This is a genomic window from Paraburkholderia sp. A1RI_3L (genome assembly GCF_048957895.1).
Lineage (GTDB): Bacteria > Pseudomonadota > Gammaproteobacteria > Burkholderiales > Burkholderiaceae > Paraburkholderia > Paraburkholderia kururiensis.
The window spans coordinates 340,553-398,032 of record NZ_JARCHA010000006.1 but is presented as its reverse complement, the minus strand read 5'-3'; the positions used below and the strand labels follow the sequence as shown (position 1 = coordinate 398,032).

The window sequence follows — 57,480 nt, the reverse complement described above, 5'->3', positions numbered from 1 at the left end:
GCGCGAGCAGCGTGGCGCTGTCCGCGATCAGCAGCGTGGTCTGCGGCGCAAGCAGGTCGGCAATGGCTTCGCGCAGTTCGTCGGCGGCGAGCACGTGTTCGTCGTCGAGCGTGAAGTCAGGCGCGAGGATGAGCGGAACGTCGTCGTAGTCGGCAACCACTTCCGCGATCGCGCTCACCACTTCGGCACGAGCCGCCGCGCCCACCTTGAATGCGGCGATCGGCATGTCTTCGAGCAGCATCCTCGCCTGGGTTGCGACCGTGTCCGGATCGAGCCCGGTCACCTCGTCACAACTGGCCGAGTCGCGCACCGTGTAGCCGGTCAACACCGTGACGCCGTGGCAACCCATGCTGGCGAGTGTCATCAGGTCCGCCTGGACGCCGGAGCCGCCAGTGGGATCGGAAAGGCCGAAGGTGAGGACGATCGGAGGGGTGTCGCTGGACATGAACGTAGGAGGGAAATGATTGGGAGGGCGCAAGGTTCGCACGCCATGCGGGCGGGGCTTGCGAATGGCTCAATTATGCGTCCCGCGGCCGCATTGCGGCTGGGTTTTTGCCTCGTTGCACGAACGATCGGTGCCACCCGCGCTTGTGGGCAACCGCGCCGGTCTCGCCCGGCACGGTGAAAAAAGGTACCATCATGGCTCCCGTTTTTCCGGTTATTTTTGGACTTTTCGACGCGGCATAAGAATGGAATATAGAAGCTGGATGTGCCTGATCTGCGGCTGGATCTACGACGAAGAAGCCGGATTGCCAGAAGAAGGTATTGCACCGGGCACGCGCTGGGAGGATGTCCCGATCAATTGGACCTGTCCCGAGTGCGGCGCGCGCAAGGAAGACTTCGAGATGGTTCAGATCTGATCCGGGCCACGCCTGCGGCCCGATATCGCGCGCGCCGTCGGCGTGACACGTGGGGCCTGGGCGCCGGACCCGGCACCGGCACGCAACGCGTTTGCCGCATCGCAAAGGGAGTTCGTCATCGTACCTGCGCGAGCCGATCCGTACCGGGCCACGCATGCCCGATCTGCGACGTGCCGGCCACGGGCAGGGGCGCGTCTGCGTGCGCTTGCGTGTAGAGGCAGGCACACGCCATCGTTTCGCTGCACTGCGTACGAATTCGTATCCGCGCGCGTTCCCGCCACCCTCTCATGACCTTCCAGCCGACCCTTCCCGCCACCTTCGACGCCTTGCCCAATCCGCGCGGTGGCGCCGTGCGTGCCGCTGAAACGGCGCTCGCCGACGCGCAGCGCGCCCTGGAGGCGGGAGGCGATTGCGCCGGGCCGCTCTTGCGCGCGGCGCATGCCTTGCGCGAAGCGGGCTGGCTGTCGGCTCACCGCTTCGTCGACACGCTGCTGCTCGTTTCGCCTCTGGCGCTGGCTGCGAACTCTGATGCCGCGAATCTCGACGAAGGCGGCGCGCCCCGCGTCGCGTCGGCTGCGCTCGGTGATTTCCGTGCGGCGCTCGCGCGTCACAACCTGCGTGAACTGTCGTGCTCGCCGGCGCTCTACGGCCGTCTGCATGCGATGTGCCAGGTGCTCGCGCCGCATACGCCCGGTTTCACCATCTCGTTCGAGGACTACGCGCTTGTTGCCCGGCCGGTGCCGCCCTCGACGATGCGGCCGCAGCCGGCGCAACGCATTGCCCACATGCGGGCCCGTTACGAGGCTGCGCTGCTGCCCGCGTTAAAGACGCAGACGGCGGGCAGCCGTGCCGCGGCCGCGTGGGCGGATGCGGCGTTCAACGAGATGGACGCGTGCCTCGCCGAACTCGCCGGCGCCGATCCCTACGACTTCTGGCGTCTCGCCTCGGCGTGCGGGCGGGCCTTGCGTGCGAGCCGCCACGCGACAGGTGAAGCGGACGCGCGACGTTTCTATGCGCGCTGCAACCTCGCGCTGGCCGACCAGGCGCGCGGCGTGCAGCTTGCCCCGCGCTCGCTGGTGCGGTCCACGCTCGCGCTGCTGTGGCGCGACTACGCGCTCTTCGGCGCTGCAGCTGAGGACGCCGACCACGTCGAACTGCTGCACGACTATGGCCTCACGGTGGACTGGCACGTGGCGGCAACCCAGGCGTCCGAAGCGCTGTGGGAAGAAGGGGCGTCCCAGCAGGCGGGTAGCGTGGCGGCACCGCGCGACGACAACCGGGAACTGGGGGTGCTCACCATCAGTGGCCAGGCGTATGAAGATTTTCTGCAGACGGCCGATGCGTCGATGACGGCGCTCAACGAGTACGCCCGCACCGCGAGCCGTCCGGAGAAGGCCGATCCCGGCGCGGCACTCCAGGCGGGCGATGCGGCGTACCGCGTCGGCGCGGCGGCCTGTGCGCTCGGGCTCGGTCACGTCGCGCTCATGGCCGATGCGCTAGGTCTCGCCTGGCGGCGCACGGCGTATGCGGGCGTGGCCACGCCGGCGGTGCGCTCGCATGTGGTGGTCGAAGCGCCGGACGTCCGCGCCCTCGAACAAGGCTGCGAAGCCTTGCGTGCCATGCTGCTCAAGACCGCTGCAGGCGTCGCGCCGCCGGACAGCAGCAGTGCGCTCTCTGCTCTCGCCCGTGCGATCGAGCAGGGCGGCGGCTGAACGCATGGAATGCGCGCATCGTCCATGCGGCAAGCATCCAGCACGCATGCGACGGGCACACGCGGCGAAAGCAGACGCTGAAACGGCCTTTGCAGCCCTGCGCGGCACAAGCCTCGCGAAGGGCTGTGCCTTGCACATTGAAAGCACACGCGCGTGATACAGTGAGCGTTAGATATTCCGTAAAAAAGGATCGTGCAGGCAGCGGAAAGTATCGCGGCCCCCAGCCATCGCGTGAGGCCGCGCAAGGCCGCAGACTGCGGCCCGGCTGCCGCCATCCCGCATCGTCTTTGCTAAAATTCGAACCATGTCCAAGAGTAACGATCGCATCAATCTGACCAACCAGTTCCTGATCGCCATGCCCAACATGGCCGATCCCACGTTTTCAGGAACGGTGGTCTACCTTTGCGATCACAGCGAGCGCGGTGCGCTCGGCCTCGTCATCAATCGTCCCACTGACATCGACCTGCAAGCGCTCTTCTCGCGCATCGATCTCAAGCTCGAGATCGAGCCGCTGCTGCATGTGCCCGTCTACTTCGGCGGCCCCGTGCAGACCGAGCGTGGCTTCGTGCTGCACGAGCCGCTGGAGGGCAAGAGCTACACGTCGACCATGCTGGTGCCGGGCGGCGGGCTGGAGATGACCACGTCCAAAGACGTGCTCGAGGCGGTCGCAAACGGCAAAGGTCCCGAGCGTTTTCTGCTCACGCTGGGTCATGCAGGCTGGGGCGCCGGCCAGCTCGAAGAGGAAATCTCGAAGAACGGCTGGCTCACGGTCGAGGCAGATCCGAAGATCGTCTTCGACGTGCCCGCCGAAGAGCGCTTCGAAGCAGCACTCGCGCTGCTCGGCATTTCTTCGACGATGCTTTCGGGCGAGGCGGGTCACGCATGAGCGTGGCGAGCGGCCGTGAGGCAACGCTGCTGGCGTTCGACTACGGCGAGAAGCGCATCGGCGTCGCGCTCGGCAACTCGCTTACGCGCAGTGCCAGGCCGCTCACCGTGCTCCCCAACCGCAACCGCGATTACCGCTTCGAGGCCATCGGCAAGCTGATCGCCGAGTGGAAGCCGGACGTCCTCGTGGTTGGTTTGCCCTCGCATCCGGACGGCACGCCGCACGCCATGACACAGCAGGCGAAGCGCTTCGGCAATCAGCTCAACGGACGCTTCAATCTGCCTGTCGTGTGGGTGGACGAGCGATATACGTCGGTAGACGCCGAAGCTCAGATTCGCGAGCGCGGCGGCGACACCGGGCAGCTCGATGCCGAAGCGGCCTCCATCATTCTCCAGCAGTATCTGGACGAACTTTCCGATCATCCGCTATGAGTTCCATTGACGCCGAGGCGCTCTACCGCAGCGTCCTCGAACAGATTCGTGCCGCGTATGGCGATCAACTGGGCCGTGCCGACGGCGCCGTGCTGGCCGGCATCTACAGCGGCGGCGCGTGGCTTGCCGAGCGCCTCGCGCGCGACCTCGGCGTGGCCGAATGGGGCGTCGTGAACGTGGCACTGCATCGCGACGACTACGCCAAGAAGGGACTGCACACGCAGGCGAGCCCCACGTCGCTGCCGTTCGAAGTGGACGATCGCCGCATCGTGCTCGTCGACGACGTGCTGTACACCGGCCGCACCGTGCGCGCGGCCATCAATGAGTTGTACGACTACGGCCGGCCTGCGGCCATCGAACTCGCCGTGCTGGCCGATCGCGGTGGCCGCGAGCTGCCCGTGGCCGCACGTTTCGTGGGCGGTGTGGTGGACGTGTCCGCCGACGCCACGCTCGTGCTCGCACATGGCGACGACGGCCGCTTCACGTTCCACACCGAACCGCGGCAGGCTTGAAGGCAACATGCGCATGCCGCCGTCGGCGTTCGCGCGCTTCATGATGCTCCGCGTGACGCGCATCATGAGCCCGGCGATCTGACGCCGGCCAGCGTGTACGTTTGCGCGCCGCGCGGGCAGGCATCTCGAAATACCCGTTTGAATCAGGCACATCATCCATGAACACCTCCACCGCGGCACCCGGAAATCCTGCGGACCCCAGCGGCACGGACGCTGCCGGCGACCGATTCCGCTACGGTTTCCTGAAGGGCAACCCGCAACTCACGAAGAACGGCGAACTCAAGCATCTGCTGACCATCGAAGGGCTGCCGCGCGCCATTGTCACGCACATTCTCGATACGGCCGCGCAGTTCGTGAGCGTGACCGACCGCGAGGTCAAGAAGGTGCCGCTGTTGCGCGGCAAGTCCGTGTTCAACCTGTTCTTCGAGAACTCCACGCGCACGCGCACCACGTTCGAGATCGCGGCCAAGCGTCTCTCGGCAGACGTCATCAACCTCAACATCAACGCGTCGTCCACGAGCAAGGGCGAGTCGCTGCTCGACACCATCAACAACCTTTCCGCGATGCACGCGGACATGTTCGTGGTGCGCCACGCGTCGAGCGGTGCGCCGTACCTGATCGCCGAGCACTGCGCGCCGCACGTGCACGTGATCAACGCCGGCGACGGCCGGCACGCGCACCCCACGCAGGGCCTGCTCGACATGTACACGATTCGCCACTACAAGCGCGATTTCACGCAACTGCGCGTGGCGATCGTGGGCGACATCCTGCACTCGCGCGTGGCACGCTCGGACATCCACGGGCTCACCACGCTCGGCGTGCCGGAAGTGCGCGCCATCGGTCCGCGCACGCTGCTGCCGGGCAATCTGGAGCAGATGGGCGTGCGCGTGTTCCACAACCTCGACGAGGGGCTGAAGGACGTCGACGTCATCATCATGCTGCGGCTGCAGAACGAGCGCATGAGCGGGGCGCTGCTGCCTTCCGCGCAGGAATACTTCAAGAGCTGGGGCCTCACGCCGGAGCGCCTTGCGCTTGCGCGGCCCGACGCCATCGTCATGCACCCCGGCCCGATGAATCGCGGCGTGGAAATCGATTCGCAGGTGGCCGACGGCCCGCAGTCGGTGATCCTCAACCAGGTGACGTTCGGCATCGCCGTGCGCATGGCGGTGATGGGCATCGTCGCGGGCAACAACGACTGAACTCCACACACGCATTTCGAGGCGACACCGCCACGATACCGCCAGGGCACGCATAACAAAGGCAGCGCATGAAGATTCATATTCAGGGCGGCACGGTCATCGATCCGGCAGCCGGCACCGAACAGCAGCAGGACGTATTCATCGCGGCGGGCAAGGTCGTCGCGCTCGGCAACGCGCCCGCCGACTTCCACGCGGCGAAGACCATCGACGCACGCGGCCTCGTGGTGGCCCCGGGTCTCGTCGATCTCTCGGCGCGGCTGCGCGAGCCCGGCTACGAGCACAAGGCCACGCTCGAATCGGAAATGGCCGCCGCGCTCGCAGGCGGCGTGACGAGCCTCGTGTGTCCGCCCGACACCGACCCGGTGCTCGACGAACCGGGCCTCGTGGAGATGCTCAAGTTCCGCGCGCGCAACCTCAACCAGGCGCACGTGTATCCGCTGGGTGCGCTCACGGTGGGCCTCAAGGGCCAGGTGATCACCGAGATGGTGGAGCTCACCGAGTCCGGCTGCGTGGCGTTCTCGCAGGCCGACCAGCCTATCGTCGATACGCAGGTCATGCTGCGTGCGCTGCAGTACGCGAGCACGTACGGCTACACCGCCTGGCTGCGTCCGCTCGACGCGTATCTCGCGAAGGGTGGCGTGGCGGCCAGCGGTGCGCTGGCGTCGCGGCTCGGTCTCTCGGGCGTACCGGTGTCCGCCGAGACCATCGCGCTGCACACCATTTTCGAACTCGTGCGGGTGACGGGTGCGCGCGTGCATCTGGCGCATATCTCGTCGGCGGCGGGCGTGAGCCTGATGCGCGCGGCCAAGGCCGAAGGGTTGCCCGTGACCTGCGACGTCACGATCAATCACGTGCATCTGATCGACATGGACATCGGCTACTTCGATTCGCAATTCCGGCTCGATCCGCCGCTGCGCCAGCAGCGCGATCGCGACGCGATTCGCGCGGGGCTGATCGACGGCACCATCGACGCGATTTGCTCCGACCACACGCCCGTGGACGACGACGAAAAGCTGCTGCCGTTCGCCGAAGCGACGCCCGGCTCGACAGGCCTCGAACTGTTGCTCTCGCTCACCGTGAAGTGGGCGAGCGAGGCCGGCGTGCCGCTCGCGAAGGCGCTCGACCGCATCACGGCTGGCGCGGCGGACGTGCTGAAACTGCCGGCCGGACGTATCGCCGTGGGCGACGTGGCCGACGTGTGCGTGTTCGATCCCGACACGCACTGGCGCGTGGACCCGCGCACGCTCAAGAGCCAGGGACACAACTCGCCGTTCCTCGGCTACGAGCTGCCGGCGCGCGTGCGCGCGACGATCGTCTCGGGGCACGTGGCGTTCGAGCAGCAACGCTGACCCAGCAGAATCGATTCGACGGCACTGAACATGAAGATCGCGTTTCGCAAGATCAGGATCGTGCTTCACCTCCTGCACGGCATGTGGACCGTCGCGACGCGCTTTTCGCGCGCCTCGGCCGAAACGCGCACGCAGCTGACGCGCGCCTGGTCGCTCAAGCTGCTGCGCCTCGCCGGCGTGCGGCTCGTCGTGCACAACGACGCCGCGCGGCTCGACGAAGGCGTGCTGGTGGTGAGCAACCACGTGTCGTGGATCGACATCTACGTGATCAACGCCTGGCGGCCTACGCCGTTTGTGTCCAAGGCGGAGATCCGCAACTGGCCGGTGGTGGGGTGGCTCGCGCACAAGCTCGACACGGTGTTCATCCACCGCGAGAAGCGCAGCGACGCGAAGCGCATCATGCACGAGCTGGCGTCGCGGCTCGACAGCGGCGCGCGCATGTGCGTATTTCCCGAAGGCACGACGTCGGACGGCCGCGGCGTGCTGCCGTTTCACTCGAACCTGTTCCAGGCGCCGGTGTCGGCGTCGCGGCCGGTGCAGCCCGTCTGTCTGATGTATGAGGAGGCGAACGGACGGCAGTCCGTGGCGCCTGCTTACATTGACGACGTATCGCTTGGCCAGTCGCTCGATGCATTGCTGCGCGCGGGTCCGCTCACGGCGCACGTCTATATCGGCGAGGCGCTCGCGCCGGGCGCGGACCGGCGTGCGCTTGCGGCCGAAGCCGAGGCTTCCGTGAAGCGGGCGCTGGAGGCATTGCAGGGCGGGGCAAGGGGAGCGACGGAGCGGGAGCAAACGACCGAGGCGCCCGACTCCGGGCAGGCTGCGCACGAGAGCGGGCCAGGCAGCGATACGCTGGCCGCGGGATGAGGCGGCGCGGGCCAATCGCGCCGCGTGCTGCAACTGATGAACAGGTATCTGGGAGTAGAGAAATTGGGCTTTCCTTCTGAGCAAACGGGCAGGCGCGTACTGATCACCGGGGCTCGCGGCTTCACCGGCGCGTATGTTCGCGACGAGTTGCAGCGTGCCGGGTATGAGGTCGTTGGCGCGGTCGGCCACACGCATACCGCCGAGGCGAACGAGCATGTGCTCGACATCACGTCGCTGGAGGCGTGCCGCCGCGTGATCGGCGAAGTGCGCCCCACGCACATCGTGCATCTGGCGGCGATCAGCTTTGTTGCACACGACGACGCGCTCGACATGTATCGCGTCAACGTGCTGGGCACGCTGAATCTCTTGCAGGCCTGTGTCGACGTGGGCGTGCAGCCCCAAAAGATTCTGATGGCAAGCAGCGCGAACGTGTACGGAAACGCGGCGGGCGTGGTCGATGAGAATGTGATGCCGGCGCCCGTGAACCACTACGCTGCAAGCAAGCTCGCGATGGAGCATCTCGTGCGCACGTGGTTCGACCGGTTGCCGATCGTCATGACCCGGCCCTTCAACTACACGGGCCGCGGCCAGGAAAGCCGCTTCCTTGTGCCGAAGATCGTCTCGCACTTCGTGCAGCGCAAGCCCTTCATCGAACTGGGCAATCTCGACGTGGCGCGCGATTTCTCCGATGTGCGCGTGGTGGCCGCGACTTACCGTGCGCTGCTCGAATCCGAGGCGGCGTGCGGGCAGACGGTCAACGTCTGTAGCGAACACGCGCGTACGTTGCACGAGGTTATCGACATGGTGCGCGAAGCCTCGGGTCACGATCTCGAGGTGCGCGTCAATCCGGCGTTCGTGAGGGCGAACGAGGTGAAGGTGCTCGTCGGGTCCGCGGCCCGGCTGCGCAGCCTCGTGCCCGACGTGAAGCCCATCGACTTCGCTGAAACGATCAAGTGGATGGTCGGCCCGGCGTAAGGGTGGGGTGGCTGGAGTGGGGCCGGCGCGCGGTCACTCGAACTCGGCGCGGCACCCCGAGCATTCCACCTGCACGACCGTCCTTGCGCCGGGTTCGTTCGTGAGACGTACTGCGGACAACTGGTTGCCCCAGACGCACCCGGTGTCGAGGCCGATCAGATTGTCCCGCATGGTGAGGCCCAGGGCGGCCCAATGACCGAAGACGACGGTCGTGTTGGCCGTTTTGCGGCCGGGAACGTCGAACCAGGGCAGGCATCCGGGCGGCGCGGCATCGAGCGGACCACTCGAGGTGAAATCCATCGCGCCGTCCGCAGTGCAAAAGCGTAGACGGGTCAGCGCGGCGCAGGTGATGCGCAGGCGGTCTATCCCTTTCAGGTCGGACGACCACCGGCTCGGCTTGTTGCCGTAAAGACCGGCGAGCGTTTCCTTCCAGTCCGGAGCGCGCAGCGCGCGCTGCAGGTCGTCGGCCAGTTCCAGTGTCAGGGCGACGTCCCATTGCGGCAGCACGCCCGCATGAACGAGCAACGTGCCGTTCTCGAAATGGGCGATGGGGCGATGGCGTATCCAGTGAAGCAGGTCCGCCGCATCCGGCGCGGCGAGAATTTCCGCGATCGTGTCGCCCTTCTTGATGTTGCGGATGCCCGCCGATACCGACAGCAGATGCAGATCGTGATTGCCGAGCACGGTAGTCGCGCGATCGCCCAGTTCGATGACGTCACGCAGCGTGGCAAGCGATTCGCGGCCGCGGTTGATGATGTCGCCGGCGAACCAGAGGGGCGTGTCGGGCGAAGGGGCAACCTTCTCGAGCAATTGCCGGAACTGGCTGCGGCAGCCTTGCAGATCACCGAAGGCGATGGGGCTGGGCGGCGGGGTGAGGTGAGAAGTCATTGGCCAGGGGAATTGAGCGGAAACGCACAAATACGGTCCGAAAAGGCACGCAGAATGCAGTCTGAGCGAGCGCTGGAGCGGGCCGGCAGCGTGACATAATAGCTTCTCCAGCGCAGTACCGTGGTTTCGCTGCCGCCTGTACCGTCGGACAGGCGAGGCAGTATCGATTCAGAGGAAATGGAATGATTCTGGTGACAGGCGGTGCGGGCTTCATTGGCGCCAATTTCGTGCTCGACTGGCTGCGCGATGGCAACGAGCCGGTCGTAAACGTCGACAAACTGACCTACGCGGGCAACGCCGAAACGCTTGCGCCGCTGTCGTCGGATGAACGGCACGTGTTCGTGCGCGAAGACATCTGCGACCGTGCGGCAATGGATGCGCTCTTTTCGACGTACAAGCCACGCGCCGTCGTTCACTTCGCTGCCGAAAGCCACGTGGACCGCTCCATTCACGGTCCGGGCGAATTCGTTCAGACCAACGTGGTGGGAACGTTCACGCTGCTCGAAGCGGCACGTGCCTACTGGGGCGGCCTCAGCGACGGCGAAAGGGATTCGTTCCGTTTTCTGCACGTGTCCACGGACGAAGTATTCGGCTCCCTCGGGCCTGCCGATGCGGCGTTCAGCGAAGTCACGGCATACGCGCCCAATAGCCCGTACTCGGCGAGCAAGGCGGCGTCCGATCACTTCGTGCGGGCCTACCACCACACCTACGGCCTGCCGACGCTGACCACCAACTGCTCCAACAACTACGGTCCTTACCAGTTTCCCGAAAAACTCATTCCGCTCACCCTCATCAACGCGCTGGCGGGCAAACGCCTGCCGGTTTATGGCGACGGCTCCAACGTGCGCGACTGGCTTTATGTCGGCGATCATTGCGCAGCCATCCGTACCGTGCTTGCACGGGGAACGCCGGGCGAGACGTACAACATCGGCGGATGGAACGAGAAGAAGAACATCGAGGTCGTGCGCACGATCTGCGGTTTGCTCGACGAGTTGCGGCCGGCGGGCGAAGGCGCCCGATACGAATCGCAGATCGAGTTCGTCAAGGACCGACCCGGCCATGACCAGCGCTACGCCATCGATGCCACGAAGATCGAACGGGAACTCGGCTGGCGGCCGGCGGAAACGTTCGAGACCGGATTGAGGAAGACCGTTCAGTGGTACCTCGATCATGCCGCGTGGGTGCAGGGCGTGACGAGCGGCAGCTATCGTCACTGGATCGAACAGCACTACGCGCCGCAAAGCTGAGGGGGCGGTCATGTCACGTAAGGGCATTATCCTGGCCGGCGGTTCCGGCACGCGGCTCTACCCCATCACGCACGCGGTGTCGAAGCAGTTGCTGCCGGTGTACGACAAGCCGATGGTCTACTACCCGCTCTCCACGCTCATGCTGGCCGGCATTCGCGACGTGCTGGTCATCTCGACGCCGGCGGACACGCCTCGCTTCCAGTCGATGCTGGGCGACGGCAGCCAGTGGGGAATGAATCTTCAATACGCCGTGCAGCCGTCGCCCGATGGGCTCGCGCAGGCGTTCATCATCGGACGCGATTTCGTGGGCGGCGATCCCTCGGCGTTGATTCTGGGCGACAACATCTTCTACGGTCACGATCTGGCGCGGCAACTCGACGCGGCGAACACGCGGGACGTGGGCGCAACGGTCTTTGCCTACCATGTGACCGACCCGGAGCGCTATGGCGTCGTGGAGTTCGACGATCAGTTTCGTGCGTGCTCCATCGAAGAGAAACCTTCGCGCCCGCGCTCCAACTACGCGGTCACGGGGCTGTACTTCTACGACAACGACGTGTGCGACATCGCAGCGGACATCAAACCGTCCGCGCGCGGCGAGCTTGAAATCACCGACGTCAACTCCCGATACCTCGAAGCAGCCAGGCTGCACGTCGAAATCATGGGACGCGGTTACGCCTGGCTCGACACGGGAACACACGATTCGCTGATCGAAGCAGCCACGTTCATTGCCACACTCCAGAAACGGCAGGGCTTGATGGTGGCGTGCCCCGAAGAGATCGCCTTCAGAAACCGCTGGATCGACGCCGCGCAAGTGGAGCGCCTTGCTGCACCGCTTGCGAAGAATGGTTACGGCGCCTACCTGCTCAAACTACTTTCGGAACCCATCGCATGAAAATAACCGTTACGCCTACCACGCTGCCTGAGGTGAAAATTATCGAACCGAAGGTCTTCGCGGACGCGCGCGGCTTTTTCTTCGAAAGCTTCAATGCGCAGGAGTTCGCCGAAGCCGTGGGCGAAGAAACCAGCTTCGTGCAAGACAACCATTCGAGGTCGGCGAAGAACGTTTTGCGTGGCCTGCACTACCAGGTCGAGCGGCCGCAGGGCAAGCTCGTGCGCGTGATCGCCGGCGAGGTTTTCGACGTTGCGGTGGATATCCGCAAGAACTCGCCGAACTTCGGCAAGTGGGCCGGCGTTCGGCTGAGCGCCGACAACAAGCGGCAACTCTGGATTCCGGGCGGCTTCGCGCATGGGTTCGTCGTGTTGTCCGAGTCCGCGGAGTTCCTGTACAAGACGACCGACTACTGGTTCCCCGAGCATGAGCGGTGTCTGCTGTGGAACGATGCGGACGTCGGCGTGGCGTGGCCGCTCGAAGGCGAGCCGCTGCTGGCAGCGAAGGACGCCGCAGGCAAGCGGCTCGTTGAAGCGGAGGTGTATGCATGAAGATCTTGCTCGTCGGCAAGAATGGACAAGTGGGCTGGGAGTTGCGACGTGCCTTGCTCCCGCTCGGCGAGGTCGTGGCATTCGACCGTGAGCGGCTGGATATGAGCCGCCCCGAGACCATTGGCGGTGCGGTCGATCAGGTGTCCCCTGACGTGATCGTCAACGCGACTGCTTATACGGCGGTCGATCGGGCGGAAACGGAAGAGGGATTGGCTACAACCGTGAACGGTACTGCTGTCGGCGCACTCGCTGAGGCAGCGCGACGCCATCAGGCAGTACTACTGCATTATTCGACCGACTACGTGTTCGACGGTACGGCGACGGCGCCCTATGTCGAAGACGCCGTTCCCTCTCCGCAGAGTGCGTACGGCAGGAGCAAGCTTGCGGGGGAGCAGGCGATTGCCGAAGTGGGCGGTGACTGGATGGTGTTCCGCACCTCATGGGTCTATGGCGTGCGCGGCCGTAACTTCATGCGCACGATTGCGGGCGCGTCGCTGGAGCGCGAGGCGCTGCGCGTGGTTGCCGATCAGCGTGGCACGCCCACCGCCGCGCGCACCATTGCCGACCTGACGGCTCACGCGCTTCGCGAGGCACTGTTGCGCCGACGCGACGGTGCTTTCCCCGGCGGCATGTATCACCTGACGGCGCGCGGCGAAACGACCTGGCACGCGTTTGCCGAGCGCATCGTCGATGCCATGCGGGCGGCTCGCGGTGATGCCGTGCGGACCCGTTCGATCGAACCCATTACCACGGAGCAGTTCGCTGCCCCCGCTCCCCGTCCTCGTTATTCCGTGCTCGACGGCACGCGATTCGATCACACCTTCGGCCTGTCCCGCCCCGACTGGAAGACAGCGTTCGAACTGGTCTTTGCCGACTACCTCGCCTGACGAAACGGCCGCCTCCCGTCTGAGGCGATTCGCCGCTACCGGCACTCCGCGTGCCGGTGTTTTCCTTGCAATTGGTAGCATTCTTGCGCACTTTGTCAGGCCGGTTCGCCCCTAGAATCGCGATATTCAGAGGGTTAGCCGTGCGATACAATGCGCGTTTGTCTTTCAAACGCGCGGCGTTCGCGCACAGGGGCAGATGATATCGGTACGTCGGCGAATCGTCGGACGTATGCCATTCGAATAAGCCGCGCCCCAGCCTGGAACGAAATGCAAGCAGTGAGGAATTCGTGAGTTTGATACCCATCATCCTGTGTGGCGGTGCAGGTTCCCGTCTCTGGCCGGTCTCCAGAGAGTCGCATCCTAAGCCCTTCATCCGCCTTTCGGATGGCCAGAGCCTTCTGCAAAAGGCTTTCCTGCGCGCAGCAGCCCTGCCGGGCGTTGAACAAATCCTGACAGTCACGAACAGAGACCTGTTTTTCAAGGCCGAGGACGAGTTCCGCGAGGTGAACAAAGACGGTATCGCCACGTCGTTCATCTGTGAACCGTTCGGCCGCAACACCGCTGCCGCCATCGCTGCGGCGGTGGAGCACGTCTCGCAGGTGCACGGTCCCGATGCGACGCTGCTGGTTCTCGCGGCAGATCACCTCATCGCCGATCAGGCCGCTTTTGCGACAGCCGTGGAGAAAGCGGTCGAGCTTGCCCAGAGCGGCAAAATTGTAACTTTTGGTGTCCGTCCCGAAACGCCCGAGACGGGATACGGCTATATCGAAGCGGAAGGCAACAACGTACTGCGCTTCATCGAGAAGCCGTCGCTGGAAAAAGCCCGCGAGTATCTGACGTCGCAACAGTTCCTCTGGAACTCGGGCATCTTCTGCTTCACTGCGCGTGCCATGCATCGGGAAATGCAACTGCATTGCCCCGATATCCTCGCTGCCGTATCCGAATGTCTTGCTGACTCGCGTGTCTCGGAAGGCAAGGGCTGGACGCAGGTTCAACTCGAACCGAAGAGCTTTGGCGCCGTGCCGGAGAACTCGATCGACTACGCCGTGATGGAGAAGTGCCAGCAGGCGGCTGTCGTGCCTTGCAGCATCGGTTGGAGCGATATCGGCTCGTGGGCAGCACTGAGCGAACTCTGCAAGCCGGACGGGCACGGTAACCGCGTGGAAGGCGAGGCGTTGCTGCACGACGTCGACAACTGCTACCTGATGAGCCGTGATCGCGTGATCGGTGCGGTGGGCGTCGAAAACCTCATCGTCATCGACACGCCCGACGCGCTGCTGATCGTGAACCGGGAACGCGCGCAGGACGTCAAGTACATCTACTCCGAACTGAAGGCGCGTGGACACGAAGCCCACAAGCTGCACCGAACGGTGCACCGGCCTTGGGGAACCTACACGGTTCTGGAAGAGGGCCCGCGTTTCAAGATCAAGCGAATCGAGGTCAAGCCGGGTGCCAGCCTCAGTCTGCAAATGCACCATCATCGCAGCGAGCATTGGATTGTCGTGAGCGGGATGGCCAAGGTCGTGAACGGTGACCAGGAACTCTTTGTCGGCACCAACGAGTCGACCTATATTCCGGCTGGGCACAAGCATCGCCTCGAGAACCCCGGGGTCGTCGGCCTTGTGATGATCGAGGTCCAAAGCGGTGAGTATCTGGGCGAAGACGACATCGTCCGGTTCGAGGATGTTTACGGACGTGCCTGATATGGATGTTGCAGCGGACGATCAAGTTGGCAGGAATCTCGGCAACCACGACGGGCATAACGACCTGCTCGTGGGGATGAAGTCGTTGCGTGTCTGGGGCACGCTCGGCTGGCATGACATCAGGCAGCGCTATCGTCGCTCGGTGATCGGACCTTTCTGGTTCACGCTCAGCACGGCGATCATGGTGGTCGTGCTGGGTGCGCTGTACTCGACGCTCTTGCATCAGGAGATCAAGAACTACCTGCCTTACCTCGCGGTCGGGCTGGTGGTGTGGCAATACCTCTCGTCGGTGGCGAACGAAGGATGCAACGCGTTCATCGGGTCGGCGTACCTCATCAAGCAGATACGAATTCCCTTGACCGTCCACGTTTGCCGGATCGCGTGGCGCAATTTCGTGATCCTGCTGCACAGCTTCCCGGTCGTCGTGCTGCTGCTGATCGCGTTTGGGCGCTGGCCTAGCTGGGAGTTTCTGCTTCTGCCCGTCGGCCTTGGCTTGCTGTTCCTGCACGGCGTCTGGCTTGGCGTTTCGCTGGGCGTGCTGTGTGCGCGCTTCCGCGATATTCCTCCTATCGTGACCAACCTCATCCAGGTCGTGTTCTTCTTCACGCCGGTCATGTGGTCGCCGGAAATTCTCAAAGATCGCGGGTGGGTTGCGGAATACAACCCGCTGTATCACCTGATCGAAACCGTGCGTGCGCCCGTTACGGGCCGGCCGATTCATTGGGAGTCGTGGGCCTGGAGCATCGGTTTGCTGGTGGTTGGGTTCGCCTTTTCGCAATATCTGATGCGGCGGTGCCGCGATCGCGTTCCCTATTGGCTGTGACATCGTGAGTTCATTTATTGTCGCCGAGGAAATTTCGGTCGAATTTCCCATCTACGAGAATTCCCATCGCTCGCTGAAGAAGGCCGTGCTCAACCTGACGACCGGCGGCCGGATCGGCCAGGACGCGGGTCGCCACGCGGTCGTGCGGGCGCTGGACAATCTGACGTTCAGCTTCACGGACGGCGAGCGCATTGGTCTTGTCGGGCACAACGGTTCGGGCAAGACGACCTTGCTGCGCGCGCTTTCCGGTGTCTACGCGCCGGTGCGCGGAAAGCTCAGCACGCGCGGCAAGATTGCTTCGCTGCTGGATGTCTCAATGGGCCTCGACCCAGACGCAACCGGCTTCGAGAACATTTATCTGCGCGGCATCCTCGACGGTCTGCCGCCCGCACGGATCAAAAGCAAGATCGACGAAATCGCCGAATTCAGCGAACTCGGCGAATACCTGAATTTGCCGGTGCGCACGTATTCGAGCGGCATGATGCTGCGGCTCGCGTTCGCCATCTCGACCAGCATCGAGGCCGACATCCTCATCATGGACGAGTGGCTGAGCGTCGGCGATGCCGACTTCAGCGTGAAGGCGGCGCAGCGCCTGGAAATGCTGGTGGGGAACGCTTCCATCGTCGTGGTGGCCACGCACGATCCTTCGCTCATCGAGCGCGTCTGTACCCGCAAGATCAGCCTGGAGCACGGGAAGATGGTGTCGGACGAGCCGGTCGTGCCGGCAGTCGCCCCGGCGACAGAAGGCACGCCTTTGGGCGGCGCCCGCCAGACCGCGTGAGCTTGCACCGCTGCGGACGAACGTCCGGGCAGGTGGAGCGGGCGGTTCCGAAATACTTCAACGGTTCCTCGTGGGCCTCAACGAGGCATGTACAACATGCGTGCTGATCACCCGATTGTTCGCTACGGCGAGTCGCTTTTTCTGTACCAGCCGTTCCGCTTGCTGAAGGGCATGATGGGCGCGTACGTTGCCTATCCGATTGCGGAGAGCCGCGAAAAGCGTAGCGTGCGGCCCAAGGTGGCTGAGCTTCGCGAATACTACCGGCTTCCATTCGAAGCCCGGCGCCGCATTGCGCTTGATCGTCTGACCGCGATCCTTCAATTCTCGGCCGAGCATGTGCCTTACTATCGCGATCTCTTTCGCGAGAAGCAGTTCGATCCCGTGAAGGCAGGGCAAGACCCACGTTATCTGGAAGATCTTCCGTATTTGACGAAGGACGTCATTCGCGAGCAGGGCGCGCGCCTCTTTTCGCGCCCGCTCGAGGAAACCCGCCATCACGCGTGCAAGACAGGCGGCTCGACGGGGTTGTCCTGCACCATCTTTTATGACCAGGAAGCCGCCGATTATTCTTCGGCCGTTACGTTTTACGCACGGCGTCGCGCGGGCAAGCGCGGTTATCGGTCCGAGCTCCATTTTGCGTGCCGCTTTCCCGATCAGGTGATTCCCGAGTGGCCGTCGCGCGAAGACTTCAAGTGCTTCGCGATGAACCGCAGCAACATTTTCTTCGACCGCATCGATGACGAGGGGCTGGAGGAAATCTGGCGCACGTTGAAGCGGCGCAAACCCTTTCTTGCGCACGGGCATCCGTCGACCATGTATGCGTTGGCGTGCTATATCGAACGCAAGTACGGCCGCGCAAAGGCTTTCGAAGTCTTCGAGTCGAGTGGCGAATTGCTGGAGGACAGCGCGCGCGAAGTGATCGAACGGGCGCTGCGGTGTCGCGTGATCAATCGCTACGGGCTCGCGGAACTCGGCGTGATGGCGTACGAGCTCGACGGCCACGAAGGAGGTTTTCAGATTCTCGAATCCGAAGGCTGGCCCGAGAACCGTCCTGTCGATACGGTTTCTGACGGCGGCGCGAGCGAACTCGTTTTCACCGGCTTTCGCAACCGGCTGATGCCCCTGATCCGCTATGCGACGGGCGACCTCGCACACGTCGAAGATCGCGCCGACGGATTGTTCCTGACGGATGTTGTGGGGCGGATTCACGACGTTGTGCCGATCAATGGCGTGGCGCACGCGACGCACCATATCCAGGACATGCTGGACCATCGCGTGGGCGGCATTCAGGAATTCCAGATCGATCTGCGCACGCAACCTCCGACGTTGCGCATCGTGCTCGAGCCGTGGGCCAACGAGCAGGACACGACCGCGAAGCTGCGCAGCTACTGGCAAGACGCCTTCAGCATCGCCTATGTCGGCCACGACGACCTTGTGCGCGTGGGGCGCCGCGCAAAATTCCGCCATGTGGTGACGGCATGATCGGCGTTCTCTTTCCGGCTCCGTCGGCCGAGGCTGGTCGACTCGTGCTGGCTGCGCTGCGCCGCTCGGTCAGCGGTGCGCAGGCAAACTGGCTGTCGTACGCGGCTCTGCGCGAGCGTGCGCCTGCCGTCATCGTCGCCATCGACGTGCCGGACGCCTGGGGCGCCGCCCTCGTCGAGTGGGTCGCTTCTTCAGGCTCCAAACTGGTCGTGTTCGGTCGGCTGCCCGCGGCGCTCGCGCACTATCTTGGTTGTGAGGAGCGCGCATGGCCTGAGCCACTTGCGTCGGCCGCGCGTAGCGCGCCGGCGGCCAGTCGTGAAGCGGCCGAGAGCGACGCTTCGGTTCGATATACGGCGCTGTCGGCTACCCTTGGCGGGCGCGCATGGGTGCGTCCGTTCGAACGCTTCGACTTTACCGACGAGTGGAACAACCTGGGCTTCGGCGCGATTCGCGCGGATGGATCCATCTGGGCCGTTCGTCAGCCAATCGACGTCCCTGAAGAGGCCCGGCTGGCATCGGTTCACGTGGGCGCCGAGCGACAGTTTTCCTACGCAGGTCTGTGGGACAAGGCCACAGCCAGCGTACTCTGGTTCAATCGTCCCGTTGGCCCTTGCGACTCGTTCGAGTGGCGGTTGATCGAGAACTTCCTGTCGGCGCACCGCGCCGGCGAACTTCACTGTCAGCCTGTTCTGAGCGAGATTCCGTGGGGTTACGATGCCGCGATCACATCTCGCCTCGACTGCGATGAGGATGTCGAGTCGGCGCGTCCGTTGTGGCAGACGTACCGGCGCCTGGGTGTCCCGTTCTCGCTCGCGGTTCACACGTCGAATCTCGCCGATACGGCTCATCACGCGATTCTTCGCGAGCTGGCTGCCGACCGCGACGCCGCGCTGCTTTCTCATACGGCCACGCACGCGCCCAACTGGGGGGGAAGTTACGAGGCTGCATGTGTAGAGGGCGGCGAATCGATGCGGCTGCTGCAGTCCGTGATCGGCAAGCCGGTTCGCTACGCCGTGTCGCCGTTCCACCAGAGCCCGCCTTACGCGCTCGAAGCGTTGTCCGACTGTGGCTACTCGGGCTGTGTGGGCGGAATCATCCGCAACGATCCGGAATTCCTACTGGCGCGAGGCGGCACGCTTGCCGGCATGCCGGAGGGCTTCATTGGACACAGCCAGCAGACGATGCTGCATGGCGATTGCATGCTGGCCTCGGGCGACCCCCTGGCCGTGTTCAAGCAGGCGTTTGATCTGGCGTTCGAGACGAAGACGCTTTTCGGCTATCTCGACCACCCGTTCTCGGCGCGCTACCAGTACGGTTGGCCCAACGAACCCGTGCGCATCGACGCTCACGAAAAGCTGATCGCGTACATCGCAGGCCGCGCGAGCAAACCAGTCTTCCTCAATGAAGAGACGGCGCTGGATTTCCTGCTGGCCAAATCGTCGCTGCGCGTGATTGAAGAGGCCGGAACGTTCCGTGTGCAATTGCCCGGCGAGCCGGGCACTGCGTTGCGCTTCGCGGTCGAGTTCCGTGGTGAATCGTTCGAGGTTGATCCAGAGGGGCGGCTGCGATGAAAGTGATGGTCGTACTGGGTACGCGCCCGGAAGTCATCAAGCTGGCGCCGGTGATCGAGGCGTTGCGCCCGAGGGTGGAGACCATCGTGTGCGCGAGCGGTCAGCACAAGGAAATGCTGGCGCAGGCGCTCGGTTTTTTCGGCATCGTGCCGGACATCAGTGTGGACACGATGAGTCCGGGGCAGTCGTTGAACATCCTGTCGGCGAAGCTGCTGACCGAGATGGACGGGGTACTCGAGCGGGTTCGCCCTGACTGGGTCGTCGTGCAGGGCGATACGACGACCGCCTTCTGCGCGGGACTGGCTGCGTTCCATCGCGGTATTGCGGTAGCCCACGTTGAAGCTGGACTGCGCACGCGCGATCTGGCCAATCCGTTTCCGGAAGAGGCGAACCGCAGCCTGCTCGCTCGCATCGTTACCCGCCATTTCGCGCCGACGGAACTCGCTCGCCAAAACCTGCTGCACGAGGGCATCGACGACGCGCGCATCGTTGTGACCGGCAATACCGTGGTGGATGCCATCATGCTGGCCCGGCAATCATGGGAGCAGGCGCCCGCGAGTCTCGCGTTGCCCAAGTGGGAGGGTGCGGAGCAGTCCCACATTCTGGTGACCTGTCATCGGCGTGAAAACTTCGGCGAGACGCTGCTGGGCATCTGCAAGGTGTTGCGCGACCTGTGTGGTCGGTATCGGCAATATCAGTGGGTGTTTCCGGTTCACCTGAATCCCGCCGTGCGCGAACCCGTGATGCGTGAGCTCGGCGCGATTCCCAATCTGGCTTTGATCGAGCCCGTGGACTATCCGTCGAGCCTTTACCTCATCAGCCGGAGCGCGCTCGTGGTCAGCGACTCGGGCGGCATTCAGGAAGAGGCGCCAACGTTCGGCGTGCCGGTGGTCGTGATGCGCGGCCACACCGAGCGGCGCGAAGGCGTGGATGCTGGATTTGCGACACTGGCCGGGCAAACGCCCGAAGGCATCGAGGCCGCGGCGGTGGCCTGGCTAGACAACCCGGAGCGTCGGCAAGCGCTGCGCAACCGGGCGAATCCGTACGGCGATGGCCATGCGTCCGAACGCATGGTTGCGAGCCTGCTGGGGCAGCCGGTTGAGGTGTTCGGTGGCTGAGTCTGAGCACCTCGGGTCGGCGGCCGGTGATTGCGTTCTCTTTTCCACCGCCGACTGGGACGAGCCGTACTGGACGAACAAGCAACACACCGCCCGCATCCTGGCGCGTCGCGGCTGGAGGGTGCTGTACGTCGAGAGTGTCGGTTTGCGCTCGCCGAAGCTTGCAAGCGGCAAAGACTGGGCGCGCATCTGGCGCCGGCTCTGGAGCGGCCTGAGGTCCAACTTTATTGCGCCGCCGCAACGCGAGCACAACGTGTGGGTGCTCTCGCCGCTGATGTTTCCCGCGAAGCACCATTGGCCTGTGGTGAGCCGCTTCAATCAGGCTTTGCTCAGATGGAGCGTGGCGCGATTTGCGCGCCGGCACCGTTTTTCGGACACGGTGGTGTGGACGTATCATCCGTTCATGCTGGAGGCGATCGAGACCCTGCCGCACGGACCGCTGATCTATCATTGCGTGGACGATCTGGCGGCAATTCCAGGGGTTGACGTCGAGGCGTTCCATCGCGCGCAGCAGCAACTACTGGGATTGAGCGAAGCGGTATTTACAACGGCCGCGGCACTGCGCGACCAATGCCTGCCGTTCAATCCGAACACACACTTTTTCGCGAACGTCGTCGATGCGCAGCACTTCGGACGCGCACTCGAACGCCGGGGACCATTGCCGCATGATCTTGCTGCGATCCCCGCGCCGCGACTGGTCTATCACGGCGTGTTGTCGGACTTCAAGGTGGATTTTCCCTTGATCGCGGCGGCGGCGCGCAGGCGGCCGGACTGGCAATGGATCTTTATCGGTGAGGAGCGGGAAGGCCAGCGCAGCGCCTGGGTGTCGCAGTTGAAGGAACTGCCCAACGTGCATTTCCTGGGCTACAGGGCTTATGAGCAACTGCCCGCGTATCTGGCCGGAATGGATGTCGGACTGTTGCCGACGCTGCTGAACGGCTATACGCGGTCGATGTTCCCGATGAAGTTCTTCGAGTACCTGGCTGCCGGTCTGCCGGTGGTGTCGACGCCTCTCGATTTCACCAAAGACCGCTTCGATGGGCTCGAAGTGGGGGAAACGCCTGAGGCGTTCGTGGCCGCCATCGAGCGCCAGCTGGCGCGCGGCAAGCTGACACCCGAGGAGTCTCGCGTGTACGTCGGCGATAATACCTGGGATGCCCGGACCGTTAAAATGCTGGATTGTGTGTGGCGAGGAGCAGCAAGCAGGAAGCCAGAGCAGCTTGCCTCGGAACATTAACTGGAGTATCGAATGAGCGATTCGCGCGTACTTATCACGACTTACCCTGCGGCATTTCTGCATCGCGGCGGTGGGGAGCTCGAGCTGGTCGATCTGCTGTCCAATCTTCGGCAGCTCGGCGTCCGGGCGGACCTCTACGGTCCGACCGCACAACCGCTGAACAAATACGACGTGGTGCTCCATTACTCGGTTGTCCCGACGGGCATGGAGTTCGTGCGCGAGGTCAAGGCGGCAGGCAAGAAGCTGGTCCTGATGCCGAGTCTGTGGTGGCTGAAAGAGCCGAGCCAGCAAGAGAAGAATTCCGTTGCCGAGTTCTTCAGGCTGGCCGACGTCGTCGTATTCAAGTCGAAGTCCGAGTTCGAGAACGTTGCCGCACACGTGCCGCTCGACGCGTCGAAAGTCGCATATTGCAGGTGGGGAGCCGATTCCTGCTTCGAAGAACTGATCAGCGGCGATCTCTTCAAGCAGACGTACAAGGTCGACGAGTACATGCTCTCGGTTGGCATTATCGAAGAGCGCAAGAACCAGCTCGCGGCTATCCACGCGTTGCGCGACTCGAAGATTCCGCTCGTGTTCGTCGGCGACTACCGCGACCGCGAATATTACGAAGCCTGCGTGAAGGCTGCGCCGTCGCATTTCAAGTTCCTGCCTTATCTGGCGCCGAAATCCGAGATTCTGCGTTCCGCACTGCGCGGGGCTCGTGTGTTCATCGAAGTTTCGCTCGAGCCTGCGGGATTCTCCGCATTCGAAGCCGCGCTTGCTCGTGTGCCCATGGTGCTGTCGGCCGGGCCGTGGACGCAGGAGCATTTCGGCACCGAGCTCGTGCATCAGGTCGATCCGGTCTCTACCGCGTCTATCCAGAAGGGCGTGCAAGCTGCGCTCAATACGCCCGTATCGCCGCAACTGCAGCGCAACGTCCACAACCAGTATCTGATGCCGCAATGCCTCGAACCGCTGGTTCGTGTACTGGGCGTGCGGTCCTGACTGGAGCAAGAGTGGGGCGGGCCCCGGAACCAACATTCATGCAGCACGGGCAGCCGTGCGCCAGAACCTTATGAGCGAACAAACAGTACGCAGCTTCAATTTCCATGCGGACAAGCGGCTGGAAAGCGAGGTGATCGTCCGGAAAGATTCCCTGCGCCATCTCGACGCGATGGGTGTCTTCGACCATATCCGCAAGGAATCCAAGCACTTGCTGGTGACGGACAAGAACGTTGAAAAGCTCTACCTGCGACGTGTGCTCGAAGGTATTGAGCGCTCCGGTCGTTCGGTACGCACGCTGGTCGTTCCGGCGAGTGAAAGCTCGAAGAGCTTCAAGGTGTATTCGCAACTCGTCGAAAAGGCGTTGGACTATGGCTTCGACAAGCACTCGGTGATATTCAGTCTCGGCGGCGGCGTGGTGAACAATCTGGCAGGTTTTCTTGCCTCCACCTTGTATCGCGGCATCGGACTTGTGCATTTCCCGACGAGCTTGCTGTCTCAGGTCGACGCGGCAATCGACTTCAAACAGGCGATCAACTTCGATCACGGGAAGAACCTGATCGGAAGCTACTACCCGGCCTCGAAGATCGTCGTCGATCCGCTGGTTCTGCGCACCCTCGACGTGCGCCTGATTCGCGATGGCCTGGCGGAGTCCATCAAACACGCGATTTGCCAGGACACGAAGTTCCTGTCGTTCATCACTTCGAACAGCGAACACCTGGTCGACCCGGATTTCCTTGCCGAGGTCGTGACGAAATCGATCGAACTCAAGCTCGAAGTCATGAGCGGTGATCTCGATTCGGACTACGACGAAACGCTGAAGCAATACGGCCACGCCATTGGCCACGCCGTCGAGCATCTGTCCGAGGGAGAGGTGTATCACGGCGAAGCCATCTCGATCGGCATGTGCGTGTCGGCCGAAGTGGCGTTGCTGCTGGGCTTGTCCGACGAAGAAACGGTCGAGATGCACTACGACGTATTCAGCCGCATTGGCCTTCCCACGACGGTGCCGGAAGCATTCTCGCTGTCGGACCTTTGGGAAAAGATTCGCTACGACAAACACTTTCTGAGCGGCAAGGCGTACATGGGTCTTGTCCGCACTGCCGGCGTGATGGCGCCGACCAATAATGGCAATTTTGGTCACTACATCGAACAGGCTGTTGTGTTCGAGGCGATAGAGCGAAATAGAAAACAGGGGCAGCGCGACTCGTTGCGCGTTGGCTGAACGGGAAGTCCCGCGTCGATGGTTTTCTCAGCTTGAGCGTCGATGCAGGGAGGGATGCAGCCGGGGACCAAGCTACTGATGCTGTTGTTCGCCGCGAGCAACAGCATATGCACACAGTGGGAACAACGTATTCATCATGCGCCATCGTTTATTTTTTGATGTGACTGAGCTTGCCGGGTTCGACAAGGGGACCGGCATTCAACGAGTCACGCGCGCGTTATTGCAGGCACTGAGGCAGCGGCCGCCTGCCGACTGGAAGATTGTGCCTGTGCGCGGCGATGGCGTGACGGGTCGCTTCGTCACCGCAACGTCTCTCGCCGAACATCAGCTTGCGGAGGAACTCGTCACCACGGGCGAAATCTCCATCAAGCCGGCTGCGGGCGACATCTTCTTGAGCGTTGATCTTGCCTACAACATTACCCCGGCGTTGCGCTCGGAGTTGGTACGGTTTCGCTCACATGGTGTGGGAATCTATTTTGTTGTCTACGACCTGATCCCGTTGATGTATCCGGAGTGGTTCTACGGGACGAATGCGTGGTTCGAGGGGAACGACTACCTCGCCTTGTTCAACTACTGGTTCGAGTGCGTGAGTGAGGAGGGCGATGGCCTCATCTGTATCTCCGACTCGGTCCGCAACGACTTGAATACATGGCTGTCGCGCCATAAACCGAAGCGTGCCGAGTTGCCGAAGCTCGAATATTTTCATCTCGGCTCGGACATTTCGGAGAGTATTCCTTCAATGGGATTGCCGCCTGACGCCGAAGACGTCTTGGCGAAATTGAAAGCGTCCACGACCTTCCTCATGGTGGGTACGTTGGAGCCGAGAAAAGGACACGCGCTCGCATTAGACGCGATTGAGGGCCTGTGGGCCCAAGGCTCCGACACCAAGCTTGTCTTCGTTGGCCGTGCCGGCTGGAAGGTCGACGAACTGATTGAGCGGATCAAGACACATCCGAAGCTCGGGAAACAGTTGTTCTGGCTCGACGGCATCAGCGACGAATACTTGCGGCGCGTCTATGCATCGTCATCGGCTTTGCTCGCCTTGTCACTTGCCGAAGGCTTCGGCCTGCCATTGGTGGAGGCAGCCCACTATCGGGTGCCTCTGATCGTGCGAGACATTCCAGTATTTCGTGAAATCTGCGGGACGTCCGCGACCTATTTCGCCGGCACTTCCGTGAGCGATTTGCGAGCACTCCTCGCAACATGGCTGCGTGATCGCGAAGCCGGCACCTGCGTCTACCCTGACAACATGGAAGTGTTGTCGTGGGCGGATTCCGCAAGACAACTCATGGCGGCCGTCGGCAGAATGCGCGGCAATGAACTTTTCTGGAGCGGCGAAGCATGCGCAGACGCGTCCTTGTAACGGGAGCCGGGCGCGGCATTGGACTTTCCATTGCCGAAACCTTGGCAGGTAAGGGCTACGATCTCGATTTACTCGTGAGTTCGGCGCATTCCGCAGACATTCTCCGCGGCGCGAGTTTCGTCAAGGATGCCGGTGCCCGTGTACACGCCGTCGATCTGGCGGACCGCAGCGCAGTGACTTCGTTTACCGCCGGCTGGCAGGGTGACTTGTGGGGTGTCGTGAACAATGCCGGCATCTGCAAGACGTTCGGCATTCTCGATTCTGGCGATGATCCTTTGGACGACGTCTTGGGAACCAATCTGGTTGGCCCTTACATCTTGACCAAGGGGTTGGTCCGCCGCCTCTCCCGCCCGGGACGGATTGTGAACATCGCCTCGCAACTCGGGCAGGAGGGACGTGCCGGCTACTCGGCCTATTGCGCCTCCAAGTTCGGCGTAATCGGGATGACGAAGTGTTGGGCCAAAGAACTTGGCGCCGACGGCATTACGGTCAACGCGGTGTGTCCGGGCTGGGTGGGCACAGAGATGTCGTTCAAGGACGTGGCCCGGATGGCGGTAGAGCAGGGTGTAAGCCCCGAACAGTTTTACGCGGAAGTCTGCGAACCGCTCGAACTCAAGCGCTTTAACACGCCTGCCGAGGTGGCCAATCTCGTGGCTTTCCTGCTTTCGGATGAAGCGTCTGGAATCACCGGGCGTGACTGGCTCATGCAGACTGTCTGGAACCAGCAGTAGGCAAAAGTCCCGAGAATCTGCTCGCAGACTGGATAGCGTATGTGCCCGGCCTGACGTGCCGGCGAAGAATATCGTTTGCGGTCCTTGACGTCGACCTGCGGGTGTTACGTCGAACGAAGCGCGTCAACAAATCAGGCGAGCCCGGTAAATTAACTGAGTTCATATGAAAGTATTGTTCAACACCTACCCTATGGCGTTTCATACGCCTGGTGGTGGCGAAATTCAGCTTCAGCAGTACCACAAGCACCTCGTTGAACGTGGCGTGCAGGTCAGTCTTCTCGACCTTTGGAATCCGCGCTTCAAAGATCATGAAGTGGTTCACTACTTCTCCTGCATGAGTGGCTCGCTGCACTTCTGTTCGTTCGTCAAGAGCATCGGGTTGCCGCTGGTGGTTTCGCCAAATCTGTGGATCACGGAAGAGTCGAAGTCGAAGTACCCCTTCGACGAAATTCGCCTCATTTTTGTGCTGGCTGACCGCGTGGTCTGCAATTCGAACGCGGAATGCGATCTTCTCGCGAAGGTGTTCAATATTCCCCGAGAGAAGTTTTTTACCGTCTACAACGGCATCGACCAATATTTCCTGCAACCGGTGGATGGCCAGCTTTTCCGGGAGCAGTTCGGCATTACCGGCAAGTTCGTCTTGAACGTTGCGAATGTCGAGCCGCGTAAGAATCAGCTTGAGCTGGCTCGTGCGCTTAAGGCGCATCCTGATCTGCAACTGGTGCTGATAGGGCATGTGCGCGACCAGGAGTACGCGCAGTCCTGTTTCAAGGAAGGCGGCGATCAACTCCGCTATATCGGACCGTTGAATCACGATTCGGACTTGTTGCGCTCCGCGTACGCGGCGTGTTCGGTGTTTGCATTGCCCAGCGTGCTCGAAACGCCTGGACTGGCCGCACTGGAAGCCTTTGCTTGCGGAGCCCCGGTGGTCGTGACGTCCGAAGGGTGTACGAAAGAGTATTTCGGTGCAGGCGCAGCCTATGTCGATCATGCCGACACCGCAGGCATAGCGGCCGCAATCGCGCGCTGTGCGGATGCGCCGCGCAGTTTCCTTTCCACGATCGTCGCCAGCGCCAATTTCACGTGGGCACGTGTAGTCGAGCGCCTCGCGTCGCTTTATGACGACCCCGTTGGATTGCCGGACACGGACAGTCTGTTGAGCGGTTTTTTCGACATCGAGACCGACGGAAACTCCCACTTCGCGTGGACAAAAGAGAAGGCCAGCTTCGAATGCCGTCCAGGCGCAATGAGCGGAATCTGGCGGACCGAGGCCGGAGGCACCGTTGAAATTCGGATCGACGGTGAACTCGCGCATCGATACGTCGACGTCTCGGCAAACTGGACGTCGTTCCGCATCGTTGTTCCTCGCAAAGATGGCACTGCCCTCAGGAACGTCACCATCGAGTTGACGGAGACTTCAGGTCTGCCTCGGTCGAGCCCACGTGCCGTCGCTTTGCGTGACGTGCAGTTCATGGAGGCGTCGGCTCCCGGCTTCGAGGAGATGGCGCTTCTCGATGGACTCTTGCGGGGCAGCAGCGGCTTTTATCCCATAGAAGCGGATCCTTACCGTTGCTTCGCCTGGACCGGGATCCGTGCCAGTTTCCGTTCGCGGCCAGGTCAACTGGACTTTGTCTGGCGATCGGTGCAAAGCGGTACGACCGTCGATGTACTCATCGACGGTAAGCCGATGTTGGCGCGTACGCCGGTGGGCGAAGACTGGAGTCCCGCGAGTCTCGTCATCGAGCCTGTCAAAGGGAGTTCGACGTCAGAGGTGACGTTTGTCGTAAGCAGACCGCAACACGCATCTACGACTGATTTGCCGTTCGGCGTAGCGGTGGGCGAAGTTCAATTCCAACCCAGGGCCGACCAGGGCCCGATTTCCGATGCGGGAGCGTCATGCGTATCGTGATCGATCTGCAAGCTGCGCAAAGCGAAAGCAGATTCAGAGGCATCGGAAGATATTCGCTGTCGCTTGCTTTGGCGATGGTGGCAGATGCTGAGCGCCGCGGGCATGAGGTCTACATCGTGCTCAATGGCAAGTTCCCGGAAACCATCGGCCCGCTGCGAACCGCATTCTCCGGGTTGTTGGGTCAGGAAAGGATCGTGATTTTTTCCGGTCTTCCCGAAACGGCCGGAGCGATTCCCGGAAGCGGCTGGCGCGCCCGTGCGTCGGAACTCGTGCGCGAAGAGTTTCTCGCAGCGTTGAAGCCAGATGTCGTCTACGTATCGAGCCTGTTCGAAGGTTGGGGCGATGAATCGATTGTGGCCATCAATTCTGGCTTGAGCCGACTGCCTACTGCCGTCACGTTGTATGACCTCATCCCGTATGCGATGAGTGATGCTTACCTGGTGGACCCCGGGTATCGATCGTTTTATCTAAGGAAGTTAGAGTTCCTTAAAAGGGCCGACTGTCTGCTCGCGATATCGGAACATTCGCGCGTGGAAGCCATCGACCTGCTGCAGATTCCTGCCGAACGGATTGTCAATATTTCCGCGGCAATCGGTGAGCAGTTCGCGCCGGTCCAACTTCCCGCCGACGCGGCCCAGCAGTTGCTCGCCCAGTACAACATAAGCGGTCCGTTCGTTTTATACGTACCGGGAGGATTCGACCCGCGCAAAAACTTCGATCGGTTGATCGAAGCATTCGCGAGCCTGCCTTCCAGCGTGCGGGACGGTCTGCAGCTCGTTATAGGCAGCAAGGTGCCCCCAGGAATGGGCGAAGCACTCGACGCGAAGGCAGCCAGCCTTGGGCTTGAGCCCAATCAGCTTGTGCTGACAGGCTACCTGCCGGATGACGAGCTCACAGCCATTTATGGACTGTGCCGATTTTGCGTGTTTCCTTCGTTGCACGAAGGATTTGGTCTGCCGGCTCTCGAAGCGATGGCCTGTGGTGCGCCCGTTATGGCGTCGAACTCCACAAGTTTGCCGGAGGTTGTGGGATGTGAAGAGGCGCTGTTCGATCCTCTTTCCGTTGCAGACATCGCGCGCGCGATGCTCAGAGGCCTGACGGATGAAGAGTTTCTTGAGAGACTCAAACGCCATTGCGCCACACAGGTCAAGAAGTTCTCGTGGGAGCGTTCCGCACACCTTGCGCTGGATAGGCTCGAAGAGGCGTTTGTAGCTGCAAGCGCGCCGATGTCGCGTATCGGTGATGGAGATGTCGCCACCACGTACGAACGCGTCATGGCTGACATGACGCGGCAGGCGGCAGAAGCGCATCTCGATGCTTCAAACCGTGATCGCATTTCGCTTAAGGAGTGTCTGGAGTTGAACAAGCAGGTTATCAACGGCGTGTGCGGTGATCGGCAATTGCTGGTCGACATCTCGGAGCTGGTCGCCAGAGACGCAAAGTCGGGTATCCAGCGAGTGGTGCGAAGCATTCTTCTGCGACTGCTCGAGCATCCGCCCGCGGGCTATCGTGTCGAGGCGGTCTATACAAAAGACGGTCACGGGCTGCTCTACGCCAGATCCTTCGTCGCGCAGTTCCTTGGCCGGCCGGCCGAAGGAATTCAGGATGTGCCAATTACTTTCGGCAAGGACGATGTATTTATTGGACTGGACCTTACGGCGCATCTGTTTCCGGCGTTCAGTGAGACGCTTCGCCACATGTACGAGGCGGGCGTCCAGATTCACTACGTTGTCTACGACTTGACTCCGTTGATGAACACGCGGTGGCACACGCCGGGGATGACACAGGCTTTTACGCACTGGATAGACGGCCTTGCGAGCTACGCGCACAGCTTGGTGTGCATTTCCGAGGCCGTCGCGGCCGATGTGGGCCGTTGGTTCGTCGAGAAGCGGGCGGGATTGGGTCGTGTGCCGGATATTACCCATTTCCATCTGGGCGCCGATATCGGCAACAGCCAGCCGACGGTTGGTATGCCTGACGAGGCAAAGCAGGTACTCGATGCTCTCAAGGCTTGCCCGAGCTTTCTGATGGTCGGCACGGTCGAGCCGCGGAAGAGCTACGCTCAGGCAATCGATGCCTTCGAGCTTCTTTGGTCGAAAGGCGAAGAGGTCAACCTCGTGATTGTTGGCAAGGCGGGGTGGCACGTCGAGGAACTGGTTGAGCGTCTGCGTGACCATCCGCTTCGTGGCAAGCGGCTGTTCTGGCTGGAAGGCATTAGCGACGAGTATCTCGAACGCGTGTACGAGACCTGTTGCGCGCTGATTGCGGCTTCCGAATACGAAGGGTTCGGCCTGCCGCTCATCGAAGCGGCCCAACACAAATTGCCGATCGTCGCGCGCGACATTCCGGTATTTCGGGAAGTAGCAGGCGGTTACGCGTACTGGTTTAGTGGAGCGGATGGTGCTTCGTTAGCCCAGGCTCTTTCCGGATGGCTCGACCTTTATCGTAACGGCAAGGTGCCGGATTCCTCGGACATGCCGTGGCTGACGTGGGAACAGAGCACTCATCAGTTGCTGTGCCGTGTTGACGTACTAAACGACGATAAACCGTGATACGCACGCGCCGACGGGACCGGCCCGCATAGCCGGGCTCGTTGGCAACTACATCGAACAACTAGGTCAATTTCTTCGAGTATTTCTTATGAAAGCAATCATCACTGGTATTTCCGGGCAGGACGGTGCCTATCTCGCGCAACTTCTGCTGGAAAAAGGTTACACGGTCTACGGTACGTATCGCCGGACGAGTTCGGTCAATTTCTGGCGCATCGATGAACTGGGCATCCAGAATCATCCGAACCTGCATCTGGTCGAGTACGACCTGACCGACCTGTCCACGAGCATCCGCCTTTTGCAGCAGACTGGCGCCACTGAGGTCTACAACCTCGCGGCCCAGAGCTTCGTTGGGGTGTCGTTCGACCAGCCGGTTACGACGGCGGAGATCACGGGTATCGGCCCGTTGAACCTGCTGGAGGCTATTCGTATCGTCAACCCGGCGATCCGGTTCTACCAGGCATCCACGTCGGAAATGTTCGGCAAGGTCCAGGCCATTCCGCAAGTCGAAGAAACGCCGTTCTATCCGCGCAGCCCGTACGGCGTGGCGAAGCTCTACGCACACTGGATCACGGTGAACTATCGCGAGTCGTATGGAATCTTCGGCTGCAGCGGCATTCTGTTCAATCACGAATCTCCGCTGCGTGGCCGCGAGTTCGTGACGCGCAAGATTACCGACTCCGTGGCCAAGATCAAACTGGGTAAGCTGGACGTCCTGGAGCTGGGCAATCTCGACGCAAAACGGGATTGGGGTTTTGCGAAGGAGTACGTGGAAGGCATGTGGCGCATGCTGCAAGCGGATAAGCCGGACACCTACGTATTGGCGACGAACCGCACGGAAACCGTGCGCGACTTCGTGACGATGGCGTTCAAGGCCGCCGATATCCGGATTGTGTGGCAAGGCGCGGGCGAACAGGAAACCGGCGGGGACGCCGCCACGGGCAAGACGGTCGTGCGGATTAATCCGAAGTTCTACCGTCCCGCAGAGGTCGAATTGCTCGTGGGGAACCCCGCCAAGGCGGAGCGTGAACTCGGATGGAAGCCGCAGACGACGCTCGAGCAACTGTGCGAAATGATGGTGAAGGCCGACCTTCGTCGTAATGAAGTCGGCCATTCGTTCTGAAGTGGCGATTGCTCTGACGGGCGGCCACGCCGCTGCTTCTTTCGCCGAGGGACTCAAGGCGTGAAGGTGCTCCATGTCTACCGCACCTATTTCCCTGATCCGCCCGGTGGTTTGCAGGAAGCAATCAGGCAGATCAGCCTTGCCACGCGCGAGTGCGGTGCGGACCCGAAGATCTTCACGCTATCGCCCCATCCGGAGCCGCAGGAGGTAGCGTTTCCGGAGGGGAACGTGGTCCGCTCGAAGTCCTGGGCCGCGCCGGCATCATGCGACCTTGGAGGCTTCGATTCGTTGCGTGAGTACCGTCGCCTGGCGCAGTGGGCGGATGTGCTGCATTTCCACTTTCCGTGGCCGTTCGGCGACGTTTTGCGCCTCCTGGACACAAGCGGAAAACCTGCGGTGATGACGTACCACTCGGACATCGTTCGCCAGCGCATGTTGGGCTATGTGTATGGTCCGTTGATGCGCCGGATGCTGGCTTCGATGTCTGCTGTCGTCGCGACCTCGCCTGCGTATGCGCAATCGAGTCGCGTACTGACCGAGGCGGTACGCCCCGACCGTCTGCGCGTGATTCCCCTCGGCATCCGCGATTACGCAAACAGCGAGCTGTCGAAGCGATGCGGGCCGGACCTCCTTGCCCGATTGCCGTTAGGGACCAAGCCATATTTCCTGTCCCTTGGCGTGTTGCGTTACTACAAGGGGCTCCATGTACTCGTAGAGGCTGCTTCGTCCATTCCCGCCAATCTGGTGATCGCGGGATCGGGCCCGGAAATGGAAAGGTTGAAAGAACTGGCTGAGCGGAGAGGTGCCAAGAATGTCATCTTTGCAGGCCAGGTGACGGACGAAGAGAAGATCGCGTTACTGAAGGGCTGCCGGGGGCTGGTGCTTCCTTCGCAACTGCGTTCGGAGGCGTTCGGGATGGTATTGGTCGAAGCCTCTATGTTTGGCAAGCCGATGGTCTGTTGTGAAATCGGTTCCGGCACGTCCTATGTCAATGAACATGGGGTGACTGGAATCGTCGTTCGGCCAGAAGCGTCGCAGGAGTTGGCGCAGGCGGTAAACATCCTGCTTGAGGACGAGGGGCTGGCGCGGCGTATGGGGCTGGCCGCCCGGGCGCGGTACGAGAGGCTGTTTTCGGGACCCGCGCTGGGGAAAGCGTACGTGTCGCTGTACGAGGAAGTGTTGAAGGCAACGGTGAAGATGGGCGGTGGCTGTTAAACCCGTGCACCCAATCCGGGCCGAAGCCGCTTCATATAGGCGCCGATTTCCACACGTTACTGCGAAGAGACCCATGCGCATCATCGTTGATCTCCAGGCGGCCCAGAATGACAGCTCGTTTCGAGGCGTCGGTCGCTACTCAAAATCCCTTTTAAGAGCCATGGTGCCTCTCGCTAAGGCACATGGCCACGATGTGTGGCTGTTACTCAACGGGAACTTCAGTGAGACCATAGAGCCGCTCATGAGGGAATTTGCCGATGTCGTTCCTCCCGAACGTATTGCGATCTTTCCGGGCATGGCACCGGTGACTGAAACGGTTGCGGCCAACGAATGGCGTCTCCGCGCGGCCGAGCACCTTCGCGAGGAGTTTCTAGCCCAACTTCGGCCCGATGTCGTACATGTGTCGAGCCTCTTTGAGGGCTCTGTTGACGACGCAGTCGTGTCCGTCGGTCGCACCGGAATCAAATTGCCGACTGTGGTCACCCTATATGACCTCATTCCGTGGGTTCTATCGCAGCACTATGTGACTACGCCTGAGTACGAGCGGTTCTATTTTGGCAAAGTTGATTCACTCAGACGTGCTGATTTGTTGCTTGCCATATCGCAGCACTCGGCGGACGAAGCAGTGACATTGCTTCAATACCCACGAGATAAAGTGGTCAATATTTCGGCTGCCATCGACGATCGTTTCGTGTGCAAAACGTATTTGCCACAGGAAGCGGAAGAGATTACGTCGCGCTACGGAATCCAGAAGCCGTTTGTACTGTATATGCCAGGGGGGTTCGATCCACGAAAGAATTTTGCGACGTTGATCGATGCGTATGCTCTTCTGCCAACGCATATTCGCGCGTCGCACCAACTAGTGATTGGCAGCAACATCAAGGCTGCGGAGCGTGCAGCGCTTGCGGCGGAAGTGAAGCGTACCGGCCTATCGTCAGACGATGTTCGAGTAATCGGCTATGTGCCCGACGAGGATCTGGTCGCGTTGTATAGTCTCTGCCGCCTACACGTTTTCCCTTCCCTCTACGAGGGGTTCGGGCTGCCTGTGCTGGAGGCGCTGGCATGTGGTGCACCGACAATAGCGTCCAACACGAGCAGCTTGCCCGAGGTAGTCGGATTGGACGAGGCGCTGTTCGATCCCCGTTCAGCACAAGACCTTGCCAACAAGATGTTGCATGCGCTGGCGGATGTGGAATTCGCCGCGAAATTGCGGCGTAACGGGCTCGCACAAGCCAGGCGATTCTCCTGGCAGCGGTCGGCCACGCTGGCGTTGGAGGCGATCGAGCGAACCTTCCGGCCACGGGACTACTCCCCGATCAATTACAAGGACGAACACGGATTCGTCGACGCCGTATTGGCAGCACTATCTGCCCATCAACCTCGAGTGACGCCGATGCGACAAGACATTGATCTTCTTCGAGATAGCGCCAAAAAAGCCTGGGCGGAACTACGGCGTCTGGGAGGCGGGCCAGTTCGCTGAGCATCCAGGCTCCTTAGGGCGATGCTCTCGAGGCCGCTCGATGATGATGGTCGGGCTCACTCTCAACTAGCCGGGCGATCTACGGCATGCCATATACCGCGTGGGTGCGTCGCGCTCGGTCGCGCCGCAATGACGATCTCTTTATCCTCGCGGCAATAGCTCCCGTCCAAAATCCATGTGCGCTCGCCCTAAGCAATGAAAGGCTTTGGGAACGCCTCATTCCGCTTGCGCAACATGCGGTATAGCGACCTCGTTGTGTGGCATCACAGGATCACGCCAAAATTACGATACCGGCCACTTCCAGATTCTCGCAGATGGGCGACTGTGTAGCGCCGCTCATGTCAAGTAAATCGCCATTGATACTGACGCCACGTCCGATTCCTCGACGTAGTTCGGAAGGCATTCCATTCCTCTCGCTTCGAGGCATCCTGCTGCGCCGCGCGACTGCAGGAGAATTAAAGTCAATGTACATTTCAGCCTTCGAGTATTTGTTCGATCTACACGGGCTTCCACATAAATGCGGCGAGCGCTGCCGCGGTATTTTTTGCCGAAGGGGCGAAGAGAAATGAGTATTTTTTTCATGCACATTCCGAAAACAGCGGGAACGTCGATTACCGCCGTGCTCGAAGACAATATGTCCGTTGTCGATTCAATGATAATGAAAAAAATAAGGAATTCGTATTATAACAACTGCATTGATTATTCGCTCTTGAAGGCGGCAAAAGTCGTCGCAGGCCATATTCCAATGTCAGTTGCTTCGCTTATGAGCGGGCCGGTCAGGAAAATCGTGTTTTTGAGGGATCCCGTAGATCTGTCGATTAGCACGTTCAATTATATGAAGAAGCTTGGTGAGATAGACCAGTCGGAGGATTTGGTCGACTTTATCACGTCGCCTCGTGGAGAGTGCATCAAGAACATCCAGACTAAGTGGCTCTCCAGTTCATTTTTGCCAAACACGCCCACTCACCGAGAGTCTATGCATTTCGAGTTCGGGCGAAGTGTTGAGAAGATGAGCTTCGTAATTGATGATGCGGTGCTGAAAGAGGCGGTGAAAAATCTGGATGACCTTGAATTTGTGGGAATCTTTGAGCAAATGGAACGCTCGATTGCGTTGATGTGCGAAAGATTTGATTTCGGAAGAAGTCCGAATTCTATTGCTCTAAACGTGGGTGTGTACAGCAAGACTCGCAACGAGCAATTGACTGCGCTATTAAAAGATGAAAATAGATTTGATATGGAGCTCTATCGTTTTGGCAAGGAAAGATTTGAGTCTTTCGACGTATCAGGGGGGCTTGGTACGGCTTCCGCTTCTTCGGAACGGTTGGCGCCTTACGCATTTATAGACATGGACGACTCGATCCGGCACAACGGATTTCATTTGCGGGAAATCTGGCCTCATTGGTACGGCGTAAGATGGACCACCGGTGCGTCCGAGATATATCCAGCATGCGAAATTATCCCGGGCGTTGAGTACGTCTGTGAATTATCGGTGTTGTCAATTATTTTGCCCGACGACGCATCGAATGTGCAAATTCTAATCAACGACACTCCGTTGAACTATGTTCTCATGGAGGCCGGTGGCGTTTGGTACTATCGCGGAATTTTCTGTTTTGAGAGCGTGGTTTCGCGGCCGAAGCTGGAAATTGTGGTGCCATTTGCCACTAAGCCATCCGCAATTGGAATGTCTGCAGACGATAGAACCTTAGGGCTGGCCGTTAAATCAATTAAATTGATGCCGCTGGAAAATTGTGCAGTTAATTTTCGCTGACCCTAGGTTATCGACAAAACGTACTCACCTGGCTACGAACCCGGCGCGCGTTATGATCTGGTCCACGGAGAGGCCTGCTGGCACGGGTGCCACAGTTACTCCATTTCTCGTCAGTTTATAGAAGACTTGCTGTTTGTTTTCGCTGATCAGGTCGGGCGGTCCGCCGAGCAAGCGCGTCAATTCGGCTTCGATTGCGGCACCACCGTCTGCATAGCCTCGACGGTCTATATAGATTCCACTAAAACCGATCCGCCTCGCAACCTCGATCTGACGCTCGAGGGGTGCCTCGGCGAGCGCGCGGAAGAACAGGTCAGAGGCGCGTCCCTTCATGGCGCCGTAGCTCCACCCGAGCGATGCAGAATGCAGATACCCGCGCGCCTGATCGTAAGATTGCACCCCGCCTACGGAGAGGGCCTCCGGAAACCGGACATAAGGCAGTTGATAGATCGCACTACCCTTGGGGCTCTCCGTCTCTATTGAGCCGATAAATCTCGCATCGTTCAGATATTCGGCCCGGGTTGCGTCATTGCAAGCCTGGCAAGGCGGCGTTGTTTGATCCCAGATGGCGATAGCGCAAAGAATTGCGCCAATACCACCAATGGCCGGCCACGTTGCGCGCAGACGCGGCGCATATCGTTCAATGCCTAGCTGAGTGATAAGCATCGCCGCACAGATTGAAGTAAATGCAATGAATACGCTTACCCGGTTCCATGCCCGAATCATTGGGCTAATTAAAATACTGAAGAGCGCCGATCCGCCGCCAATTGTGCAAAACAGAACAAGAACGAAAGTAATGGCGGCAAGAAAATACAGCCGCTCGTCACGTCGCTGCGCTTTCCCAGGCGCAATCAGTGCGAGCAATAGTGCCAGAAAGCCGACGCTACCAATCGCCCCAAGCGAGGCTGTTTCATTTTCATTGACGAGCGGGAAGGTGGTCGTGTATTTCTGGGTCAATTCCGCAAGGGGCGCCATGCGATGTCCGACGCGCGGCAACAGCAACTGCGTAATCTTCAATCCATAGAGCTCTGCTTCGGATGGATTCCTCTGGGCCACCTCGGTATTGATCCCATGTCTGGCCCGATCGGCTAGATTCGGCGCGACGTTCGCTACAATGCCGATTGTTACGATTGCGACCGCCAATATGCCGGGAAATATGGAGATGATCGACCGCACGCGCAGATATTTGCAGAGTGTTGCAGCCAGAAAGGAGAGAACACCGAAAAAGGAGTAGTAGACTCCGAAGCACGACAAGACCAGAAGGGTGGCTACGTGCCCAATTTGTCCGGACAGGCCGCGGGATTTGTCGGAAGAGAAGAGATTCCCAATGTATATTTTATAGGCGTACCAGATAAATAACGGCGCAGGGAAATACCATGTGTAAAACAGATGGGGCAGGCGTAAAAAATGGAACGGCAGCATAGTAAATATGAAGCCGGCCGAAAAACTGAGCGCGCGTGACAGGCGAAAGCGCCGTGCAACAAAATAGGCGCTCAGCGCATTTAGTGGAAACCCGATGAGATAGTAGATATTGAGCGCGGTGGCTGCGCTTCCCGACAGGACACCAAACACCTTTAGCGCGGCGAGGCTTCCCGAATCAGGGATGGGGTAATCGTAAAGATAAGAGCCAAATGGTGCCCCCATTGCGCTGCTATGGAAGACCCAGAGATTTTCCATAAGACGCTTGATCACGAGGAGCATCAGTAGCCCATCGCCGTTGTAGATCAGCGGAACGCGAATATCAAGTTGGCTCCCACCCATGAGCATCCAGCCAGCCACCAACGAGAATGCGCCCAGCGCACATGGTGCGACCAACGACAAACCTTTGCTCTTTTCCGGTGAGCGGGTGCTCGGCGAATCCCCGAAGGCGAAGTCTGTCACGAGATCTAGCCTCTTGTTTGTAGTGCTGCGGGTGTTGGTTGATTCACTTCGGCGCTACTTGGCGAGCGACGCGGGAGAGTCGGCGGTGGAGTTGATCCGCTCCCTCTCTACCACCAACGGCCGCTTTTGCGCATACGTCAGAATCGCGCCAACGTACTCGCCCAGCAAGCCGATAAAAAACAGCTGAACAGACGAGAAGAAAAACAAACCGATGAGCATCGGTGCGCTGCCCATTGAAAAGCTGTTCCAGTACAGCAGTTTGAGCACCAGATAAATGAACGAAACGCAAAGGCTAACGCCCGAGAGGAAGAATCCGGCAATGGTCGCGAGGCGCAACGGCACCTTGGAATGCGACGTGATGCCGAGCATCGCAATATCGTACAGCGTGTAAAAATTGTTCTTCGAAATGCCGCGCTTGCGTCTGGGTTGCACGTAAGGCAACTGGATTACATCAAAGCCGATCTCGCAGACCAGGCCGCGGAAGTACGGATAGGGATCGTCGATCTGGCGCAGGATCTCAATCACCTTGCGATCGTACAGACCGAAACCGGTGAAGTTCTGGATAAGCTTCACGTTCGCGATACGCGTAACGAGGCGGTAGTACATGCGGCGAAGCGCAAAGAATAGCGCCGACTCTTTCGCCTCCGGCTTTACGCCGATCACGATAGGTGCGCCGGCAAGCCAGTTCTTGACGAACTCTCGCATCAACTCGGGCGGGTCCTGAAGATCGGCCACCAGCAGGATCACCGCGTCGCCCTTCGCCTGAAGCAAGCCATACATCGGCGAGCGAATATGCCCAAAATTTCGTGCATTCACGATGACGCTCACGTTCGGGTCCGCCGCCGCGATGCTGCGCAACTTGCTTACCGTTGTGTCGGTAGATGCGTTGTCGATGAAGAGATGATCGTAGGTGACTTCAGGGATGGTCGAGAAGATGCGGCGCGTTTCGCTATACACCGCCTCCACGTTTTCCTCTTCGTTGAAACAGGGAGTGACGACCGTGATGTGCTTCATGGCAAATTGAAAACGAACCGGCGATTGAGAATAAAGGCTAGCAGGCTGAGGGGAACCAGCGTGATGGCATTGGCGACGTAAACGTTGGCACCCAGACTCAAAAGCAGGCGCACGCCTCCCAGGTTGACGAGGTAGATGACACAGTAGACACCTACGAAGCGCCAGAAACGCGACCGCGGTGCGCCGTCAAATACGAGCCGTCCTATGCTCTGGAAGTTGAACAGCACGCCGCCAATGGTTGCTAGCCCGATCGCCACTGGGTACGTCAGACCTATAAACGTAAATACGGCGAAGAGCGAATAGCCGAAAACCGTGTTGAGACCGCCTACCACGAGAAAGCGGATCAGCTGATAAACGGTCTTCACGGCCGGCTCACGGTCTGACGCTGTGCTGGCACCGGCGGGCGTTCCGTCTGCCATGTCGTTACCGCTCGTATTGGATGCTTGCATCGAGCGCGCGCCTGATCTGCTTTTCCACCGCCTCGGGCGCGAGGCCATGGCTTTCCATCAGGAAAGGATAGTTGCCGCACAGCGTGCTGAATTGATCCGGAATGCCGACGCGGACGAACGTTCCGAGGTACTGCCCCATGAGCGTTTCCGCGACTGCACCGCCAAGGCCGCCGTAGATGGAGTGCTCTTCGAACGTGACGATTGCCTCACGTCCCTCGGCCAGCTTGCGCAGGGAGGCGGCAGGGAACGGTTTCAGGCATGGCACGGAAACCACGTCGGCATTTCCTATCGCGGCTGCGGCCTGTTGAGCCAGCTTGACGCCCGACCCCGTGCCGACGAAGAGGTACGACGCACCGGTATTTGTCACCGGGATCAAATCGCCGCTCGCCCAGTCCGTCAAGGGGGCGCGATGGACATCGCCGAGATCGGCTTTGCCCATGCGGAGATAAGCGGGTCGCGAGTTCTCAAGGATGTGCTGCGCACAAGCGGTCAGCTCGAAGCGATCACATGGCGAGTAGATCGAAATCTGCGGTACGGCGCGCAGGGCAGCAATATCTTCCGTACTTTGGTGGCTCGTACCCAGTTGAGCGTAAACCACGCCGGCGCCGTCTCCGATGAAGGTGACGGGCAGATCCTCGTAGCACACGTCGATCTTGATCTGTTCGAGCACGCGAATGGGCACGAACGCGGCAAGGCCGTAGACGATCGGGCGGAAGCCCGCTTTCGCAAGCCCTGCTGCCACGCCAACCATGTTCTGCTCGGCAATGCCGCAATTCAGATATTGGTCCGGGCAGGCTTTCCGGAATGGATCGAACAGCGCGTAGCCATGGTCACCGGTGAGCAAAAGTACCTTGGGGTCTTTTTGCGCGGCAGCCACAAGGGCGTTCGAAAATGCGTCTCTCATGCCTTGCCTCCAAGTTCGGCAACGGCCGCCTCATACGTCTTGGGGTTGAGTCGCGTGTAGTGCCAGATGTTGTCGTGCTCCATGAACGACACGCCTTTCCCTTTCACGGTCTTCGCGATCAGCGCTTTGGGCCGCCCGTTCTTGCGGGTCTTCAGATCGCTGTATGCCCGGTCGATCGCGAACTCGTCGTGGCCGTCTATCGTGACCGCGTCGAAATCGAAGGCCGCAAACTTTGCAGCGATATCGCCGAGGCCCATGACTTCGTCAGTCGTTCCCATGGCCTGAAAACCGTTCGCGTCGACGATGACAATGAGGTTGTCGAGCTTGAACTGCGCAGCGAACAGGGCGGCTTCCCAGATGGTGCCCTCGTTCAGCTCACCGTCGCCCACCAGGGCATAGCAGATCTGGTCAGTGTTATTCCGTTTGGCGGCAAGCGCGAGCCCTACGCCAACAGACAAGCCATGGCCAAGCGAGCCGGCGGTGACTTCCACGCCGGGCACGTGCGCATCCGCGAGCCCTTTCAGCCGCGTGCCGTTGCCGAAATAACGCGCAATCTCGTCGTCCGGCAACCAGCCAATCTCGTGGAGGCAGGCGTATTGCGCCATGACGCCGTGGCCTTTGCTGAGCACCATGTAGTCGCGCGTTGCGGACCGCGGATTAGTCGCGTCGAAGCGCAGATGATTGCGGTAGAGCACCGCAAGCAGTTCCACAATTGAAAACGCGCAGCCGATATGAACCGTCGAACCTGCAAACGCCATATCGAGAACCGTCTTGCGGATTCGGGACGCGTCGAACTTTCTCATGCTGTGACCGCCACGCGGCTCCAGTTGATCGTCTTTGACAGAGCGCATTCTAAGGAAGTGAATTCGTCGACACCGAGAGCGGTGCGCGCCTTCGTCGTGTCAGGTATGTATCGCGGCGGTGGGCCGTCCTTCGCCTGGGCCCGCGGCATCGCCGCGAGTGGCGAACCGCACAGCCGTTCGACCGCGCGTGCGAGTTCGATAATCGAAATCTCGTGTTCGGAACCTACGTTGTACGCTTCGCCCCGTTCGCCGTGTTGCAGGATCCGCAATAGCCAGACACAGGCGTCCGCCATGTACAGATAGCTGCGCAGCGGTCGTCCGTCGCCATTGATGGCGATCTGCTGTCCTGCCAATGCGTCGCGAATGAAGTTGCCGGCTGCGAACGGACCGTCGAGCGGAATGGCGGGGCCCAAAAGCGCGTAGATGCGGGCAATCGAAACGTGCAGGTCGCCATGTTGACCGTACGCCGCCGCAAGCCATTCGGCGGCGCGTTTGCTCTGACCGTATGCCGTGTTGACGTCGAGAGGATCAGGCGCGCCGGAAAACGTCTCTGGCGTGCGAGCGAGCGTGGCGGGCTGTGTGCCATAGACGGCGCCGCTCGACGTCAACAGAAACCTGGAGGCACCCTTGGCCCGCGCAAGATCCAGCACACGCCGTGTGCCGATTACGCCCGTATCGAACACGCGCAACCGGTCGCCGGCCTTGGTGGTATCCGCGACGTCTGTTGCGGCATGAATGCACAGATCGATGGCGCCAACGTCGGCCTCAAAGTTCACGACGTCACCCGCGATGAGCGTCATGCCGGGGACATTGAAAAGATGCGGCGCCTGCGCGCGTGCCCGGTCCGGCTCGCGGCTTAGCGCAACAACCTCGATGCCGCAGCCTCTTACCCGGTTCGCATGCTGTATGACCTCGAGCAACCATGACCCGATGAAGCCCGTTGCACCGGTCATGAAAAGCCGCGCGCGGTCGAATGCGGGCCACACGTCGGCGGTACGCTCGACGATGAAGTCCAGATCTTCCTGTGGCAGCGGCTTTCGCATGTTTCGAGACTTTTAGAAGTTGACGCCCAGGAACGTTTCGATCTTTTCCACGATGAAGTCGAGCATTTCACGGCTAAGACCCGGATACACGCCAACCCAGAACGTCTGGTTCATGACGATATCTGTGTTCGTCAGCTCGCCGCTCACGCGGTATTCGCGGCCGATCATGTATGGCTGGCGCGTGAGATTGCCCGCGAACAGCAGACGTGTTCCGATCTTGTTCTGGTCGAGATAGGACAGCAGATCGACACGCCGGAAATCGGCTTCCGGCTTCAACGTGATCGGGAAACCAAACCACGACGGCACGGAGTTGGGCGTAGCGTGCGGCAGGATCAGGAATTCCTTGCAGCTCTGCAGCTTGTCGTGAAGATAGGCGAAGTTGTCGCGTCGGGCCTGAATGAAGCCTTCAAGCCGGTCCATCTGTGCAAGGGCACACGCCGCCTGCATGTCGGTGATCTTGAGGTTGTAGCCCAGGTGCGAATACGTGTACTTGTGATCGTAACCTTCGGGCAGGTTGCCGAGCTTCCAGCAAAAGCGCTTGCCGCAGGTGTTGTCCTTTCCGGGCGCGCAATAGCAGTCACGGCCCCAGTCGCGGAACGATTCGGCGATCAGCTTGAGATCGGGATTGTTGGTGAATACCGCACCGCCTTCACCCATCGTGATGTGATGCGCGGGGTAGAAGCTGAGCGTACCGATGTCGCCGAAGGTACCGACCAGCTTGCCGTCGTAAGTAGCCCCGAGAGCATCGCAGCAGTCTTCAATCAGCCACAGGTTGTGCTTCTTGCACAGCGCCGTGATGACTTCCAGGTTGTACGGATTGCCCAGCGTGTGCGCCAGCATGATCGCCTTCGTTTTCGGCGAAATGGCCGCTTCGATCTTGCTTGCGTCGATGTTGTACGTACCCAGTTCCACGTCCACGAAAACGGGCACCGCCCCGAACTGGAGAATCGGATTGACGGTAGTGGGGAAGCCTGCCGCGACGCCAATGACTTCATCGCCTTGACGGATGGCGCGATCGCCGAGTTTGGGCGATGTGAGTGTGGAGAAAGCGATCAGGTTGGCCGACGAACCGGAGTTCACCGTGATCAGATATTTGACGCCGAGAAATGCTGCAAGCTTCTTTTCGAATTCCTCATTGAAGCGCCCCGTGGTCAGCCACCCGTCGAGCGACGCTTCGACCATCAGTTCCATCTCTTTCGCGCCAATCACCTTGCCGGACGGCGGAACGACGGTTTGTCCCGGCTCGAACGCGCGCGGTTGGGTGGCGAGCTCGCCGTATTGCTTGACGAGCTGGATGATCTGTTCGCGGATCTGATCTTTGTTCATGGGGGATAGCTTCAAGAATGAGTGTATTCGTCGATTTGGGCGAGCGTGACGGCCTTCATGTCTTCGTGACGAGCGGCAGCCTTGTACCACGCGACGATATTGTCCAGTGCGTGATCGAGATTCCATCTCGCCCGCCAGCCGAGACGCGCACGCGCTTTCGAACAATCGAGCTTCAGGTAGGTGGCTTCGTGCGGATGATTACCGTCGTCCAGTTTCCATCGGGCACCTTCGCCCCACTGGGAGGTGAGCCGCTCCACGATGGCTTGCACAGGCTGCGCGTCGGAGTCGTTCGGGCCGAAGTTCCAGGCATCCGCGTATCGCGTACCTTCCGTGTAGAGCTTTTCAGCGAGGACGAGATAGCCGCTGAGCGGTTCGAGCACGTGTTGCCACGGACGAATGGCGTGCGGGCTGCGGATATGGACCGTCTCCCCGTTTGCGATTGCCCGCATGATGTCCGGAATGAGCCGGTCGGCCGCCCAGTCGCCTCCGCCAATCACATTGCCCGCTCGCGCGCTGGCCACTGCGACGCCATGCTGCTGATAGGCGGCCGGATTGAAGAAGGCGTTTCGATAAGCGGCCGTAACCAGTTCGGCGCAACCCTTGCTGCTGCTGTACGGGTCGTAGCCGCCCATCGCCTCGTTTTCGCGATAACCCCATTCCCACTCGCGGTTTTCGTAGCATTTGTCCGTGGTGACGATCACGACGGATTTCACGCCCGGCACGAGTCGAATGGCGTCGAGCAGATAGACGGTCCCGAGCACATTCGTTTCATAGGTTTCCACCGGCGTGACGTACGATTCGCGCACGAGCGGTTGTGCCGCCATATGAATGACGATTTCGGGCTGAGCGGCCCTGATTGCGTTGAGCAATTGCTCGCGGTCGCGGATATCGGCGATAACCGACTCGATGCCATCGCCGGCTTGCGCAAGCGTGTAGAGGTTCGGCGTGGTTTCCGGTGCGAGCGCGTAGCCCGTGACCTCGGCTCCCAGGGCTCGCAGCCAGAGCGTGAGCCAGCTACCCTTGAAACCCGTATGGCCGGTCAGGAAGACCTTCTTGCCGAGCCAGAACGAAGCGTCCTTCATCACCAAACCTTCCACGGTGCCTTGCCGGATTGCCAGAGGTCTTCCAGGAGCGTTTTGTCGCGCAGCGTGTCCATAGGCTGCCAGAAGCCTTCGTGTTCATAGGCCGAGAGTTGCCCCTGGGCGGCGAGCTGTTCGAGCGGTTCGCGTTCCCAGACGCATTCGTCGTCGGGAATGAGATCGATAACCTTCGGCGAAAGCACGAAGAATCCGCCGTTGATCATGCCGCCGTCGCCTTTCGGCTTCTCCTTGAACGAGCTGACCTTGCGATCTTCGATATGCAGCGCGCCGAATCGGCCCGGCGGGTAGGTCGCGGTGAGCGTTGCCTGATTGCCGTGTGCCCTGTGGTACTCGACGAGAGAATAAATGTTGATGTTGCTGAGACCGTCGCCATACGTGAAGCAGAAGGCCTCTTCGTCCTTCACGAAGTCTCTCACGCGCCGCAGCCGCCCACCCGTCATGGTGGATTCGCCCGTATCCACCAGCGTCACCTTCCACGGTTCGGCATATTGCTGATGAACCTGCATTTCGTTGGTCCGCATGTCGAACGTGACATCGGACGTGTGCAGGAAATAGTTCGCGAAATATTCCTTGATTACGTAACCCTTGTAGCCGCAGCAGATGACAAAGTCATTGACGCCATATGCCGAGTAGATCTTCATGATGTGCCAGAGGATCGGCTTGCCGCCAATCTCGATCATCGGCTTGGGGCGATTGACGGTGTCTTCGGAAATTCGGGTCCCAAGTCCACCTGCGAGAATTACAGCTTTCATTGAAATCCTGTCTGGACGCAGTCGAAAATTCGGTGAGCAATGAGTGAACCGGAGGACGGTTTCGGGGCAAGTGCCCGCATTTGCCCGATGTGCCGCGAAGTCGCAGCCTGGGTCGTTCTGTTGGCTGCGCTGATGCCAGCGAATCGAATTACGGTAAAGATGTGACGAAATCTAACCGAATCTTACGATTTTAGCATGAGGGTCTCCGCGAACAATAGGGCGGCTTGACGCGCGCACTTGCGTGCCGACCGTTGCGCCGCGACCCGATCTCAACTCCTCGGGTTCTTGCCACTCCACGTCGCAACACGTGGGCAACGGGCGTCCTTGTCCTTATCTCCTTATCCATAGACACTCTCGCGCACAGGTTCGCTCTCACGCTGTGTTGGTCTCATGGCGGCATGTCTACAATACGGCTGGTCGCGCTTCTGCCCAGCGCCCTGCTTTGAAGGAGTCTTGATGCCGGATTCGTTGCCACGGTCGCTATTGAGGTGCACGGCGCTGCTCGTGCCCCGGCAGGCACATAGGGAGAGGGCGCATCTTTTCGATCTTCGCTGCGAGGACTTGTTTTGTTCGTCGCCACGCTGGAGGGCAGCGTGGCCAGCAGTGCATAGGTTATTGACTTGCCGGTCTCGAACGCGCTCATGACCCAACACATCGCTATCACCGGAGCGAACGGTTTCGTCGGCAAAGCGCTGTCCCGTGTCTTGCTGGAACGAGGAGACGTCGTGACGGGCATCGTGCGCCACCCGCAGTCCACATACAGTGGCGTTCGCGAGTGGGTCTTCGGCGCAGACGATTTCGACGGCATCGAAGATGCGTGGCCGTCGACGCTGCATTGCGATGTCGTGGTCCATCTCGCCGCGCGTGTGCACGTCATGAAAGAGGCAGTGTCCGAGCCGCTCGCGGCATACCGGGCGACCAACGTGACCGGCAGCTTGCGCGTCGCGCGGGCAGCGCGTCGTGCCGGTGTTCGCCGTTTGGTCTTCGTGAGCAGCATCAAGGCCGTAGCGGAAAGCAGCCAGGACCATCCGGTCACCGAAACGGACCGGCCCATGCCGACCGACCCATACGGTATTTCGAAGCTCGAGGCGGAGCGGGCGTTGCTTGAATTCGGCGCGCAATCGGGCATGGAGATCGTGATCGTGCGCCCGCCGCTGGTCTACGGCCCAGGTGTGCGAGCCAACTTTCTTCAATTGATGCGCGCCATAGCGAAGGGTGTTCCGTTGCCCTTGGGCGCCGTCACGGCGCGCCGCAGCATGGTGTTCGTCGACAACCTGGCGGACGCGCTTGTTCATTGCATCGTCGCGCCCGGTGCCGCGGGGCAGACGTTCCATGTCACCGACGGTCAGGATCTGACTGTGGCCGAGCTCGTAGAAGCGCTCGCGAGGCAACTTCACGTACCCACCCGGCTGATCCCCGTTCCCGTGCCGCTTCTGCGTCTTGCGGGCCGGTTGACCGGACGCTCTGCTGCCATCGACCGACTTGTGGGCGACTTGCGCGTGGATAGCGCACATATTCGCGAAGTGCTCGGCTGGTCGGCGCCATACACGGTCGAGCAGGGCCTGCTGGAGACCGCTTCCTGGTACGATTCAACGCGCTGACCTTACATGCAGATCGATTCTCTTCTCGCCCCTCCAGTGCTACGCGCGCTCTTTGGGGCTTTGCTTGCGTTAGCGCTGTGCGCGGCCATCCTGTGGGCGTTGCTCAAGACCGGTCTTGCCTGGCGACTCGCGACCGATATTCCAAACGATCGTTCGTTGCACACGAAGCCGACGCCACGCATCGGCGGTTGGGGCATCGTACCGGTCTCGGTCGTCACGATGGCTGTCTTTGCGCCCACCATGTGGTTGCCGGCGCTGCTGGCTGCGCTTCTTGCAGCGCTTTCGCAAATCGACGATCGCCGCGGCTTGCCGGCGCGAGTGCGCTTTGGCGGCCACGTCGCCGCCGTTATCGCGCTGGTAGCGTCCTATCCGGCGGATGCGCCTTGGTGGGTGTTGGCCGCTATCGCGTTTCTGCTCGTCTGGCTGGTCAACCTGTACAACTTCATGGACGGCGCGGACGGCCTGGCCGGTGGAATGGCCGTATTCGGCTTCGGTGGATATGCCGTGGGTGCATTGACGGCCGTGCATCCGGATCTCGAGCTGGCGATGGGGTCCATTCTCGTGGCTGGAGCGGCGGCGGGCTTCCTCTTGTTCAACTTCCACCCGGCACGAATTTTTCTGGGGGATGCCGGATCGATTCCGCTGGGTTTTCTCGCTGGAGCGTTGGGATACCTTGGCTGGCGCGGCGGCGTCTGGCCGCTCTGGTTTCCCGCGATGGCGTTTTCGCCCTTTATTGCCGACGCTTCCGTCACATTGCTCAAACGCATCGCCCGCGGAGAAAAGTTCTGGCAAGCGCATCGCGAGCACTACTATCAAAGAATGGTGCAGGCGGGGTTCGGGCACGCGTCCACCGCAAAGATCTGGTACTTGTTCATGGGTGTCGGCATAATAATTGCTCTGTTCTCCCGAGGCTTTGCTCCTCTTTTCCAATGGCTTGCCGTTGCGGCGTGGGCGGGCGTGCTGGTTCTGGCCGGCGCGTGGATTGATCGACGCTGGCGGCGTTTGCCGCTCTCCGGGCGAACGCGAGGTTCTGCATAGATGAAAAGATTCAAGGCTCGATGGCTTTCGCTCAGCGCATTTGCGTTTGACCTGTGTGCCGTATCGGCGGCGTGGCTGCTCGCCTATGTCATTCGCTTCAACGGCCCCGTACCGGCTGAGTTCTGGAACAGCGGCTTGCACGCGCTGTTTTGGGTGCTCGTCATCTATGGCCTCATGTTTCGCGGTTACGGGCTGTACCGCGGCATGTGGGTGTTCGCGAGCCTTCCCGATCTCGTGCGTATTGCCAAGGCCGTATGCGTTGGCGCACTGGCTGTCGTGATTGCTTCTGCGCTGTTGCAGCCGAAGCCTGTCGTGCCCCGTTCGGTGCTGCTCGTGTCGCCTATGCTGCTGTTTCTGGCAATGGGTGGATCACGGGCGTTATATCGTGCTGCGAAGGAGTTCTATCGCTACGGCGGACTCGTCGGGCAGGGCAAACCGGTATTGGTGCTCGGCGCGGGAACAGCGGGCGCGAATCTCGTGCGGGAACTCAAACGATCCGGCGAATGGCGCCTTGTCGGCCTGCTGGACGATGACCCCGTCAAACAAGGGCGTGAGCTCTACGGCTACCGCGTGCTGGGGCCTATCGGCGATCTGCAGAAAATCAGTTCCGGTCTGAAAGTCGAGCACGTGATCATTGCGGTGCCGTCGGCGTCGGTTGAGGCGCACCGGCGCATCGCGACACTGTGCGTTCGCGCCGGCGTGAAGGCGATGGTTTTGCCCGCGCTTACGCCGCTCACCCAAGGGCAGGCGTTTCTATCGAGAGTTCGGCAGATCGACCTGGAGGATCTGCTGGGCCGCGATCCGGTGATGATCGATACCGTGCACGTGCAAGCGCTTCTTCGAAACCGCGTCGTGATGGTGACGGGCGCTGGTGGATCGATCGGTTCCGAGCTGTGCAGGCAGATTCTGCGGTTCGGCCCCGCGCAGCTCGTTGCGTTCGACATTTCCGAGTTCGCCATTTACCGGCTCAACGAAGAGCTCCGTGACAGGTATCCCGAGGTTTCGCTCGTGCCCGTGATCGGCGATGCAAAAGACTCGCTGCTGCTCGACCAGGTCATGGCGCGCTACACACCCCACATCGTGTTCCATGCGGCCGCGTACAAACACGTGCCGCTGATGGAGGAAGTCAACGCGTGGCAGGCTGTGCGCAACAACGTCCTCGGCACGTACCGCGTGGCGCGCGCAGCTATCCGTCACGAGGTGAGGCACTTCGTGTTGATCTCGACCGACAAGGCCGTGAATCCGACGAACGTGATGGGTGCGAGCAAACGGCTTGCCGAAATGGCGTGTCAGGCGTTGCAGCAGATGAGTTCGCGCACCCAGTTCGAGACGGTGCGTTTCGGAAACGTGCTGGGCAGCGCGGGCAGCGTGATCCCCAAGTTTCAGCAGCAGATCGCAAAGGGCGGCCCCGTGACCGTGACTCACCCTGAGATCACGCGCTTCTTCATGACGATTCCAGAGGCTTCGCAGCTCGTGCTGCAGGCGTCGAGCATGGGGCAGGGTGGCGAGATTTTCATTCTCGACATGGGTGAGCCCGTGAAGATCGTCGATCTCGCCCGCGATCTGATCCGCCTGTATGGGTTCACGGAAGAGCAGATCCGCATTGCGTTCACAGGGCTGCGGCCGGGCGAGAAGCTCTACGAAGAACTGCTCGCGGACGACGAAACGACTACGCGCACGCCGCACCCGAAGCTGCGTATCGCGAAGGCGCGCGAGGTGCCGGACAATCTGCTCGACGAGCTACTGCCGTGGTTGATGCAGCATCGCGTACCCGCCGACGACGAAGTTCGTCGCGACCTGCGGCGCTGGGTGCACGAATATCAGCCCACGGCGATGCCGATGCTCGAAAGCGTCGCGACTGCCGCACAGGTGCAAGGGTTGCGTTAGCCTGGTGAAGCACGCGGAACCAGGGCGGGCAGCAGAACGATGGCCGGTTCAGCGCTCCGCGTGATCCTTCCTCACCACCAACCACCGCGGCGACTTGAACCTGACGATACTCACATAAAGCCACACGTAGGTCACCGCAAACACCACGACGAACGCAAACAGGTGAACGGTGTGCCGCCAGAACAGCGTGGCCGGAATCACGGCGATCAGGCAGAGCAGCCAGAGATAGGGTGAAGTCAGCGAGTTTCGCCGCGTCAGCTCGCGCGCCGTGCGTGCACCCACGGCCCAGCGCATCAACCGCTTGTACACGAGCATGTGCAGATGCACGCCATCGGGAATTCCGGGCGACATGCCGCGGATGAACTTCTTCCGGTAGATCGAGAAGCACGTCTCGAAGATCGGATACATGAAGAGCAGCACCGGATACCACGCCGACACATCGCGGTTGCGCATCACCAGCATGATCGCGAGTTCGCCCAGCATGAAGCCGATGAAGTAGGCGCCACCGTCGCCCAGAAAGATCAGCCCGGCCGGGAAGTTCCAGATGAAGAACCCCATTACCGCGCCCATCATGATCAGCGACGCGGAGAGTACGACCGGATCGTGCACCTGAAACGCCACATACGCGAGCGAGGCGAACATCATGAACGCCACCATGGACGCGAGTCCGTTGAAGCCGTCGATGATGTTGATCGCGTTCGCGAGCGCCGCCACGGCGAGCACGGTCACGGCGCCTGAAATCACGGCGTAGGTGAGCAGAAAGTCGAGCGGCGGCACGCTGATGCGCGTCACCGCGATGCCAAGCGCGAAGTACGCGAGCGCCGCCGCGGCCATGGTGCAGACGAGCCTCGCGAACGGCGACACGCGTTTGGTCAGATCCTCCACGAGGCCCGATGCGAAGGCAGGTAGCCCGCAGGCGATCAGCCCGAGAATCCCGCCGGACACGGCCGGATAGCTCACGTGCAGCTGCACTGCGGAGGCTACGAGCCCGATCAGGATTCCCGTGCCGCCAATGCGCGGCACGGGCCGTGCGTGGAATTTCTGGACGCCTGCCAGATCGCTGTCGGTGGAAAATTTCTCATGCAGATGCGCGTACCGCACGATCAGCAGCGTGATCAGAAACGAGACGATGAAGCCGAGCGCGAAACTAAGCATGAAAGCCAACCGGGGAGGGCAAAGGCCGAATTATACAAACCCTGCTTGTGCGCCCTGAAAGGGAATGACGGACCGCCGCGCCCGTCCCGGAACAACGAACGTTTTCGGAGGCGCTCGCAGAGGCGCTCGCAGCCGGGCTCGGTATCATGCGCTATTCCCGCCCCTGTAAAGACGCGCGGTTCGCGGCGACGCGACGCGCACGAACGCTTTTCGGAAGGTAACAGCATGCTGATCAATTGCGTGGCCTATCAGGAGGGCCGAAGGCTCGGCACGATCGATATCGAAGACGTCAGCGAGTACGTCAAGAAGCCCGACTGTTTCGTCTGGGTGGCGCTCAAAGATGCCGAGCCCGAAGAACTCGACAAGATGAAGGAGGAGTTCGGCCTGCACGACCTCGCGGTGGAAGACGTGCGGCACCAGCATCAGTCGGCGAAGATCGAGGAGTACGGCGAGTCATTGTTCGCAGTCTTGCACACCGTGGAGATGGACGACGACGGCGAACTCGTGATTGGCGAAGTCGATGTATTCGTGGGTCCGAACTACGTGCTTTCCGTGCGCAGCCGCACGCGTCACGGTTTTCAGGCGGTGCGCGAGCGCTGCGAGCGTGAGCCCGAGTTGCTCAAGCTCGGTTCGGGCTTTGTGCTGTATGCGCTGATCGACCATATCGTCGACGGCTATTTCCCCGTACTCGAAGCCATGGGCCTTCAGCTCGAGGAAATCGAAGACCGCATCTTCGAACGGCATGATCTTTCGGCGTCGCGCGGCATCATCGAAGACCTTTATTCGATGAAGCGGCGCCTGGTGGTGCTTCAGCATCACATCACGCCGCTGCTCGAAGCCGTGAGCAAGCTCACGGGCGGCCGTATTCCGCAGCTTTGCACCGGCATGCAGGCGTATTTCCGCGACGTGTACGACCACCTCGAACGCATCGTGCGCGCCATCGACGGCCGCCGCGAAATGACCGTCACGGCGATCCAGGTGAACCTCGGCATGATCTCGCTTGCCGAGAACGAGGTGACCAAGCGGCTCGGTTCCGTGGCCGCGCTCTTCGCCGTGCCCACGATGATCGCGGGCATCTACGGCATGAACTTCCAGAGCATTCCGGAGCTGCACTACAAGTACGGCTATCCCATCTGCCTCGCCGTCATGGCGGCCATCGACATCGTGTTGTGGCTGCGGTTTCGCAAGGCAGGGTGGTTATAACGCCGGGGCGGCGCGCTTGCCGCCGTCTCGTCTTGCGCCCGTGTGGGGAACGGAAATCTCCAGCAAGACGGCGTAACCCATGATTTAACGTTCTTCGGCAGCATACCGGTCCAGTGCAATTCGACTGGACCGATGCCATGACTTCCGGACCCGCTCGCCCGGAGAGTTCGCTCCCTGCCTGCCGTACTTTCGGCGCTGCCGTGCCCGTGCCCGTGCCCGCGCATGTGCGGCCGGCCGCCGCATTCGTGATGTCGCCGGCACTGGGCGACACGCTGAACCTGCTCGTAGTCGCACACAACCTCGCGTGCGCCGGCTGGCGCGTGCAGATCTACGGCGATCATGCGCACGCGCTGGCGCACTGGTTCCCCCGTCTTCCCATTTCGCCCGCGCTCGCGCCGGGCGTAGCCGTGCGGGCGCTCGAATCGTTTCAGGTCGTCGTGCAGATGCATCGCGACCGGCCGCTCGCCGATGCCGGTGCCTGGCACAAAGGTTTCATTCATCTGCATGAGGCCGAGTACGCGGACAACGACGATTGCATGGCGAAACGTTTTGCGGCCTTCGCCGCCGCGACGTTCGGGCTGCCGCGCGCCGTTGCGACCAACGGCATGCAGGCGCCGCCCGGACGCGTGTTTCGACGCCATGCGAGGCGCGTGGCGATTCACCCGGAGGCGAGCAGCGCCGACAAGCGCTGGCTACCCGCGCGGTTCATCGCACTGGCACGGCGCCTGGAAAGGGCGGGGTTCGAGCCCGTGTTCGTCATGCACGAACGCGAACGTGCGCGCTGGCCGCAGACCGGCGTGCTGATGCCGGCCTTGCGCTCGTTCGACACCACCACGGCGCTTGCAGACTGGCTCTACGAGTGCGGCTGGTTCATCGGCAACGACTCGGGCGTAGGGCATCTCGCGTCGTCGCTCGGCGTGCCCACGCTCTCCGTGTTCCGGCGTAAGCGCGTCGCGCACCGCTGGCGGCCAGGCTTCGCACCGGGAGCGATCGTCTACCCGCCGTGGTGGCTGCCCACGGCGGCACTGAAGGAACGGTGGTGGCGCGAGTCCATTTCCGTCGCGCGTCTCTTCGCCGCTTTTTGCATGCTCCGCACGCACGCGGTGGCCATGAACCGCCGCAGTGCGCTGGAGGGCGCAGGGCAGGAGGTCGGCACATGAAAGCGGCGCTTGCGCGCGCGTCGTCGATTGCCGTCGTGATGTCGTCTGCCATCGGCGATACGCTGTTGACGATGGTGCTGGTCAACAACCTGGTCCGAAACGGTCATCGGCCCGTGGTGTTCAGCTGGGTGGTGAGCGATCTTGCCGAGTGGTTCCCCGAGGTGGAGGTACGACACAAGTGCGCATGCCGCGAGGCATTCGACCTCGTGATCGAACTGCACGCGACACCGTTCGGTGCATCGCTCGTGAGCACGGGCGGCCGGCATTGCGAGCTGGCACGTCTCGAGGCGTTCCGCACACGCCGGCACATGATCGACATGTTCCTCGCGGTGGCGCGCGACGGTTTTGGCCTCGCGCGCATTACGCGGGAAAACGGCATCGCGGTGCCCCATCACGTGCGATTTCGCGTGAACGAGCGGCGTGTGGCGATCCATCCCACCGGCAGTCACATCGGGAAGATCTGGCCGCAGCGCAAGTTCGTGGCGCTCGCGAAAAAGCTCGTGCAGCGCGGCTACGAGCCCACCTTCCTCGTTGCGCCGGCCGAACGCGAAGCGTGGCAGCACGACCACGAGGCATCGCGCAGTCTGCGCTCGTTCGAGCGTCTTGCCGACGTGGCCGCGTGGATTGCCGAGTCGGGCTGGTTCATCGGCAACGATTCGGGGCTCGGGCATCTCGCTTCGGCGCTCGGTGTGCCGACGCTCACGCTCTTCATGCGCCGGGGCATTGCACGGACCTGGCAGCCGAAATGGGGGCGTGGCGCCATCGTGCTGCCACGCAATCTCGTGGTGGGCGTGTTGAAGGAGCGCTACTGGACGTTCGCGTTGAGTGCGCGCCGCGTGCTGCATTCTTTCGAACAGCTCACGCGCGGCGATCCACACGGCCCACGCAAAAACACCCTCGCCACCCTCGCTGATCCCACATAGTGAGGCCGCGCGCCACTGCGGCCTCACCGCATCATGGATAGTCCCTATGCGCGGCCCTTTTCGCCGCGTCGTTATCCCGGACGGGAAGGTTTGTGTACCTTCGGAAACCGCAGACCGCCCACAGGAAGAAACAATGCTCCGGGGGACTTCATGCTGAACAACATCACCATTCGCGGTGGCCTGACGTTGGTCATCGGTGTCTTTGTCGCGTTTCTGCTGACCGTGATCGGCGTCGGCTTCGGTGCACTCAAGCTCGCGAACAACGGCATCGAAGATGCACAACGCAGCGCCGCAGCGCTGTCGAGCCTGCGCACGAGTTCGGAGAAGCTGCTGCGCGTGCGTCTTGCGCTCGGCAGCTACGAGACGCTCTTTAGCGTCGGCAAGCAAACCGACACGCTGTTGCCCGCTGCGCACAAGGTGCTCGAAGACTCCACGCGCGAATTCCAGCGCTACGCTGCAGGTCCGTTTTCGAGCGACGAGGAACAGCGTCTCGCGCAGACCGTGGCCAAGGCGCGCGCCGCGCTCGTGAACGATGCCATCGAGCCGGAATTCAAGGCGCTCAACGACTACGACTTCACGACCTTCCGCAAGATCCAGGGCGAGACAGCCGACGGCTACTATGCGGCCTACGCGAAAGCCATCGACGCACTCGACCGCGTGCAGGCCGACAAGGGCCAGCACGAAGCGCAGGCTGCCGCCACGCGTTTTCACCTGCTGACGCTCCTGTTCGGCGCGATCGGCGCCGTGGGTGTCGCGATCGGGCTGATGGCGCGCGTCGGTCTTTCGTCGGCGGTCATCAAGCCGGTGAATCGCACCATCGACCACTTCCGCAGCATCGCCGCCGGCGACCTGACCGTGAGCGTGCATTCGAAATCGCGTAACGAGATGGGGCAGTTGCTGGCCGCGCTCGCGCAGATGCGCGACGGACTCGTGGACACCGTCTCGAAAGTGCGCGGCACCACGAGCGCGATCACGCACGGCGCGAACGAAATTTCAGCGGGCAACGCGGACCTCTCGCAGCGCACCGAGCAACAGGCCGCCGCGCTGCAGGAAACGGCCGCGAGCATGGAAGAGCTGTCCGCCACGGTGAAGCAGAACACCGACAACGCGCGTCAGGCGAGCCGTCTCGCGCAAACCGCGCTCGATACGGTGGTGCGCAGCGGCGATGTCGTCACGCGTGTGACGGAAACGATGGACGGCATCACCGACTCGTCGCGCAAGATGGCCGAGATCATCGGCATGATCGAAGGCATCGCGTTCCAGACCAACATCCTGGCGCTCAATGCGGCCGTTGAAGCGGCTCGTGCGGGCGAGCAGGGCCGCGGCTTCGCCGTGGTCGCCGCCGAAGTGCGCAGCCTCGCGCAGCGCTCGGGCACGGCTGCCAAAGAGATCAAGGACCTGATCGGCGAATCTACGGCGAAGGTGGAGCAGGGCGCGACGCTCGTGGGCGACGCGCGCCGCACCATGCAGGACGCGATGGAATCCGTCACGCGCGTGACGAGCATCATGAGCGAGATCGAAGCGGCGGCGCTGGAGCAGAGCGACGGCATCGAGCAGATCAACAAGGCCATCGCGCAGATCGACGAGGTGACGCAGCACAACGCGGCGCTCGTGGAGGAAGCCGCGGCGGCCGCGAAGTCGCTCGAGTCGCAGGCCGACGTGCTGCGCGATGCGGTGGCCGTGTTCCGTCTTGCCGAGGGCGAACGGTCGGTTCGTGCTGCTGCCGTGCGGCCGGAACGCAGCGAGCGTGCACAACTTACGCGCGTGCCCGCTGCTGCCGCTTAGGCTTCTCCGGCACTGGGACTGGGTGTCAGTGTGCAGCTCGCGCAGCTGCCACGGAGCGGATCGCCAGCCTAGATCTGCTCTCGCCCGAAAGCGGCCAGCTGTGCGAGGTCGAGCACGGTGATCTGGTTGTAGGCAAGCTGCACGACGCCGATGCGCTCGAGCGTCTGCAGCGCCTGGTTGATGCGCTGGCGCGACACGCCGACGAGCAGCCCCAGCTCTTCCTGTGAAATCGCGAGCGTGGGACCGGTATCCGGATAGAGGTCCGGATTGAACAGCTGCGCGAGAGCCTGCGCCACGCGCGCGTCCACGTCGAGCAGCCGGCTGTTCTGGATCGACGCGATGAATTCGCCCATGCGATTGTTCAACTGCCGGATCACGAAGCCGTTGAACGGCAGGCTCGTATTGAGCAGCGTGTGAAACGTGGCTGAGGGCACGAACATCACGAGCGAGCGCTGGATCGTCACCACGTCGTACTTGCGCAGCTCCTGCTTGATCACGCTGCCCTCCCCGAACCAGCCGCCCGACGGCACGCCCGAGAGCGTGCAGCTGCGCCCGTCCGGGTTGCAGATGGCGAGCTTCAAGAGCCCCGTGTGCACGCCGATCCAGTAGGCCGAGGGTTCGAGCCGGCGCGCGACCCATTCGCCCGCCTCGTGATACCGCGCCTCACCCGTCTCCACGACCAGCGCCTGATGCTCCGGCGCGAGCGCCCGGAACCACGCACTGCGCGCAAAGAGCGCCGCGCGCTGCTCCAATGCGGTCAGCGGCTCAGCCGGGGCCGGATCGGGCGCGGGCGCAACCAACGCCTCTTTCATAGCGTCCGGGGCGGGCGTCGCCGGCTTGCAGGGCATGGCGGCGGAACGGTCAGACGAAAGCCGTTCTTGCGGCAGATCATGATCCGGGTGGTTCAAAACGGCACTCATGGAGGGGCGGTCCGTCAAGCTGTGCGGGCGCGGCCGGAAGGGTCGCGCCCGATGGGCGAATCTGTCGTTTCGATGACAGACTCCAAAAAGGGCGGTGCGGTAGCCTCTACCGCGATAAGAAACCATAACGCCCGAAACTGACGGGAACCTGATGACATATCGGACATCCAGGACACATGGAGACGCTGCAATGACGCACATATTCGAGGAGGGACTCGGCCGGCGCG

52 protein-coding genes (2 of these 52 only partly in view) are annotated in these 57,480 nt (G+C 61.4%); 38 read left to right on the top strand and 14 right to left on the bottom strand.

Annotated features, from left to right (window positions below; genetic code table 11):
* Nucleotides 1-445, bottom strand: partial view of a hydroxymethylpyrimidine/phosphomethylpyrimidine kinase gene (locus tag PXJ20_RS19115; RefSeq protein ID WP_017773024.1) — the 5' portion only. The gene continues 431 nt to the left of window position 1, outside the view; the window shows 445 of its 876 coding nt (coding positions 1-445); its start codon is at nt 443-445; the stop codon falls past the left edge of the window.
* 244 nt (nt 446-689) lie between these two features.
* On the opposite strand from PXJ20_RS19115, the gene PXJ20_RS19110 reads away from it, so the two are divergent.
* The 9 genes from PXJ20_RS19110 (at nt 690) to PXJ20_RS19070 (ending at nt 8,791) form a co-directional block, all read left to right on the top strand.
* Nucleotides 690-860 (top strand): rubredoxin, encoded by a 171-nt coding sequence (locus PXJ20_RS19110; RefSeq protein ID WP_025527884.1) that lies wholly within the window; start codon nt 690-692, stop codon nt 858-860.
* Nucleotides 861-1,147: 287 nt separating this feature from the next.
* Nucleotides 1,148-2,572 carry a hypothetical protein gene (locus PXJ20_RS19105; RefSeq protein WP_421030436.1) on the top strand — a complete coding sequence of 475 codons (1,425 nt, stop codon included), beginning with the start codon at nt 1,148-1,150 and terminating at the stop codon, nt 2,570-2,572.
* 304 nt (nt 2,573-2,876) lie between these two features.
* Complete coding sequence (locus tag PXJ20_RS19100; protein ID WP_114809034.1) at nt 2,877-3,458, top strand: YqgE/AlgH family protein; 582 nt, start codon at nt 2,877-2,879, stop codon at nt 3,456-3,458.
* Nucleotides 3,455-3,889 (top strand): Holliday junction resolvase RuvX, encoded by a 435-nt coding sequence (gene ruvX, locus PXJ20_RS19095; protein WP_017773028.1) that lies wholly within the window; start codon nt 3,455-3,457, stop codon nt 3,887-3,889. Before PXJ20_RS19100 ends, ruvX begins: the two co-directional genes overlap by 4 nt.
* On the top strand, nt 3,886-4,401 hold the full coding sequence (pyrR, locus tag PXJ20_RS19090) for a bifunctional pyr operon transcriptional regulator/uracil phosphoribosyltransferase PyrR (protein ID WP_421030437.1): 516 nt from the start codon (nt 3,886-3,888) through the stop codon (nt 4,399-4,401). The genes ruvX and pyrR overlap by 4 nt, the downstream gene beginning before the upstream one ends.
* A gap of 158 nt (nt 4,402-4,559) precedes the next feature.
* Complete coding sequence (locus PXJ20_RS19085; RefSeq protein ID WP_421030438.1) at nt 4,560-5,600, top strand: aspartate carbamoyltransferase catalytic subunit; 1,041 nt, start codon at nt 4,560-4,562, stop codon at nt 5,598-5,600.
* A gap of 68 nt (nt 5,601-5,668) precedes the next feature.
* Nucleotides 5,669-6,949 (top strand): dihydroorotase, encoded by a 1,281-nt coding sequence (locus PXJ20_RS19080; protein WP_421030439.1) that lies wholly within the window; start codon nt 5,669-5,671, stop codon nt 6,947-6,949.
* A gap of 30 nt (nt 6,950-6,979) precedes the next feature.
* Nucleotides 6,980-7,816 (top strand): lysophospholipid acyltransferase family protein, encoded by an 837-nt coding sequence (locus tag PXJ20_RS19075; RefSeq protein WP_421030440.1) that lies wholly within the window; start codon nt 6,980-6,982, stop codon nt 7,814-7,816.
* Nucleotides 7,817-7,852: 36 nt separating this feature from the next.
* Entirely contained in the window at nt 7,853-8,791 is a 939-nt protein-coding gene (locus PXJ20_RS19070; RefSeq protein ID WP_421030441.1) for an NAD-dependent epimerase/dehydratase family protein, read from the top strand.
* Between the two features lie 33 nt (nt 8,792-8,824).
* Here the strand turns inward: PXJ20_RS19070 and PXJ20_RS19065 are convergent, their stop codons facing one another.
* Nucleotides 8,825-9,679, bottom strand: a complete 855-nt coding sequence (locus PXJ20_RS19065) for a symmetrical bis(5'-nucleosyl)-tetraphosphatase (protein ID WP_199543204.1) — start codon at nt 9,677-9,679, stop codon at nt 8,825-8,827.
* A gap of 182 nt (nt 9,680-9,861) precedes the next feature.
* On the opposite strand from PXJ20_RS19065, the gene rfbB reads away from it, so the two are divergent.
* From rfbB to PXJ20_RS18965, 20 genes are all read left to right on the top strand, one after another.
* Complete coding sequence (gene rfbB / locus PXJ20_RS19060) at nt 9,862-10,926, top strand: dTDP-glucose 4,6-dehydratase (protein WP_421030442.1); 1,065 nt, start codon at nt 9,862-9,864, stop codon at nt 10,924-10,926.
* 10 nt (nt 10,927-10,936) lie between these two features.
* Nucleotides 10,937-11,818 (top strand): glucose-1-phosphate thymidylyltransferase RfbA, encoded by an 882-nt coding sequence (gene rfbA / locus PXJ20_RS19055; RefSeq protein WP_126877733.1) that lies wholly within the window; start codon nt 10,937-10,939, stop codon nt 11,816-11,818.
* The gene (gene rfbC / locus PXJ20_RS19050; protein WP_026121090.1) at nt 11,815-12,366 is read left to right on the top strand and encodes a dTDP-4-dehydrorhamnose 3,5-epimerase; all 552 of its coding nucleotides are present in this window, start codon (nt 11,815-11,817) and stop codon (nt 12,364-12,366) included. The genes rfbA and rfbC overlap by 4 nt, the downstream gene beginning before the upstream one ends.
* On the top strand, nt 12,363-13,253 hold the full coding sequence (gene rfbD / locus PXJ20_RS19045) for a dTDP-4-dehydrorhamnose reductase (protein ID WP_421030443.1): 891 nt from the start codon (nt 12,363-12,365) through the stop codon (nt 13,251-13,253). The genes rfbC and rfbD overlap by 4 nt, the downstream gene beginning before the upstream one ends.
* Nucleotides 13,254-13,540: 287 nt before the next feature.
* Complete coding sequence (locus PXJ20_RS19040; protein WP_026121091.1) at nt 13,541-14,956, top strand: mannose-1-phosphate guanylyltransferase/mannose-6-phosphate isomerase; 1,416 nt, start codon at nt 13,541-13,543, stop codon at nt 14,954-14,956.
* 1 nt (nt 14,957) lies between these two features.
* A complete protein-coding gene (locus PXJ20_RS19035; RefSeq protein ID WP_421030987.1) occupies nt 14,958-15,779 on the top strand; it encodes an ABC transporter permease in 822 nt (273 codons plus the stop codon).
* A 1-nt stretch (nt 15,780) separates the two neighbouring features.
* Entirely contained in the window at nt 15,781-16,560 is a 780-nt protein-coding gene (locus PXJ20_RS19030; RefSeq protein ID WP_421030988.1) for an ABC transporter ATP-binding protein, read from the top strand.
* A 96-nt stretch (nt 16,561-16,656) separates the two neighbouring features.
* Nucleotides 16,657-18,042, top strand: coding sequence for a phenylacetate--CoA ligase family protein (locus PXJ20_RS19025; RefSeq protein ID WP_421030444.1), 1,386 nt, complete (start codon nt 16,657-16,659; stop codon nt 18,040-18,042).
* Nucleotides 18,039-19,613, top strand: a complete 1,575-nt coding sequence (locus tag PXJ20_RS19020) for a polysaccharide deacetylase (protein ID WP_421030445.1) — start codon at nt 18,039-18,041, stop codon at nt 19,611-19,613. Before PXJ20_RS19025 ends, PXJ20_RS19020 begins: the two co-directional genes overlap by 4 nt.
* Nucleotides 19,610-20,731 carry a non-hydrolyzing UDP-N-acetylglucosamine 2-epimerase gene (gene wecB / locus PXJ20_RS19015; RefSeq protein WP_277597452.1) on the top strand — a complete coding sequence of 374 codons (1,122 nt, stop codon included), beginning with the start codon at nt 19,610-19,612 and terminating at the stop codon, nt 20,729-20,731. Before PXJ20_RS19020 ends, wecB begins: the two co-directional genes overlap by 4 nt.
* Complete coding sequence (locus PXJ20_RS19010) at nt 20,724-21,968, top strand: glycosyltransferase (protein ID WP_421030446.1); 1,245 nt, start codon at nt 20,724-20,726, stop codon at nt 21,966-21,968. The genes wecB and PXJ20_RS19010 overlap by 8 nt, the downstream gene beginning before the upstream one ends.
* A 12-nt stretch (nt 21,969-21,980) precedes the next feature.
* Nucleotides 21,981-22,952, top strand: coding sequence for a glycosyltransferase (locus PXJ20_RS19005; protein ID WP_277597455.1), 972 nt, complete (start codon nt 21,981-21,983; stop codon nt 22,950-22,952).
* Nucleotides 22,953-23,022: 70 nt separating this feature from the next.
* Nucleotides 23,023-24,174 (top strand): 2-deoxy-scyllo-inosose synthase, encoded by a 1,152-nt coding sequence (locus PXJ20_RS19000; protein WP_017773047.1) that lies wholly within the window; start codon nt 23,023-23,025, stop codon nt 24,172-24,174.
* Between the two features lie 136 nt (nt 24,175-24,310).
* Nucleotides 24,311-25,537 carry a glycosyltransferase family 4 protein gene (locus tag PXJ20_RS18995; protein WP_277597456.1) on the top strand — a complete coding sequence of 409 codons (1,227 nt, stop codon included), beginning with the start codon at nt 24,311-24,313 and terminating at the stop codon, nt 25,535-25,537.
* Nucleotides 25,516-26,268, top strand: a complete 753-nt coding sequence (locus tag PXJ20_RS18990) for an SDR family NAD(P)-dependent oxidoreductase (RefSeq protein WP_277597457.1) — start codon at nt 25,516-25,518, stop codon at nt 26,266-26,268. The genes PXJ20_RS18995 and PXJ20_RS18990 overlap by 22 nt, the downstream gene beginning before the upstream one ends.
* A gap of 163 nt (nt 26,269-26,431) precedes the next feature.
* Entirely contained in the window at nt 26,432-28,177 is a 1,746-nt protein-coding gene (locus PXJ20_RS18985) for a glycosyltransferase family 4 protein (RefSeq protein ID WP_421030447.1), read from the top strand.
* Entirely contained in the window at nt 28,165-30,729 is a 2,565-nt protein-coding gene (locus PXJ20_RS18980; protein WP_421030448.1) for a glycosyltransferase family 4 protein, read from the top strand. The genes PXJ20_RS18985 and PXJ20_RS18980 overlap by 13 nt, the downstream gene beginning before the upstream one ends.
* A gap of 88 nt (nt 30,730-30,817) precedes the next feature.
* A complete protein-coding gene (gene gmd / locus PXJ20_RS18975) occupies nt 30,818-31,849 on the top strand; it encodes a GDP-mannose 4,6-dehydratase (protein WP_421030449.1) in 1,032 nt (343 codons plus the stop codon).
* Nucleotides 31,850-31,909: 60 nt separating this feature from the next.
* Nucleotides 31,910-33,064 carry a glycosyltransferase gene (locus PXJ20_RS18970; RefSeq protein WP_421030450.1) on the top strand — a complete coding sequence of 385 codons (1,155 nt, stop codon included), beginning with the start codon at nt 31,910-31,912 and terminating at the stop codon, nt 33,062-33,064.
* 73 nt (nt 33,065-33,137) lie between these two features.
* Nucleotides 33,138-34,544 carry a glycosyltransferase family 4 protein gene (locus PXJ20_RS18965; RefSeq protein ID WP_421030451.1) on the top strand — a complete coding sequence of 469 codons (1,407 nt, stop codon included), beginning with the start codon at nt 33,138-33,140 and terminating at the stop codon, nt 34,542-34,544.
* 336 nt (nt 34,545-34,880) lie between these two features.
* Here PXJ20_RS18965 and PXJ20_RS18960 read toward each other — a convergent pair whose 3' ends face one another.
* The gene (locus PXJ20_RS18960) at nt 34,881-35,126 is read right to left on the bottom strand and encodes a hypothetical protein (RefSeq protein WP_421030452.1); all 246 of its coding nucleotides are present in this window, start codon (nt 35,124-35,126) and stop codon (nt 34,881-34,883) included.
* Here PXJ20_RS18960 and PXJ20_RS18955 point away from each other — a divergent pair.
* On the top strand, nt 35,125-36,312 hold the full coding sequence (locus tag PXJ20_RS18955; protein ID WP_421030453.1) for a hypothetical protein: 1,188 nt from the start codon (nt 35,125-35,127) through the stop codon (nt 36,310-36,312). The genes PXJ20_RS18960 and PXJ20_RS18955 overlap by 2 nt on opposite strands.
* 24 nt (nt 36,313-36,336) lie before the next feature.
* On the opposite strand, the gene PXJ20_RS18950 is transcribed toward PXJ20_RS18955, so the two are convergent.
* The 9 genes from PXJ20_RS18950 to rfbF are packed head-to-tail and all read right to left on the bottom strand — an operon-like array spanning nt 36,337 to nt 45,581.
* Entirely contained in the window at nt 36,337-38,190 is a 1,854-nt protein-coding gene (locus PXJ20_RS18950; protein WP_421030454.1) for a sugar translocase, read from the bottom strand.
* Between the two features lie 54 nt (nt 38,191-38,244).
* Nucleotides 38,245-39,204: a glycosyltransferase family 2 protein gene (locus PXJ20_RS18945; RefSeq protein ID WP_017773057.1), complete on the bottom strand. Its 960-nt coding sequence runs from the start codon at nt 39,202-39,204 to the stop codon at nt 38,245-38,247.
* Nucleotides 39,201-39,653 (bottom strand): GtrA family protein, encoded by a 453-nt coding sequence (locus tag PXJ20_RS18940; protein WP_233425649.1) that lies wholly within the window; start codon nt 39,651-39,653, stop codon nt 39,201-39,203. Before PXJ20_RS18940 ends, PXJ20_RS18945 begins: the two co-directional genes overlap by 4 nt.
* On the bottom strand, nt 39,628-40,557 hold the full coding sequence (locus PXJ20_RS18935; RefSeq protein WP_413213225.1) for a transketolase family protein: 930 nt from the start codon (nt 40,555-40,557) through the stop codon (nt 39,628-39,630). The genes PXJ20_RS18940 and PXJ20_RS18935 overlap by 26 nt, the downstream gene beginning before the upstream one ends.
* Nucleotides 40,554-41,360 carry a transketolase gene (locus PXJ20_RS18930; RefSeq protein ID WP_421057433.1) on the bottom strand — a complete coding sequence of 269 codons (807 nt, stop codon included), beginning with the start codon at nt 41,358-41,360 and terminating at the stop codon, nt 40,554-40,556. Before PXJ20_RS18930 ends, PXJ20_RS18935 begins: the two co-directional genes overlap by 4 nt.
* Nucleotides 41,357-42,403 carry an NAD-dependent epimerase/dehydratase family protein gene (locus tag PXJ20_RS18925; RefSeq protein ID WP_421030456.1) on the bottom strand — a complete coding sequence of 349 codons (1,047 nt, stop codon included), beginning with the start codon at nt 42,401-42,403 and terminating at the stop codon, nt 41,357-41,359. The genes PXJ20_RS18930 and PXJ20_RS18925 overlap by 4 nt, the downstream gene beginning before the upstream one ends.
* Nucleotides 42,404-42,415: 12 nt before the next feature.
* Entirely contained in the window at nt 42,416-43,729 is a 1,314-nt protein-coding gene (gene rfbH, locus PXJ20_RS18920; RefSeq protein ID WP_126877751.1) for a lipopolysaccharide biosynthesis protein RfbH, read from the bottom strand.
* An 11-nt stretch (nt 43,730-43,740) separates the two neighbouring features.
* Nucleotides 43,741-44,811 carry a CDP-glucose 4,6-dehydratase gene (gene rfbG / locus PXJ20_RS18915; RefSeq protein WP_421030457.1) on the bottom strand — a complete coding sequence of 357 codons (1,071 nt, stop codon included), beginning with the start codon at nt 44,809-44,811 and terminating at the stop codon, nt 43,741-43,743.
* Nucleotides 44,811-45,581: a glucose-1-phosphate cytidylyltransferase gene (gene rfbF / locus PXJ20_RS18910; protein WP_421030458.1), complete on the bottom strand. Its 771-nt coding sequence runs from the start codon at nt 45,579-45,581 to the stop codon at nt 44,811-44,813. The genes rfbG and rfbF overlap by 1 nt, the downstream gene beginning before the upstream one ends.
* 641 nt (nt 45,582-46,222) lie before the next feature.
* Between rfbF and PXJ20_RS18905 the strand changes: the two genes are divergently transcribed.
* Genes PXJ20_RS18905 through PXJ20_RS18895 form a run of 3 tightly spaced genes read left to right on the top strand, consistent with a single transcriptional unit; the run spans nt 46,223 to nt 50,107 of the window.
* A complete protein-coding gene (locus tag PXJ20_RS18905; protein WP_114808998.1) occupies nt 46,223-47,182 on the top strand; it encodes a UDP-glucose 4-epimerase family protein in 960 nt (319 codons plus the stop codon).
* Nucleotides 47,183-47,188: 6 nt separating this feature from the next.
* The gene (locus PXJ20_RS18900; protein WP_421030459.1) at nt 47,189-48,220 is read left to right on the top strand and encodes an MraY family glycosyltransferase; all 1,032 of its coding nucleotides are present in this window, start codon (nt 47,189-47,191) and stop codon (nt 48,218-48,220) included.
* The gene (locus tag PXJ20_RS18895; protein WP_421030460.1) at nt 48,221-50,107 is read left to right on the top strand and encodes a polysaccharide biosynthesis protein; all 1,887 of its coding nucleotides are present in this window, start codon (nt 48,221-48,223) and stop codon (nt 50,105-50,107) included.
* A gap of 48 nt (nt 50,108-50,155) precedes the next feature.
* On the opposite strand, the gene PXJ20_RS18890 is transcribed toward PXJ20_RS18895, so the two are convergent.
* Nucleotides 50,156-51,262, bottom strand: a complete 1,107-nt coding sequence (locus tag PXJ20_RS18890; RefSeq protein ID WP_026121101.1) for an MraY family glycosyltransferase — start codon at nt 51,260-51,262, stop codon at nt 50,156-50,158.
* Between the two features lie 225 nt (nt 51,263-51,487).
* Here PXJ20_RS18890 and corA point away from each other — a divergent pair, with 225 nt between their 5' ends.
* From corA to PXJ20_RS18870, 4 genes are all read left to right on the top strand, one after another.
* Entirely contained in the window at nt 51,488-52,465 is a 978-nt protein-coding gene (gene corA / locus PXJ20_RS18885; RefSeq protein ID WP_421030461.1) for a magnesium/cobalt transporter CorA, read from the top strand.
* A gap of 137 nt (nt 52,466-52,602) precedes the next feature.
* The gene (locus tag PXJ20_RS18880) at nt 52,603-53,625 is read left to right on the top strand and encodes a glycosyltransferase family 9 protein (RefSeq protein ID WP_421030462.1); all 1,023 of its coding nucleotides are present in this window, start codon (nt 52,603-52,605) and stop codon (nt 53,623-53,625) included.
* Nucleotides 53,622-54,548: a glycosyltransferase family 9 protein gene (locus PXJ20_RS18875; RefSeq protein ID WP_421030463.1), complete on the top strand. Its 927-nt coding sequence runs from the start codon at nt 53,622-53,624 to the stop codon at nt 54,546-54,548. The genes PXJ20_RS18880 and PXJ20_RS18875 overlap by 4 nt, the downstream gene beginning before the upstream one ends.
* Before the next feature lie 150 nt (nt 54,549-54,698).
* Nucleotides 54,699-56,333: a methyl-accepting chemotaxis protein gene (locus PXJ20_RS18870; RefSeq protein ID WP_421030464.1), complete on the top strand. Its 1,635-nt coding sequence runs from the start codon at nt 54,699-54,701 to the stop codon at nt 56,331-56,333.
* A 68-nt stretch (nt 56,334-56,401) separates the two neighbouring features.
* On the opposite strand, the gene PXJ20_RS18865 is transcribed toward PXJ20_RS18870, so the two are convergent.
* Complete coding sequence (locus PXJ20_RS18865) at nt 56,402-57,181, bottom strand: Crp/Fnr family transcriptional regulator (RefSeq protein WP_421030989.1); 780 nt, start codon at nt 57,179-57,181, stop codon at nt 56,402-56,404.
* A gap of 262 nt (nt 57,182-57,443) precedes the next feature.
* Here PXJ20_RS18865 and PXJ20_RS18860 point away from each other — a divergent pair, with 262 nt between their 5' ends.
* Nucleotides 57,444-57,480, top strand: the 5' portion of a protein-coding gene (locus PXJ20_RS18860) for an acyl-CoA synthetase (RefSeq protein WP_421030465.1). It continues 1,625 nt past the right edge of the window; 37 of the gene's 1,662 nt are visible here — the first part of the coding sequence; the start codon lies at nt 57,444-57,446; its stop codon lies off the right edge, out of view.

Coding starts and splice junctions, on each gene's coding strand:
- corA (WP_421030461.1), top strand. CDS start 51,488: ATGCTGATCAATTGCGTGGCCTATCAGGAGGGCCGAAGGCTCGGCACG.
- PXJ20_RS19035 (WP_421030987.1), top strand. CDS start 14,958: ATGGATGTTGCAGCGGACGATCAAGTTGGCAGGAATCTCGGCAACCAC.
- PXJ20_RS18880 (WP_421030462.1), top strand. CDS start 52,603: ATGACTTCCGGACCCGCTCGCCCGGAGAGTTCGCTCCCTGCCTGCCGT.
- PXJ20_RS19100 (WP_114809034.1), top strand. CDS start 2,877: ATGTCCAAGAGTAACGATCGCATCAATCTGACCAACCAGTTCCTGATC.
- rfbA (WP_126877733.1), top strand. CDS start 10,937: ATGTCACGTAAGGGCATTATCCTGGCCGGCGGTTCCGGCACGCGGCTC.
- PXJ20_RS19065 (WP_199543204.1), bottom strand. CDS start 9,679: ATGACTTCTCACCTCACCCCGCCGCCCAGCCCCATCGCCTTCGGTGAT.
- rfbH (WP_126877751.1), bottom strand. CDS start 43,729: ATGAACAAAGATCAGATCCGCGAACAGATCATCCAGCTCGTCAAGCAA.
- PXJ20_RS18935 (WP_413213225.1), bottom strand. CDS start 40,557: ATGAGAGACGCATTTTCGAACGCCCTTGTGGCTGCCGCGCAAAAAGAC.
- PXJ20_RS18895 (WP_421030460.1), top strand. CDS start 48,221: ATGAAAAGATTCAAGGCTCGATGGCTTTCGCTCAGCGCATTTGCGTTT.
- PXJ20_RS18925 (WP_421030456.1), bottom strand. CDS start 42,403: ATGCGAAAGCCGCTGCCACAGGAAGATCTGGACTTCATCGTCGAGCGT.
- PXJ20_RS19000 (WP_017773047.1), top strand. CDS start 23,023: ATGAGCGAACAAACAGTACGCAGCTTCAATTTCCATGCGGACAAGCGG.
- pyrR (WP_421030437.1), top strand. CDS start 3,886: ATGAGTTCCATTGACGCCGAGGCGCTCTACCGCAGCGTCCTCGAACAG.
- rfbC (WP_026121090.1), top strand. CDS start 11,815: ATGAAAATAACCGTTACGCCTACCACGCTGCCTGAGGTGAAAATTATC.
- rfbG (WP_421030457.1), bottom strand. CDS start 44,811: ATGAAGGACGCTTCGTTCTGGCTCGGCAAGAAGGTCTTCCTGACCGGC.
- PXJ20_RS18870 (WP_421030464.1), top strand. CDS start 54,699: ATGCTGAACAACATCACCATTCGCGGTGGCCTGACGTTGGTCATCGGT.
- gmd (WP_421030449.1), top strand. CDS start 30,818: ATGAAAGCAATCATCACTGGTATTTCCGGGCAGGACGGTGCCTATCTC.
- PXJ20_RS19025 (WP_421030444.1), top strand. CDS start 16,657: ATGCGTGCTGATCACCCGATTGTTCGCTACGGCGAGTCGCTTTTTCTG.
- rfbD (WP_421030443.1), top strand. CDS start 12,363: ATGAAGATCTTGCTCGTCGGCAAGAATGGACAAGTGGGCTGGGAGTTG.
- PXJ20_RS19085 (WP_421030438.1), top strand. CDS start 4,560: ATGAACACCTCCACCGCGGCACCCGGAAATCCTGCGGACCCCAGCGGC.
- PXJ20_RS19080 (WP_421030439.1), top strand. CDS start 5,669: ATGAAGATTCATATTCAGGGCGGCACGGTCATCGATCCGGCAGCCGGC.
- PXJ20_RS19070 (WP_421030441.1), top strand. CDS start 7,853: ATGAACAGGTATCTGGGAGTAGAGAAATTGGGCTTTCCTTCTGAGCAA.
- PXJ20_RS19110 (WP_025527884.1), top strand. CDS start 690: ATGGAATATAGAAGCTGGATGTGCCTGATCTGCGGCTGGATCTACGAC.
- PXJ20_RS18995 (WP_277597456.1), top strand. CDS start 24,311: ATGCGCCATCGTTTATTTTTTGATGTGACTGAGCTTGCCGGGTTCGAC.
- PXJ20_RS19005 (WP_277597455.1), top strand. CDS start 21,981: ATGAGCGATTCGCGCGTACTTATCACGACTTACCCTGCGGCATTTCTG.
- PXJ20_RS19075 (WP_421030440.1), top strand. CDS start 6,980: ATGAAGATCGCGTTTCGCAAGATCAGGATCGTGCTTCACCTCCTGCAC.
- PXJ20_RS18890 (WP_026121101.1), bottom strand. CDS start 51,262: ATGCTTAGTTTCGCGCTCGGCTTCATCGTCTCGTTTCTGATCACGCTG.
- wecB (WP_277597452.1), top strand. CDS start 19,610: ATGAAAGTGATGGTCGTACTGGGTACGCGCCCGGAAGTCATCAAGCTG.
- PXJ20_RS18965 (WP_421030451.1), top strand. CDS start 33,138: ATGCGCATCATCGTTGATCTCCAGGCGGCCCAGAATGACAGCTCGTTT.
- PXJ20_RS19105 (WP_421030436.1), top strand. CDS start 1,148: ATGACCTTCCAGCCGACCCTTCCCGCCACCTTCGACGCCTTGCCCAAT.
- PXJ20_RS18865 (WP_421030989.1), bottom strand. CDS start 57,181: ATGCCCTGCAAGCCGGCGACGCCCGCCCCGGACGCTATGAAAGAGGCG.
- PXJ20_RS18900 (WP_421030459.1), top strand. CDS start 47,189: ATGCAGATCGATTCTCTTCTCGCCCCTCCAGTGCTACGCGCGCTCTTT.
- PXJ20_RS18960 (WP_421030452.1), bottom strand. CDS start 35,126: ATGAAAAAAATACTCATTTCTCTTCGCCCCTTCGGCAAAAAATACCGC.
- PXJ20_RS18940 (WP_233425649.1), bottom strand. CDS start 39,653: ATGCAAGCATCCAATACGAGCGGTAACGACATGGCAGACGGAACGCCC.
- PXJ20_RS18985 (WP_421030447.1), top strand. CDS start 26,432: ATGAAAGTATTGTTCAACACCTACCCTATGGCGTTTCATACGCCTGGT.
- PXJ20_RS19020 (WP_421030445.1), top strand. CDS start 18,039: ATGATCGGCGTTCTCTTTCCGGCTCCGTCGGCCGAGGCTGGTCGACTC.
- PXJ20_RS18875 (WP_421030463.1), top strand. CDS start 53,622: ATGAAAGCGGCGCTTGCGCGCGCGTCGTCGATTGCCGTCGTGATGTCG.
- rfbF (WP_421030458.1), bottom strand. CDS start 45,581: ATGAAAGCTGTAATTCTCGCAGGTGGACTTGGGACCCGAATTTCCGAA.
- PXJ20_RS18905 (WP_114808998.1), top strand. CDS start 46,223: ATGACCCAACACATCGCTATCACCGGAGCGAACGGTTTCGTCGGCAAA.
- PXJ20_RS18945 (WP_017773057.1), bottom strand. CDS start 39,204: ATGAAGCACATCACGGTCGTCACTCCCTGTTTCAACGAAGAGGAAAAC.
- PXJ20_RS18955 (WP_421030453.1), top strand. CDS start 35,125: ATGCACATTCCGAAAACAGCGGGAACGTCGATTACCGCCGTGCTCGAA.
- ruvX (WP_017773028.1), top strand. CDS start 3,455: ATGAGCGTGGCGAGCGGCCGTGAGGCAACGCTGCTGGCGTTCGACTAC.
- rfbB (WP_421030442.1), top strand. CDS start 9,862: ATGATTCTGGTGACAGGCGGTGCGGGCTTCATTGGCGCCAATTTCGTG.
- PXJ20_RS18990 (WP_277597457.1), top strand. CDS start 25,516: ATGCGCAGACGCGTCCTTGTAACGGGAGCCGGGCGCGGCATTGGACTT.
- PXJ20_RS18930 (WP_421057433.1), bottom strand. CDS start 41,360: ATGAGAAAGTTCGACGCGTCCCGAATCCGCAAGACGGTTCTCGATATG.
- PXJ20_RS18980 (WP_421030448.1), top strand. CDS start 28,165: ATGCGTATCGTGATCGATCTGCAAGCTGCGCAAAGCGAAAGCAGATTC.